This is a genomic window from Rhodanobacter glycinis (genome assembly GCF_006438785.1).
GTDB lineage: Bacteria > Pseudomonadota > Gammaproteobacteria > Xanthomonadales > Rhodanobacteraceae > Rhodanobacter > Rhodanobacter glycinis_A.
Genome location: NZ_RCZB01000001.1, coordinates 56,466 through 113,696, shown reverse-complemented (window position 1 = coordinate 113,696; position 57,231 = coordinate 56,466). Strand labels below are relative to the sequence as shown.

48 protein-coding genes and 1 pseudogene (1 of these 49 cut by a window edge) are annotated in these 57,231 nt (G+C 63.2%); 23 read left to right on the top strand and 26 right to left on the bottom strand.

The features are described 5' to 3' along the window. Window positions 1-89 precede the first annotated feature (89 nt). Window positions 90-1,019: a LysR substrate-binding domain-containing protein gene (locus EAH75_RS00540; protein ID WP_140652529.1), complete on the bottom strand. Its 930-nt coding sequence runs from the start codon at window positions 1,017-1,019 to the stop codon at window positions 90-92. A gap of 119 nt (window positions 1,020-1,138) precedes the next feature. Between EAH75_RS00540 and EAH75_RS00535 the strand changes: the two genes are divergently transcribed. Beyond that, window positions 1,139-1,660 (top strand): lipocalin-like domain-containing protein, encoded by a 522-nt coding sequence (locus tag EAH75_RS00535; RefSeq protein WP_140803649.1) that lies wholly within the window; start codon window positions 1,139-1,141, stop codon window positions 1,658-1,660. A 48-nt stretch (window positions 1,661-1,708) separates the two neighbouring features. Here the strand turns inward: EAH75_RS00535 and EAH75_RS00530 are convergent, their stop codons facing one another. After that, window positions 1,709-2,074: a DUF6164 family protein gene (locus EAH75_RS00530; protein WP_140803647.1), complete on the bottom strand. Its 366-nt coding sequence runs from the start codon at window positions 2,072-2,074 to the stop codon at window positions 1,709-1,711. An 85-nt stretch (window positions 2,075-2,159) separates the two neighbouring features. Continuing rightward, the gene (locus tag EAH75_RS00525; protein WP_140803645.1) at window positions 2,160-2,384 is read right to left on the bottom strand and encodes a hypothetical protein; all 225 of its coding nucleotides are present in this window, start codon (window positions 2,382-2,384) and stop codon (window positions 2,160-2,162) included. A gap of 223 nt (window positions 2,385-2,607) precedes the next feature. Here EAH75_RS00525 and EAH75_RS00520 point away from each other — a divergent pair, with 223 nt between their 5' ends. The 3 genes from EAH75_RS00520 to EAH75_RS00510 all read left to right on the top strand — a co-directional run bounded on the left by EAH75_RS00520 (window position 2,608) and on the right by EAH75_RS00510 (window position 4,496). Then, window positions 2,608-3,252 carry a glutathione S-transferase family protein gene (locus tag EAH75_RS00520; RefSeq protein WP_140803643.1) on the top strand — a complete coding sequence of 215 codons (645 nt, stop codon included), beginning with the start codon at window positions 2,608-2,610 and terminating at the stop codon, window positions 3,250-3,252. A gap of 310 nt (window positions 3,253-3,562) precedes the next feature. After that, window positions 3,563-3,919, top strand: coding sequence for an ArsR/SmtB family transcription factor (locus EAH75_RS00515; protein ID WP_077445046.1), 357 nt, complete (start codon window positions 3,563-3,565; stop codon window positions 3,917-3,919). Window positions 3,920-3,998: 79 nt separating this feature from the next. After that, entirely contained in the window at window positions 3,999-4,496 is a 498-nt protein-coding gene (locus EAH75_RS00510) for an SRPBCC family protein (protein WP_140803641.1), read from the top strand. 137 nt (window positions 4,497-4,633) lie between these two features. Here EAH75_RS00510 and EAH75_RS00505 read toward each other — a convergent pair whose 3' ends face one another. Next, a complete protein-coding gene (locus tag EAH75_RS00505; RefSeq protein WP_140803639.1) occupies window positions 4,634-6,499 on the bottom strand; it encodes an esterase/lipase family protein in 1,866 nt (621 codons plus the stop codon). 696 nt (window positions 6,500-7,195) lie between these two features. Between EAH75_RS00505 and EAH75_RS00500 the strand changes: the two genes are divergently transcribed. Next, complete coding sequence (locus tag EAH75_RS00500) at window positions 7,196-9,004, top strand: amidase (protein WP_140803637.1); 1,809 nt, start codon at window positions 7,196-7,198, stop codon at window positions 9,002-9,004. Between the two features lie 199 nt (window positions 9,005-9,203). On the opposite strand, the gene EAH75_RS00495 is transcribed toward EAH75_RS00500, so the two are convergent. The 5 genes and pseudogenes from EAH75_RS00495 to EAH75_RS00475 all read right to left on the bottom strand — a co-directional run. After that, window positions 9,204-9,440: a hypothetical protein gene (locus tag EAH75_RS00495; protein ID WP_140803635.1), complete on the bottom strand. Its 237-nt coding sequence runs from the start codon at window positions 9,438-9,440 to the stop codon at window positions 9,204-9,206. 239 nt (window positions 9,441-9,679) lie between these two features. Further along, on the bottom strand, window positions 9,680-10,519 hold the full coding sequence (locus tag EAH75_RS00490; protein ID WP_140803633.1) for a TIGR02391 family protein: 840 nt from the start codon (window positions 10,517-10,519) through the stop codon (window positions 9,680-9,682). A gap of 84 nt (window positions 10,520-10,603) precedes the next feature. Next, the gene (locus EAH75_RS00485) at window positions 10,604-12,718 is read right to left on the bottom strand and encodes a UvrD-helicase domain-containing protein (RefSeq protein WP_140803631.1); all 2,115 of its coding nucleotides are present in this window, start codon (window positions 12,716-12,718) and stop codon (window positions 10,604-10,606) included. A 1-nt stretch (window position 12,719) separates the two neighbouring features. Then, a complete protein-coding gene (locus tag EAH75_RS00480) occupies window positions 12,720-13,499 on the bottom strand; it encodes a hypothetical protein (RefSeq protein ID WP_140803629.1) in 780 nt (259 codons plus the stop codon). Between the two features lie 28 nt (window positions 13,500-13,527). Then, a pseudogene (locus tag EAH75_RS00475) lies at window positions 13,528-13,989 on the bottom strand (methylmalonyl-CoA mutase family protein); the annotation flags it as partial. 175 nt (window positions 13,990-14,164) lie between these two features. Here EAH75_RS00475 and EAH75_RS00470 point away from each other — a divergent pair. Both EAH75_RS00470 and EAH75_RS00465 read left to right on the top strand, forming a co-directional pair. After that, window positions 14,165-14,608, top strand: coding sequence for a lysozyme inhibitor LprI family protein (locus tag EAH75_RS00470; RefSeq protein WP_140803627.1), 444 nt, complete (start codon window positions 14,165-14,167; stop codon window positions 14,606-14,608). Window positions 14,609-14,908: 300 nt separating this feature from the next. Next, window positions 14,909-16,168, top strand: coding sequence for a peptidoglycan-binding domain-containing protein (locus EAH75_RS00465; protein WP_161596253.1), 1,260 nt, complete (start codon window positions 14,909-14,911; stop codon window positions 16,166-16,168). Between the two features lie 118 nt (window positions 16,169-16,286). On the opposite strand, the gene EAH75_RS00460 is transcribed toward EAH75_RS00465, so the two are convergent. Next, the gene (locus EAH75_RS00460) at window positions 16,287-19,844 is read right to left on the bottom strand and encodes a methylmalonyl-CoA mutase family protein (protein ID WP_140803623.1); all 3,558 of its coding nucleotides are present in this window, start codon (window positions 19,842-19,844) and stop codon (window positions 16,287-16,289) included. Window positions 19,845-20,249: 405 nt separating this feature from the next. Here EAH75_RS00460 and EAH75_RS00455 point away from each other — a divergent pair, with 405 nt between their 5' ends. Next, window positions 20,250-21,059 carry an energy transducer TonB gene (locus EAH75_RS00455; RefSeq protein ID WP_241668841.1) on the top strand — a complete coding sequence of 270 codons (810 nt, stop codon included), beginning with the start codon at window positions 20,250-20,252 and terminating at the stop codon, window positions 21,057-21,059. A gap of 84 nt (window positions 21,060-21,143) precedes the next feature. On the opposite strand, the gene EAH75_RS00450 is transcribed toward EAH75_RS00455, so the two are convergent. Together EAH75_RS00450 and EAH75_RS00445 are read right to left on the bottom strand one after the other, a co-directional pair. After that, the gene (locus EAH75_RS00450) at window positions 21,144-22,079 is read right to left on the bottom strand and encodes an alpha/beta hydrolase (RefSeq protein WP_140803619.1); all 936 of its coding nucleotides are present in this window, start codon (window positions 22,077-22,079) and stop codon (window positions 21,144-21,146) included. A gap of 10 nt (window positions 22,080-22,089) precedes the next feature. Next, entirely contained in the window at window positions 22,090-22,692 is a 603-nt protein-coding gene (locus EAH75_RS00445; RefSeq protein ID WP_140803617.1) for a TetR/AcrR family transcriptional regulator, read from the bottom strand. Between the two features lie 108 nt (window positions 22,693-22,800). On the opposite strand from EAH75_RS00445, the gene EAH75_RS00440 reads away from it, so the two are divergent. The 4 genes from EAH75_RS00440 (at window position 22,801) to EAH75_RS00425 (ending at window position 26,690) form a co-directional block, all read left to right on the top strand. Further along, the gene (locus tag EAH75_RS00440; RefSeq protein WP_140803615.1) at window positions 22,801-23,598 is read left to right on the top strand and encodes a M48 family metallopeptidase; all 798 of its coding nucleotides are present in this window, start codon (window positions 22,801-22,803) and stop codon (window positions 23,596-23,598) included. A 110-nt stretch (window positions 23,599-23,708) separates the two neighbouring features. Beyond that, window positions 23,709-24,035 carry a YXWGXW repeat-containing protein gene (locus tag EAH75_RS00435; RefSeq protein WP_140655525.1) on the top strand — a complete coding sequence of 109 codons (327 nt, stop codon included), beginning with the start codon at window positions 23,709-23,711 and terminating at the stop codon, window positions 24,033-24,035. A gap of 265 nt (window positions 24,036-24,300) precedes the next feature. Next, window positions 24,301-25,404 (top strand): Glu/Leu/Phe/Val dehydrogenase dimerization domain-containing protein, encoded by a 1,104-nt coding sequence (locus tag EAH75_RS00430; protein WP_140803613.1) that lies wholly within the window; start codon window positions 24,301-24,303, stop codon window positions 25,402-25,404. Between the two features lie 128 nt (window positions 25,405-25,532). Then, complete coding sequence (locus EAH75_RS00425; protein ID WP_140803611.1) at window positions 25,533-26,690, top strand: isovaleryl-CoA dehydrogenase; 1,158 nt, start codon at window positions 25,533-25,535, stop codon at window positions 26,688-26,690. A gap of 59 nt (window positions 26,691-26,749) precedes the next feature. On the opposite strand, the gene EAH75_RS00420 is transcribed toward EAH75_RS00425, so the two are convergent. The 6 genes from EAH75_RS00420 to EAH75_RS00395 all read right to left on the bottom strand — a co-directional run bounded on the left by EAH75_RS00420 (window position 26,750) and on the right by EAH75_RS00395 (window position 36,712). Next, on the bottom strand, window positions 26,750-28,816 hold the full coding sequence (locus EAH75_RS00420; protein WP_194150612.1) for an enterotoxin: 2,067 nt from the start codon (window positions 28,814-28,816) through the stop codon (window positions 26,750-26,752). Between the two features lie 224 nt (window positions 28,817-29,040). Further along, window positions 29,041-30,288, bottom strand: a complete 1,248-nt coding sequence (locus EAH75_RS00415; protein ID WP_140803609.1) for an RICIN domain-containing protein — start codon at window positions 30,286-30,288, stop codon at window positions 29,041-29,043. Window positions 30,289-30,402: 114 nt separating this feature from the next. Beyond that, complete coding sequence (locus tag EAH75_RS00410; protein ID WP_241668840.1) at window positions 30,403-33,306, bottom strand: TonB-dependent receptor; 2,904 nt, start codon at window positions 33,304-33,306, stop codon at window positions 30,403-30,405. A gap of 360 nt (window positions 33,307-33,666) precedes the next feature. Further along, the gene (locus EAH75_RS00405; protein WP_140655536.1) at window positions 33,667-34,596 is read right to left on the bottom strand and encodes a 1-phosphofructokinase family hexose kinase; all 930 of its coding nucleotides are present in this window, start codon (window positions 34,594-34,596) and stop codon (window positions 33,667-33,669) included. After that, window positions 34,593-35,516: a carbohydrate kinase family protein gene (locus tag EAH75_RS00400; protein WP_140803607.1), complete on the bottom strand. Its 924-nt coding sequence runs from the start codon at window positions 35,514-35,516 to the stop codon at window positions 34,593-34,595. Before EAH75_RS00400 ends, EAH75_RS00405 begins: the two co-directional genes overlap by 4 nt. Continuing rightward, window positions 35,513-36,712 carry an SIS domain-containing protein gene (locus EAH75_RS00395; protein ID WP_241668839.1) on the bottom strand — a complete coding sequence of 400 codons (1,200 nt, stop codon included), beginning with the start codon at window positions 36,710-36,712 and terminating at the stop codon, window positions 35,513-35,515. The genes EAH75_RS00400 and EAH75_RS00395 overlap by 4 nt, the downstream gene beginning before the upstream one ends. Before the next feature lie 57 nt (window positions 36,713-36,769). Here EAH75_RS00395 and EAH75_RS00390 point away from each other — a divergent pair, with 57 nt between their 5' ends. From EAH75_RS00390 to agaR, 3 genes are read left to right on the top strand one after another with little or no spacing between them, the layout of a single operon-like run. After that, complete coding sequence (locus EAH75_RS00390) at window positions 36,770-37,687, top strand: class I fructose-bisphosphate aldolase (protein WP_140803605.1); 918 nt, start codon at window positions 36,770-36,772, stop codon at window positions 37,685-37,687. Between the two features lie 21 nt (window positions 37,688-37,708). Beyond that, window positions 37,709-38,950: an amidohydrolase family protein gene (locus EAH75_RS00385; RefSeq protein WP_140655545.1), complete on the top strand. Its 1,242-nt coding sequence runs from the start codon at window positions 37,709-37,711 to the stop codon at window positions 38,948-38,950. Next, window positions 38,947-39,744: a transcriptional repressor AgaR gene (gene agaR / locus EAH75_RS00380; RefSeq protein WP_140803603.1), complete on the top strand. Its 798-nt coding sequence runs from the start codon at window positions 38,947-38,949 to the stop codon at window positions 39,742-39,744. Before EAH75_RS00385 ends, agaR begins: the two co-directional genes overlap by 4 nt. A gap of 19 nt (window positions 39,745-39,763) precedes the next feature. Here the strand turns inward: agaR and EAH75_RS00375 are convergent, their stop codons facing one another. Next, window positions 39,764-42,595: an autotransporter serine protease gene (locus EAH75_RS00375; RefSeq protein WP_140803601.1), complete on the bottom strand. Its 2,832-nt coding sequence runs from the start codon at window positions 42,593-42,595 to the stop codon at window positions 39,764-39,766. A gap of 225 nt (window positions 42,596-42,820) precedes the next feature. Between EAH75_RS00375 and EAH75_RS00370 the strand changes: the two genes are divergently transcribed. The 3 genes from EAH75_RS00370 (at window position 42,821) to EAH75_RS00360 (ending at window position 46,358) form a co-directional block, all read left to right on the top strand. Then, a complete protein-coding gene (locus EAH75_RS00370; protein WP_140803599.1) occupies window positions 42,821-44,005 on the top strand; it encodes a thiolase family protein in 1,185 nt (394 codons plus the stop codon). 161 nt (window positions 44,006-44,166) lie between these two features. Further along, entirely contained in the window at window positions 44,167-44,592 is a 426-nt protein-coding gene (locus EAH75_RS00365; protein WP_140803597.1) for a hypothetical protein, read from the top strand. Between the two features lie 158 nt (window positions 44,593-44,750). After that, on the top strand, window positions 44,751-46,358 hold the full coding sequence (locus EAH75_RS00360; RefSeq protein WP_140803595.1) for a carboxyl transferase domain-containing protein: 1,608 nt from the start codon (window positions 44,751-44,753) through the stop codon (window positions 46,356-46,358). 58 nt (window positions 46,359-46,416) lie between these two features. Here the strand turns inward: EAH75_RS00360 and EAH75_RS00355 are convergent, their stop codons facing one another. From EAH75_RS00355 to EAH75_RS00330, 6 genes are all read right to left on the bottom strand, one after another. Further along, the gene (locus EAH75_RS00355) at window positions 46,417-47,265 is read right to left on the bottom strand and encodes an FTR1 family iron permease (protein WP_140655560.1); all 849 of its coding nucleotides are present in this window, start codon (window positions 47,263-47,265) and stop codon (window positions 46,417-46,419) included. 4 nt (window positions 47,266-47,269) lie between these two features. Then, window positions 47,270-47,593 carry a cupredoxin domain-containing protein gene (locus EAH75_RS00350; RefSeq protein ID WP_140655563.1) on the bottom strand — a complete coding sequence of 108 codons (324 nt, stop codon included), beginning with the start codon at window positions 47,591-47,593 and terminating at the stop codon, window positions 47,270-47,272. A 204-nt stretch (window positions 47,594-47,797) separates the two neighbouring features. Further along, complete coding sequence (gene cgtA, locus EAH75_RS00345) at window positions 47,798-48,877, bottom strand: Obg family GTPase CgtA (protein WP_140655566.1); 1,080 nt, start codon at window positions 48,875-48,877, stop codon at window positions 47,798-47,800. A gap of 178 nt (window positions 48,878-49,055) precedes the next feature. Beyond that, the gene (gene rpmA / locus EAH75_RS00340) at window positions 49,056-49,313 is read right to left on the bottom strand and encodes a 50S ribosomal protein L27 (RefSeq protein ID WP_140655568.1); all 258 of its coding nucleotides are present in this window, start codon (window positions 49,311-49,313) and stop codon (window positions 49,056-49,058) included. Window positions 49,314-49,331: 18 nt separating this feature from the next. After that, complete coding sequence (gene rplU, locus EAH75_RS00335) at window positions 49,332-49,646, bottom strand: 50S ribosomal protein L21 (RefSeq protein WP_140655571.1); 315 nt, start codon at window positions 49,644-49,646, stop codon at window positions 49,332-49,334. A 332-nt stretch (window positions 49,647-49,978) separates the two neighbouring features. Further along, window positions 49,979-50,329 (bottom strand): DUF2059 domain-containing protein, encoded by a 351-nt coding sequence (locus EAH75_RS00330; protein ID WP_240046340.1) that lies wholly within the window; start codon window positions 50,327-50,329, stop codon window positions 49,979-49,981. 170 nt (window positions 50,330-50,499) lie between these two features. On the opposite strand from EAH75_RS00330, the gene uvrA reads away from it, so the two are divergent. The 3 genes from uvrA to EAH75_RS00315 are packed head-to-tail and all read left to right on the top strand — an operon-like array spanning window position 50,500 to window position 54,572. Then, window positions 50,500-53,439, top strand: a complete 2,940-nt coding sequence (gene uvrA, locus EAH75_RS00325) for an excinuclease ABC subunit UvrA (protein WP_140655574.1) — start codon at window positions 50,500-50,502, stop codon at window positions 53,437-53,439. Beyond that, window positions 53,436-53,921 carry an acyl-CoA thioesterase gene (locus tag EAH75_RS00320; RefSeq protein ID WP_140803593.1) on the top strand — a complete coding sequence of 162 codons (486 nt, stop codon included), beginning with the start codon at window positions 53,436-53,438 and terminating at the stop codon, window positions 53,919-53,921. Before uvrA ends, EAH75_RS00320 begins: the two co-directional genes overlap by 4 nt. A gap of 15 nt (window positions 53,922-53,936) precedes the next feature. After that, the gene (locus EAH75_RS00315; protein WP_140655580.1) at window positions 53,937-54,572 is read left to right on the top strand and encodes a helix-turn-helix domain-containing protein; all 636 of its coding nucleotides are present in this window, start codon (window positions 53,937-53,939) and stop codon (window positions 54,570-54,572) included. A gap of 12 nt (window positions 54,573-54,584) precedes the next feature. Here EAH75_RS00315 and EAH75_RS00310 read toward each other — a convergent pair whose 3' ends face one another. Next, window positions 54,585-55,085, bottom strand: coding sequence for a GNAT family N-acetyltransferase (locus tag EAH75_RS00310; RefSeq protein ID WP_140655765.1), 501 nt, complete (start codon window positions 55,083-55,085; stop codon window positions 54,585-54,587). Between the two features lie 215 nt (window positions 55,086-55,300). Between EAH75_RS00310 and EAH75_RS00305 the strand changes: the two genes are divergently transcribed. Beyond that, complete coding sequence (locus tag EAH75_RS00305; protein ID WP_140655583.1) at window positions 55,301-56,770, top strand: DUF4139 domain-containing protein; 1,470 nt, start codon at window positions 55,301-55,303, stop codon at window positions 56,768-56,770. Between the two features lie 21 nt (window positions 56,771-56,791). Further along, window positions 56,792-57,231, top strand: partial view of an enoyl-CoA hydratase/isomerase family protein gene (locus EAH75_RS00300; RefSeq protein WP_140655586.1) — the 5' portion only. It continues 319 nt past the right edge of the window; 440 of the gene's 759 nt are visible here — the first part of the coding sequence; its start codon is at window positions 56,792-56,794; its stop codon lies beyond the right edge, outside the window.

The window sequence follows — 57,231 nt, the reverse complement described above, 5'->3', positions numbered from 1 at the left end:
GACGATATGCGCAGGTTTCGCGTGGGTCGTGGACTTGAACAAGGAAACGTCATCGAAGATCGCGGGCCAAAAACAGGCAGAGTCGACGTTCAGAAAAAGTGCACTCTGACCCTGAGGTTTCCGTCCCGGTTTCCCCGGTTTCCCGCCAGGCCCAGATGCGTCCGTGCCTGCTCCCTCACCGCTTGCCGCAGGTGTGTCAGCGCCACCGACATGGGGCCAGCGGCGGTATGCAGGCACAGGTCCACGCCCGGTAGCGGCGGCAGGCCGTGACGTTCATCCAGGCGCATCAGCGAGCGTGGCAGGTCAGCGCCCGTGCGCACGGTGATGCCCAGGCCCGCGGCCACGCCGGCCCACAGGCTGTGCAGGCTGGCGGTGACGAAAGCCGGCCGCCAGGCGATGCCGGCCCGGTCCAGTGCGGCCGTACCCGCCTGACGGAAGAAACACGGCGGCTGGTAGAGCGCCAGATCCAGCACTGCATCCGGCCGCACGACCTCGCCCGTTCCTGCCGGTCCGATCCAGGTCATCGGCAGCGTGGCCAGGCGCTCGGCGTCCGCGCGACCGCCCTGGTTCATGGCAAGCACCAGGTCGAGCTCGCCGCGGTCGAGCCGTTCGAGCAGCAGGCGGTTGGGTTCGACCAGCACATCCACCCGCACGGCCGGGTAGGCCTTCCGGAACTGCCCCAACGCCACCGGCAACCAGGACTCGGCGAAATCGCCCGGCAGGCCGAAGCGCACCGTGCCGTCGATCGCCGCACCGCGCACGGCGTGGACCGCTTCATCGTTGAGTTCCAGGATGCGGCATGCGTAGGCGTGTACCCGGTCGCCCGCCTCGGTCAACACCACGCGGCGGCCCTGCTTGCGGAACAGCGGTTCGCCCAACTGCAACTCCAGCTTGCGCATCTGCTGGCTGATCGCCGAGGGCGAGCGCCCGATCCGCTCCGCGGCACGGGCCAGCCCGCCCAGGTGCAGGATCGCCACCAGGCTGCGCAATGCGTCCATGTCGAGATTGGGAAGCGGCATCGGTAAGCAATTCGAAAGTGTTGCCCTCGAATTATTCGGTTTTTTCGCGTATCGGCAAGTCCTACGATCGGTGAGGCCTCACCCATGAGCGCGCCACCCGATTCGAAAGAGGAAACCCCATGAACCTGCACCGCCTATTCCCCCGCCTTGCCGCCATCGCCTGTCTGCTGCCCGGCCTGGCCTTGTCCTCGGGCGCCAGAGCGGCCGACACCCGTGGCGATGTCTCGCTGGCCGGAACCTGGACCCTGGTAGCGGCCGACGTGCTGCATCCGGACGGCTCGCGCTCGCACGACTATGGTGATGCGCCCAAGGGCCTGCTGCTGATCGACCGCAAGGGGCACTACTCGCTGCAGCTTTTCCGCGCCGACCGCCCGCGCTTCGCCAACCCGGACAAGGCCAAGGCCAGCGCGCAGGAATACCGGGAAGCCGTGATGGGCGCGAGCACCCACTACGGCACGCTTGCGGTCGAACCAGTCCGGCACCAACTGGTGTTCCATATCGAAGGCGCATCCTTCCCCAATTGGGAGGGGCAGGAGCAAAGCCGCGCCTTCGAGTTGCGCGGCGACACGCTCAGCTACCGGGTGCCGCCGCGTCCGGACGGCAACGTGCCTATTTCGGTTTGGCGGCGCATCAGCGACTGAGCCATCTCTCGGAAAGGGCTCTGGCGCCGATAGTTGCGGCTTGCGGCCCTACCCGCGCAACAGGAAGTACGGAACCGTCACCAGGCCCAACGCGAAGAGGATGCCCAACACGCTCATCACGACGCGCACCGGGTCTGCACGAAGCAACGTGATGAACGTCGCTGCGGTGCCTGCGCGCCTGGCAGCGGCGTATTCGGCACGGGCACGGGCCGCGCGCTGCTGCTGGTAGTCGTCCATCGCGCGCCTGGCGTCTGCGAAGACCGCGTCTTCGGTGACCCAGATTCCCCCAGCCGAGACACCCCACATGCTGGGTCGGGTTTCGTAGAACGCGATCCGCTGCGCGTCGAGCATCGCGCGCACATCGTCGGCCTCGTCATCGGGCACGTTACGCAGGTTCATGAGCAGCTTGGACATGACGCCATGATAGCTGCCCCCTGAGTGCCCCGACCGCGTTGTGCCGGCACGGAATCAAGTGAACCTGATCTTGTTTTTCGGCCGATCAAAGCTCTGGTACGTCCCCCGACTCGAACAGCACTCGCGGCGTGCCGTACTCTCCGCTCTCTTCGTCCACGTCCATGCTGTAGGCGACGACGCCGGCATGCTTGTCAGCCAGCAGCCCTGCCCTGCGCGCTGCCTCATCAGCCGTTTTGAACTGCAGGACCTGGCCTGGTTTCAGGCCATTCTTCACCCGGTCGAAGGGCTGCACTACGTGGATCGTTTCCATACTTGCTCCTGGGTTGAGGCAAGTATGACGGGTTGATATATCAGCGCGGCAAAGGTTGGATTCGCCTTTCTTGAGCAAGCCCACTCTGAGCCCAGCCTCGACTTAATTTCCTCCGTCCCCTTTTCTTCTGCCTTTTCTTCTCGCCAGCGACGTCGATTTTCGATGTTCCCATTCGTCTTTCCGATGTGGGGCCGACAGGGCCGAATCTAAAAGGACTGCGAAGATGATCACCGTCTTTGGTGAAGGAAGAGGCTTCCGGGTCGTCTGGCTGCTGGAAGAGATGGGGCTTGCGTACCGGCTGAGGCCGGTGGATCTTCTGGCCGGTGTCGAGAAGGACGCGGAGTTCCTGGCCATCAACCCTGCCGGTTTCATTCCGGCGATTCGGGACGGCGACGTCACGATGGTCGAGTCCATTGCGATCATGGAGTACCTGATGGCCCGCTACGGGCCGACACCGCTCGCGCCCGACCCGCTCGATCCTGCCTTCCCCGCCTACCAGCAGTTTCTCCACCTCGGCGAAGCCGGTCTCGCGGCCTCCATCTACTTCGTGGTTGGCGCCCGCCATTTTGCGCCGGAGTCCGAGCGGCAGAACTGGAGTGCCGACCAGGCACTAAGCGTTTTCGAAAGCCGGCTGACATTGGTGACTCGGCAGCTTGCACGCACGCCCTATCTTGCCGGCGAGACCTTCACGGCTGCGGACATTTCAGTGACCTACGCGTTGGAGCTCGCCCAACGAGCTGGAGGCGCCACCCTCGGCGAAGCGGAACAGTCCTATATGGCCCGCACCAGCGCGCGCGAAGGCTACAAGCGCGCCATGGAAACCTGTCCGTCCAGGAAGGCATGGCTCGCTGAGGCGCCCCTTCCATAACCGCTCGATCCAAGCAGGTCAGAGCCACTTCCGGCGCACCAGTCATCGCCCTTCATCGCGTCAGCCGCTGCGAACCACGCCTGCACGGGGTTCTGACCTGGTCAGCTTTGCACTGAGCACTGTCGAAACCTGACCCGGTTGGCTCCTCTCGTTCTTGTTCAGAGCCTTTGTTCTTCGACCTGATCGAAGACGTCCCGCAAAACAAAGGGGTCTGAGTTGGCCCGGCTTTTTCGGACTCCTCTTCGCAAAGGTCTTGACCGGCCTGTTCCCGTCTATGTATATTACCTATCAGTTATGAAACTGGACGGCTATGCAAACCTCGGAACGTCTCAACCTCACCTTCGCCGCTCTGGCCGACCCCACCCGCCGCGCCATCCTGGCGCGGTTGGCCACGGGAGAGGCCACGGTGACGGAACTCGCCGAGCCGTTCGAGATGAGCCAGCCAGCCATCTCCAAACATCTGAAAGTGCTTGAGCGCGCCGGCCTCATCTCGATGGACGTCGATGCGCAACGGCGTCCACGCAAACTGGAACCGAAGCGATTGCAAGAGGCCGTGGATTGGATCGAACGTTACCGCGAGATCTTTGAACAGAGCTACCAGCGCCTCGATGCGTTGATCGAGCAACTCCAGGCCAAACCGTCCGGGCGCAAACGAGCAAAAAAATAGCGCGCACATGTCGGCGCGCTGTTCGCCCGTTCATCCTCATGGCGGCGCGCCATCACGATGAAACACCAAGGAGAAGACCATGCCCAAGCCCGCAGAAGTGACACTTCCCAGTGATCGCGAAGTCCGCGTCACGCGTACCTTCAACGCGCCCCGCCAATTGGTGTGGGATGCGCATACCCGCCCCGAACTCGTGCGGAAATGGCAGGGTTATGACGGCTGGGATATGCCGGTGTGCGACATGGATGTCCGCGTCGGCGGCAAATACAGATGGCAGTGGAGAAGCCGCGAAGACGGCAAGGGATTCGGCTTCCTCGGCACCTTCACCGAAGTCGACGACCCGTCGAAGCTGGTCCACGAACAATATTACGACCCGGGCGATATGGACTTCGCCATGCCAGCGGGCGATCCATGCATCGTGTCACTCGAACTCAGCGAGCAGAACGGCGTCACTACGCTCGTCTGCAATCTGACGTTCGCTTCGAAGCAAGCGCGTGAAGACGCGGTCTCCACCGGCATGACCGACGGCATGGAGCACAGCTACACCCGCCTCGACGACATGTTCAAAGCTGCAGGGTGAAGGAGAAGACACACGACAAAGGGGACGGAGGCAATTATTGCAATTTAATTCCTTCCGTCCCCTTTTTGGGAGAAACCTCAGGGACGCAGGTCCTCCGTCCGGCTGCCGTGGATACGATCGACATGCCGGCTGCGGGGTCAGTGACCCAGCCTCCCTTCGTCCAATTTGACCGCTTCAAGTTTCTTGTCGGTCCACGGTGTGGGCTGGATGCTGCTGGCTTTCTGGTACGCGTCCTTGGCGGCCGCGACGTCACCTTGCGCCCATAGCGTGTCGCCTTTCATGCCCAAGCCGTACGCCTTCAGCGCGGGTACGGCCTGCATCTTGGAGGACAGGTCCGACCAGGCATGCAAATCATCGACGCCCAGCCCCTTGGGTCTGGTCACGGACGAAATGGTTACCCTGACATGCGTCATGTCTGCGCTGACCATCTGCCCTGGTTCGCTCGTCGGCAGTTCCAGCCTCGGGTCTCGCAAGACATTCGGCACGCCCGACTTTGCGGAAATCACATTGGCGACCATTTGGGCGCCCTGCGTACTGACGATGCGCGGGGACGCCTGCTGCGCGTTCTGCAGTGCGGTGTTCGCCGGAGTGAGCAGCCCCAGCGAGGCGAGCGCATCCGCCGTCAGCACCCATTTCGCCGCGGACGGAAGTTCCGGCGCCGTGCGGGCAACCGATTCGCCGGCAACATCGGCGATTTTCGCGAACTGCTGTTCCCTCGGCAGCCGATTCAGCTCGGCGATGTTGTCGGATGACGACAGGTAATCGGTCACCTGCGCCGTCACCTGGCGTACCACGGCGTCCTGCTTGGCCTGCACACCTTCCACGTCCTTGATGTGTACCACGATGAGTCGATCATCCAGCGGAGGCACGCTGAGCGTGAAGTGGTATTCCTTTTGCAGCGGGCCGCGCATGAGCACCAGTTTCAGGTCGTCACTGTGCTGTGCGGGAATGTCCTTGGGCGTGTCGTCGGGCAGCACGATGAGATGAGGGTCCGAAATCTGCCCGATGGTGTAGTTGAGCTTGCGCGCGCCGGTGTTGATCAGGCGCGCGCCGTTCTTGCCGTTCGGATCGGTGAGTTCGTACGTCCAGTGCGCACCCTCGGGCTGGAAGTCCGGTGTCGAGAGCAGGGGTTGGCTGGAGCTGCCGAAGACATACTTGTTGAGGGCATTGACCAGGACCACCACCGACGGATGTGCCAGCCGATCCGGCTTGACGATGGTGAGATGGTCGGTGCCCTCGATGGCGGTGGGCACGTCCTTGCAGAACCGGGTGGCGCTGGACCATGGGACGATCATGACGCGAGCCAACGGCGCCGTTTCGTAAGCGCAGATGATGCTCGGCTTGTCCTGGTCCGACAGCCGCCCCCATTCGTCGCTGAGCAATTGCAGAAAGTCGTTCTGGTCCGCCATCAGCATCTGCTTGACGGCCGGGTTGTTGACCACGTGCTGGGCGACGGCGGTGATCTGCGAACCCTCCTGTGGTGTTGCATAGAACACCATGAGTGGCACCTTGTCCCGGTGCGACGGGTTGTCGATCATCTCGCGCATCGCGATCAGTCCGCCCATGCTGTGGGCGACGAACACGACGGTCGGATAGTTCCACACGCCGTTGTACTGCAGCGACTGCTCCAGCATGTTCGCCGCCTCACGGATATCGAGCGAGCCGCCCTTCAGCTTGTTGGACGTGAATCCGAACGCAAAGACATCGACCTGGTTGCCGACGCCGGGCGCGGACTTCAGCAGCGTGAAGAAGCTTTTCCCGTTGGCGTTCGTCCAGGTGCCGTCCGTATCGCCGAACAGACCGTGGACGAAGACCACCGCCACCCTGGATGGCGGCGTGGCTTGCTGGACCCAGTGGGGATCGGTGGTATTCGTCGCCGTGTTGTCGCTACCGCAGCTCGCACCGAGGGTGGCGATGCCGATCAGCAGAGCCGTGCAGAGGAAAAACCGTACCGCAGGGCGACGCCAAGCCACCCAAGCCGATGAACGCCGCAGAGTGTCCATGGACCCTCTCCTGAAGTAACGACACGGCAGTCGTCAACACATACTAAGGCTGCCGATTGCAGGCTTTCAATCAAAGCGGGGCAGAGCCCGTTCCGGCAACCTTGCGCCAGCATTTGCCGGACGTCTATCAGCAGATCGAACGGTTTTACCGGCAGCACCCGTTCTGAGCGCTCGGTGATCAAGGACGAACCTCTGACGCCCGTTCCTGTTCGAGCCTCTGCTCGTCGATCTGGTCGATGGTGACTCCGAAAACAAGGCGATCGAGCGTCATGGCATCCCTCCTCCGGCGAGCTGGCGGACATGGCTATCCGTCCCTGCCGAACTTATCGGGCTATTCCAGATATCGCCACGCCGAAACGCTTCGGCCTGACCATCGCAGCCACGCTTGGGCGAACCACGGGGCCGAAGAAAACCGACACCTATCGCGCCGCCCCAACGATTCGCAGGAAGGGCTACGCTGATCCCTGTTTGCTTGGGGAAGGTCTGATCAATCGGCTTCTTGCCCGTCATCCCAGTCTTCGCTGGAATGACGGGCAAAATCAGAGTTCCCCCAAGCCAAGTTGTGCCCGCACCGAGGCTGGTTCACAGTGGGCCGCCATTCCGGCGCGCCCGGAATGCTCGGGGTGCGGCGCAGGCCGCATCCTCGCCGGATTCGACAGCAACACGCTCCCGCTGCGGGGCGTATCGGGGAGAACCATGAAGACTCGTCGCGATTTCCTGACCCAGGCGCCGCTTGGCCTGCTGGGTGCCATGGTGGCTGGCAGCGCGTTGGCGCAGACGGGGGAAAACCCCGCCCCCGGCACGCCGCCGCCCGGTTCGCCCGGCGCCTTCGACACCGCGCCGCCGGTGGGGCCGAAGTTGAGCACGGCCACCTTTGTCGAGGCGGAGAAGCTGGCGCAGGTGAGCATGACCGAGGCGCAGCGCGAGATGGCTGTGGCCAACTGGCCCACCTCCATGGCCGCGCTGCTGGAGCGCCGCACCGGCCCGCGCAAGGTGGCGCTGGAAGACGGGCTGGCGCCAGCCACCACCTGGTTCCCGGCGATGGGCCGCGCGCACGTCGGGCCCGCGCACGATCGCTTCGTGCCGTCCAAGGTGGCGGCCACGCCGCTGCCGGCGAAGGACGAGGACATCGCCTTCGCCTCCGTCGCACAGCTCGGCACGTGGATCCGCGCACGCAAGCTCACCTCCTCCCGCCTGACGAAGATCTATCTTGAACGCCTGAAGCGTTTCGACCCGCAGTTGCGCTGCGTCATCACGCTGTGCGAAGAGCACGCGCTGGCGCAGGCCGCGCAGGCCGACAAGGAGATCGCCGCCGGCCACTACCGCGGCCCGCTGCACGGCATCCCGTGGGGCGCGAAGGACCTGCTCGACACCGCCGGCATCGCCACCACCTACGGCGCCGAACCGTTCCGCCACCGCATGCCGAAGGACGACGGCGCGGTCACCCGCAAGCTCAACGAGGCCGGCGCCGTGCTGGTGGCCAAGCTGAGCCTGGGCGCGCTGGCGCTCAACGACATCTGGTTCGGCGGCCAGACCATGAACCCCTGGCTGCTGCAGGAAGGCGCCTCCGGCTCCAGCGCCGGGCCGGCCTCGGCCACCGCGGCCGGCCTGGTGGCGTTCGCCATCGGCAGCGAAACCCAGGGCAGCATCATCAGCCCATGCATGCGCTGCGGCACCACCGGCCTGCGCCCCACCTACGGCCGCGTGCCGCGCACCGGCGCCATGACCTTGTGCTGGACGATGGACAAGCTCGGCCCCATCGCCCGCTCGGTGGAGGACACCCTGCTGGTGCTCAACGCCATCCGCGGCACCGATCCGGGCGACAGCGCCAGCGTGGCCGCGCACCTGGACTACGATGCCGCCGCCCCGATCAAGGGCCTGAAAGTCGGCTACTTCCCCGGCTGGATGAAGGAAGCATCGGCCACCGAGCTGGACCGCGCCGCGCTAGCCCAACTGCGCGCGCTCGGCCTGGTGCCCACCGAAGTGTCCCTGCCCGACTGGCCGTACGACGACCTCAACCTGCTGCTGTTCGCCGAGGCTGCGGCGGCCTTCGAGGAACTCACACTCTCCGGCGCCGCCGACCAGCTGCCCATGCAGACCCCGGATGCCTGGCCCAACCTGTTCCGCGAAGCGCGCTTCCTCTCCGCCGTGGACTTCGTGCAGGCCGACCGCCTGCGCCGCAAGGTGGCCAGGGAGATGGAGCGCGTGATGGCCGAGGTGGACCTGCTGCTGGTGCCCTCGCTGCGCGACGAGATGATGGTGATCTCCAACATGTCCGGCCAGCCCTCGCTCACCCTGCGCACCGGCTTCGTGGAAGTGAGCCAGGTACGCAGCGACTGGGCACCCGACCCGAAACACCCGCTGCCGAAGCTGGCCAAGCCGCACCGCGTGCCCTACGGCGTGACCCTGATCGGCCGGCTGTTCGACGAAGGCACGCTGGGCCGCGTTGGGCGCGCGTTGGAGGCGAAGGTGGCGGTGGCCGGGGAGCGGCCGGTGGGGTTTTGATTGGCGTGGCCTGATCCGGGCGATGGGATCGAAAGCGTGCCGAGGCGACGAGCAAGTGATCGATGTCGACTTTCGATGGCCCCGTTCGTCTTCCTGTCGTAGGGCCGACAAGGCCGAACCACAGGAGGATGACTAACGATGATCACTAGTCTTTGGCGAAGGAAGAGGCTTTCGGGTCAGCGTGAGGTAGCCAACCCGGTTAGCCAGATGCCCGTTCCTGTTCGAGCCTCTGCTCGTTGACCTGATCGAGAATATTCCGCACGGCAAGCGCTGAGTCGAGGATAGCCTCCCCCAGCGTCGATACGCTCTGGGGCTGCAAGTTCTCCGTATCGCAGAACGTCATCGCGTCGCCATTGGCTGTGATCGTCCGGAGCAGAGTGCTTAGCTCGTCGATCTGGTCGATGGTGACTCCGAAAACAAGGCGATCGTGTGTCATGGCATCCCTCCTCCGGCGATATTGCGGACATGGCCGTCCGCGCCTACGGAATCTATCTCTTCATTTCAGATATCTGAAAAGCAGATAGCGTCACGCTGGTTTTCACGGATCGCCGCCATACGTGCCAAGTCGATACACAAGAGCGAGTACCTGGTGCTGCCGCAGCATCTGCCCGTACTCGCACTACGGTCGGCCCAATCAAAGCAGGTCAGAGCCCTCTCCGGCTAGTTGTGAAGCGGCTAGCTCTCTGCGCGAGCAACGGCTTCGGATTCCAGCAAGAACAACTCATTCACCAAAAGAAACTCTCGAAGAGAGCACGCTCGGTCGTCATCAATTCGGCGATGAGCGCGCGGATTACGGTGTGCCGAGAACGCTCCAGTGAACAACTCCGCGCGCCCTCTGACCTCACCGGGATTCAATGCTTGCCACGTGAGCGGTGAGTCGTCTCGCAGGAACGCTTTCTCGAATACCTTCCGGCCGAATAGGCCCGAGAAACCACAACGGCGAACTACAGTCTCTTCGAGCAGACGAAATGCTTTGGAGATTGCAGCATCGGGGTCTGACTCCAGCAACAACGCCAGATCCCACAAACGTGGATCCAATAGCCCGAACGGCGGCAGCAAGGAATATTGCTTCCGAGTGCAAGCACGCCCCCCGCCTCGGGCATCTAATACCTTCCAGGTGTAGTCGCTCAACCGATACGGACGGATAGCTCGACGGCCGTCGATTCTGACGGCATCAGCTCGAGTGAGCCGACTCTCGGCAGCACGACGCATGAACCGCGCACTGACAAGTACCTCTTCAACCTCGATGCAATGGTCTTTCAACAACAGAAGAACAATGGCGAGTCCCGCCGGCCCTTCCCCCTCATACCCAGACGTGAACCCAGGACGGACGAGAATATCCTCATGCTCAGCCAACTGAAGATAGAGGCAGTGATCGTGTTCATGGGTCAGAAGAATGGCTTTTGTGACCCACTCTCCCGCCTGAAGAATACGAACCACCGCATCGATGCACCGCTGGGTAATCCCAGATTCACCGTGGTATTGCATATTCGCGATTTGAAACGCCTCGAACATTACGTTCTCATCACACGGATAAGGAAAAGCGGAGAGTTCATCTATTTACTAAAATTAAACGAATCTGACCCCTCATTTTCCTTTTTATGACTTTGTGACAAGCCGCTCCTTGATAGCAGACTGCAAAACATCAGGAATTCGCGTGTCACACACAATATCGAGCACAGAACTTGCTCGACTTGCTCCGAGATAGATCGCAGTCAGTTCTCTAAGCTTTGCATGAGCATTAGTCGCACGAACAAGCCCAGAAACGACAAGAACAACATCCGAGAATTGAGTGCCGCCGATGAACTGCCAAGACGACACCACCGCGGCCCGGCGCTGATAGCTCAGAAGCTCTACGTCGTCAAAACTCTCGAGTCTGATTACCGGCAACCCAGCATTCTTGATTCCCGTAAATATAGCGCCCTCCGCCGCGCTAACACATACCACACAGACCCTGCGCCCCTTCTCTTTTGAAGCAGCCACTTCTTTGGCTTTTTCAACGCAAAACCGAGTGATTGCCTCGTCACCAGACAGCTGGACAACTCGGGGTTTGCGGACCTTAGAGTCGGAACGAGCGACCTTAATCGCGGCTGCATTAAGTGGAAACCGGCCATATAAGTAGCTTATAAATTCGAACAGCCCAGCCCGGAAACGATGCGTCTCCTCAAGATAAACACGATCCTTTGCTCGGAGCGCCTCGGAACGATCATTAACAGCAGAAAACATACCTTGAGATGGATCTTCAACTGAAAGGAAGACCATTCCCGGTTTCGCTCGCGATAGCAGCGATACCGCAAGACGCTCTTGGGCATCAAAAAGCTGCAACTCATCAATAAGAATGTAATCGTAACCATCCGTCTCGCGTTTCACATTCCACGAAAACGTTTCGAACACTCGAATGCAATCTAGTACTAGTTGATCAGTTGTAATCGCACCAAGATCAACCAGCTGCTCCATCAATCGTTCGAAAACTCGTAGACAAAGCTCACGATCCGTACGTGTAAAAAATGGCGGCATTGTCTCATCGCGAGGTGCTATCAAGTACTCCGCAACCCGGTCGCTATCCCCTGGCATTACTCCCTGTGGAGATAATATGCCTATTACCTCCTCGTAAAGATCGAGAACAAGTTCGTTTCTTGCTAACGAGCCTTGATTAGCGTCAATTGCGTGAACAATGTGCGGCGACATTAGCGCGCGAGAAGAGGTGCCGATCTTTGCCCCCACTTCACCCAAGAAGCGGTCAAGCAATTCCATTACCCTACGCTGTCCATCCGCACTGTCCTCACCCAGTACCGCACTGGCCATTTGACCAACATTTCCTGCATGGGTCTGTAGTATATAAAGCAACGGAAGAACAGAAATTGATGGAGTTGGACGACCATCATTTAACGAGTGCAAGATACCATCAATACGCTCAGTCATAGCCCAACTGTGCGTTACGATAAGAATCTTCTTTCTTCCTCCAATCACGCTTTCATCTCGCGACAGCCGAATCGCGCGCATGCACAGCGTCAGGGTTTTACCACTACCAGCCGGACCAATTACTCGGACAGACGCATCAAGCGGTCCATTCACTATCCGCTCTTGCTCTGCTTTTAATATCGTCAACCAATATTCATACGAATATCCCTGAACGACCGCGTCACTGCCAATAGCTTCTAAATCAACTTGTTCGGCAAAACTATCGACCTTGGCCTCTTCTGCCAAACTGGTCCTAACAACCTCAACCCAGGCACTGTAGCCAATAATGTCTGGCGTAACTGGCGGCACCCAATCCTTGAGATCGATGCGACGCCGATCATCAGTTAACCCCAAGAAGCGGACTAATTTGGCGCCGCTATCAATATCTGCCAACCACCTTTGATTACCTTCATCCTCGCCAACAGCGAAGAACGCAAGCCTGCTCTTAAAGTGAAATTCCGCCCAGCCGCGCGGCAAATGAACAGGTGGCTTAGCGGCCGATTTAAGCACACGCGCAATTCTTGTGTAGGCCGCGTCAATATCGCCCTTCAAGGCTTTCAGAGAAGCAATATCTATAAGCGCGCAAAATTCCCCCTCATGCTCTCGTCCGGTAGCAAACGCCAGCACGTCAGCGCCTATATTCTTTGATCGCAAGCCTGGCAAAGTTGTCGCTGGAATCTTTGAATCGCGAGCATGCTTTCCACTCACAATTACATCGATCGCGCTTTCACTAAGGAAGATGAACTTTTCCATACTAAGTATTCAGTCCTGTGAAAACCGCATCAACAGAAGCGGTAGGGATGTCGGGTAACCCGATGTCAGCAAATACTTGGCCAAGCATTTGCGTAAGCCTGTAGCGAAATGGCGAATTGAGCTGAGCGACTCTTAACCCAACCCTTGATGCTGACTCCGACGTTCGTAGTGCAATTGATGAAACTTGTTCTTGCCACATTGGCCTGAGCCAAGCGACACTTGCCGATGCCGCAGTAAGCGGCGGACTCGACAGAACAAGCAAGTCCCCTCGCGCTTTAACTTGATTGCGGAGCCTATCAATTACTTTTGCCCAAAGTACACCTGACGACTCCAAAATTAGTCGCATATCTGAGATTGTGATATCAACATGTTCGTGTACAAGCACACGCGCAGTCAATTCAACGTTTCGATCCACGATGTCGTTTATTAGCAATCGCGACTTAATTCTTGCCAAAAACTGACTATCTGCTGCAGCAACATCAATCGTCAGCGACTGCCTGCAAAATTCTTGAAGTTTGGACCCATAGTTCTCAAATGTGTCATATGACAGACATTGACATATGACCTCCTCTACAGAAAGGAGCGGCACCAAAGTTACAAGACGCGAGTGCTTCTTTTTATCTAAGTCGCAGTCTGCTGTGACAACGATGCCATATCTGTCTGGGCAGCTTTCCTTAGAAAACTTAATTAAGTCGCCTTGTTGTAGTGTGTCACCAGGACCTACTCCACTATAGAGATTCCATATTGCATCATCTCTCTCAACCGCATCGATATCCGACATACGAAAGCACGCCCCCTGGCTTCTTGCGTTACATATTCCGCTGATACTCCCCACCCACGTCATACAACGCATAGCTGATCTGCCCCAGCGAGTTGTACTTCACCGCCTCGATCAGCTGCTCGAACACATTGCGCCGATCGCGCGCCGTCACCTGCAGCACCTTGAGGCTGTCCGAGGCCAGCGCATTGCGTGCCTCGCCGTAACGCTTCACGTTGGCGATCTGGGCGCCCTTCTCTTCTTCGGTCGACCGGATCAGTTCGATCTCGGTGGCGATCTCGCCGCCATGATCCTTCGGCAGGAACGTGTTGACGCCAATCAACGGCAACGACCCGTCATGCTTCTTGTGCTCGTAATACATCGACTCTTCCTGGATCTTGCCGCGCTGGTACATGGTGTCCATCGCACCGAGCACGACGTGGCTGCCCTGCCACGGGTTCTCGTTGCTGTGAGGCCGAGCTTCTTTGCCATTGATCATCCGTATCGCCACCGCGCCATTCCCCCACAGCATTTCCCGAGCAAGCTCACATTCTGCCGCAAAGTCCCGATGATAGGCTTCCCGGCAAAGGATTTCAGGGCTTGTCTTTCAACGGGTTCGCCTGGCCCTCTTCCAGCTTGAACAGGCCGCGTCGGTCCCCGGCAACAACATTTCGATCAGGAACGTCATCATGAAAACAGTAAGGACACTCGTCGTCATCCTCGCCCTGCTTGTTTACGGCACCGGGGCGATCGCCGCCGACAGCACGAGCCAAGTCATAAAGCGCGATGCGCCGAAAGGCATCACGACCACGTTCTATACGTGCATCGACAAGGCCGGCTCCGACACCATCGCTATCGGCGCGTGTCTGTCCACGGAGAAGACCACGCAAGACGCGCGGCTCAACACCACGTACAAGGCGCTGCTCGGCAAGCTCCATGGGAAGGCGAAGGACCAACTGATCAGCGCGGAACGAGCCTGGCTCAAGTTCCAGAATGAGGATGGCACTTTCCAGAACCTGCTCTACGGCGACGAAATCATCGACAACCTCGACCTGACGCAGAACGAGATTTTCAGCCTGTGCAGAAGAGCCAACGAATTGGACAGTTATCTGGCCATCGCGAATGGTCTGTAAACACCTCATTGTTAAAGGAGTAACACGATGCCCACGCCCAACACACACGATATTGACTCGCTTGCCGGTGCCACGTATTTCGTGGTGGGTCGCGGTACTGAAGGCGGTCCGTCGCCTTATCGCCTCGCCATCGCTGGCGTTACTGACGCTAATTGGGGCAAGGCAGACAAAGTCGCTGCCAACAGTGGTTATTCGCTGGGCACGATCCAGGTCGATCTCGGCCAGCGTGGCACCTGGGCGCTGGGTGCAACCGATGGCGCCGCGCTGAAACTTGGCGAAACCACCTACGTGGACGGCATCATGGATCAGGCCGCGAAGTACGCAAAAGATCATGATCTGAAGTTCACGTCGGATACGACGCAACTTCGCACCGATCTACTGACACATGGCGATGGCGAACGTGGACGGTCCAGCCTCACTTTCATCGACACCGACACGCGCAATAGCATCAATGCGTGGGCGTCCTCTGAAGACGGCCAGAAGTGGATCCACAAGAACATCGACTATCCGCAGATCAGGCAGGCGACGCAGTCGGCCATGGACATGCTGGATAAGTACGGCAAGAACATTCCGGAAGACCGCCGCCTGGAGACCGTCGCGATTCTGGCAAAGACGGAGAACCAGATCCCGTCGCAGATGGCGAAGTTCGAAAAGGTGTTGAAGAACGGCGGCGATTACAACGACGTGCTTGCGGAGGCCAATGAAATAAAGAGCCATCACCGTTTTTACGATGGCCCGAAGGCCGCCGCCCTGGCCGAGCAATACAAGAACGCCTACAAGGACCCAGAGAACGCAGCCGCTCTCGACCGCGCACATGCCAAGGTCGGCGATGCCAATTTCGATCCTTCGAAGTCGGCAAGCGACCCGGACATCAAGGAAGCCCTGAAAGCCATCGGCCAGGGTGGCCGTGCCCACACGCCGGGCAGCCACAGCTCGCTGCATCAGGGTTCACATGGCGAAAAAGTTACGGCGTTGCAGACCGACCTCGCCAAGCTCGGCTTCACCGACGCGCACGGCCGCGCATTGCATCCGGACGGCGATTTCGGCCCAAGCACGAAGGCAGCGGTCGAGAAGTTCCAGCACGCGCATCACATGACTGCCGATGGGATCGCCGGCCCGAAGACATTGAACGCCTTGCGGATGGCCGTGCACCCACCGCAGCCGACCCTCGCCGACGCCGAGCATCCCGGCAACGGCATGTACCTGCAGGCGCTCGGCGCCGTGCATCGCCTGGATGCGCAACAGGGACGCACACCGGACCAGCGCAGCGACAATCTCGCGGCGGCGCTTACCGTTGCGGCCCACGGCAACGGCATGAGCCGGGTCGACCATGTCGTGTTGAGCGATGACGCCAGCCGCGCGTTCGCCGTGCAGGGCGATATCAACTCACTCTTCAAACGCTATACCGACGTCAACGTGGGTCAAGCGATGGGCACGCCGCTCGCGCAAAGCAGCGTTCAGTGGCAGCACGATATTCAACAGCTCGCGCCGGCCCAGGCCATGTCACCCATGCAGCAAATGCAAAACTCGCAGATGGATCAGTCGGTGATGCAGCGCTGACCGTAGAGGTTTTCACGATTGCTGAGGGGCACGAAGTCTTTTTCTACGTAATGCGAAGAGCGCCCCTCACCCCAGCCCTCTCCCCCGGCAATGCCGGGGGAGAAGGGGGCAAGAAGCACTACATGTTGCGGCGGTATTCGCCACCCACGTCATATAGCGCGTGCGAGATCTGCCCCAGCGAGTTGTACTTCACCGCCTCGATCAGCTGCTCGAACACATTGCGCCGGTCGCGCGCGGTTACCTGCAGCACCTTGAGGCTGTCTGAGGCCAGCGCGTTGCGCGCTTCGCCGTAGCGCTTCACGTTGGCGATCTGCTGGCCCTTCTCTTCTTCAGTGCTGCGGATCAGCTCGATCTCGGTGGCGATCTCGCCGCCGTGGTCCTTCGGCAGGAAGGTGTTGACGCCGATCAGCGGCAACGAGCCGTCGTGCTTCTTGTGCTCGTAGTACATCGACTCTTCCTGGATCTTGCCGCGCTGGTACATGGTGTCCATCGCGCCGAGCACGCCGCCGCGCTCGCTGATCGCCTCGAACTCCTTGTACACGGCCTCTTCCACGAGGTCGGTGAGCACGTCGACGACGTAGCTGCCCTGCCACGGGTTCTCGTTGAAGTTGAGGCCGAGTTCCTTGTTGATGATCATCTGGATCGCCACGGCGCGACGCACGCTTTCTTCGGTGGGCGTGGTGATCGCCTCGTCGTAGGCGTTGGTGTGCAGGCTGTTGCAGTTGTCGAACAGCGCGTACATCGCCTGCAGCGTGGTGCGGATGTCGTTGAACTGGATCTCCTGCGCGTGCAGCGAACGGCCGGAGGTCTGGATGTGGTACTTCATCATCTGGCTGCGGCTGCTGGCGCCGTAGCGCTCGCGCATGGCGCGCGCCCAGATGCGACGGGCGACGCGGCCGATGACGGTGTACTCCGGGTCCATGCCGTTGGAGAAGAAGAAGCTTAAGTTGGGCGCGAAGTCGTCCACGCTCATGCCGCGCGCGAGGTAGTACTCGACGATGGTGAAGCCGTTGCTGAGGGTGAAGGCGAGCTGGCTGATCGGGTTGGCACCCGCTTCGGCGATGTGATAACCGGAGATCGACACCGAGTAGAAGTTGCGCACCTTGTGGTCGACGAAGTACTGCTGGATGTCGCCCATCATGCGCAGCGCGAATTCGGTGCTGAAGATGCAGGTGTTCTGCGCCTGGTCTTCCTTGAAGATGTCGGCCTGCACGGTGCCACGCACCGCCTGCAGGGTTTCGGTCTTGATGCGCGCGTAGGTTTCCGCATCGACCAACTCGTCGCCGGAGACGCCGAGCAGGCCCAGGCCCAGGCCTTCGTTACCCTTGGGCAATTCGCCGTGGTACTGCGGGCGCGGCACGTTCTTGTAGATCGCGGCGATCTTCTTTTCGGCGGCGGCCCAGCGGGTCTCGTCTTCGCGCAGGTACTTTTCTACATTTTGGTCGATCGCGGTGTTCATGAACATCGCCAGGATCATCGGCGCGGGGCCGTTGATGGTCATGGAGACGGAAGTGCTGGGCGCGCTGAGGTCGAAGCCGGAGTACAGCTTCTTCATGTCGTCGAGCGTGGCGATGTTGACGCCGGAGTTGCCGATCTTGCCGTAGATGTCCGGGCGCGGCGCAGGGTCTTCGCCGTACAGCGTGACCGAGTCGAACGCGGTGGACAGGCGCGTGGCGGCGCCGCCCTGGCTAAGGTAATGGAAGCGGCGGTTGGTGCGCTCGGGCGTGCCCTCGCCCGCAAACATGCGGGTGGGATCCTCACCGCTGCGGCGGTACGGATACACGCCGCCGGTGTACGGGTAATGGCCCGGCAGGTTCTCGCGGCCGAGGAAGCTCACCAGCTCGCCCCAGTCCTTCGACTTCGGCGGCGCCACCTTCGGAATCTTCTGGTGGCTGAGCGAGTCGCGGTAGTTCTCGACGCGGATGACCTTGTCGCGCACCTTGTATTCGTTGACGTCGGCGGTGACCGACTTGTACAGCGCCGGCCACTCGCGCAGCTGGTGGATGGCCTCGTGGCTGAGTTCCTTGAGGGCGGCGTTGTAGCGTTGGCGCAGGGTTAGCAGGGAGCGGTCGACGCTTTCTCCCCTCTCCCCTTGGGAGAGAGGGTTCGGGGCTTGCGTGGAGCTGCCTGCTCCGGACGAACCCTCACCCTCGGTCCCTCTCCCGGAGGGAGAGGGATGCAAATCAGCGTTGCGGTACAGCTCCAGCGGGCGCGGCAGCTGGGGATCGCCAAGCTCTTTCAGTGCCTCGTAATAGTGCTGCGCCTTGCTGGCGAACTCGGCCTGATGCTCGATGCTGCTGTTGATGCTGCGGCCCTGCTCGGCAATCTCGGCCAGGTAGCGCACGCGGCTGCCGGGGATCAACACGGTGGCGCGCGGCGACTTCAGCGTGGTGTCGAGTTGCGGCGACCACTTCTCGGCCGGCAGCTTGAGCTTGTCGCGCATCAGGCGGCACAGGTTCGAGAACATCCAGGTGACGCCCGGATCGTTGAACTGGCTGGCGATGGTCGGATAGACCGGCACGTCGTCGTCTTTCACGGCGAACGCGGTGCGGTTGCGCTTCCATTGCTTGCGGATGTCGCGCAGCGCGTCTTCAGCGCCGCGCTTGTCGAACTTGTTCAGCACGATCAGCTCGGCGTAGTCGATCATGTCGATCTTCTCGAGCTGGCTGGCGGCGCCGTATTCGCTGGTCATCACGTAGACCGGGAAGTCGACCAGATCGACGATCTCCGAATCGCTCTGGCCGATGCCGGCGGTCTCGACGATCACCAGGTCGTACGGCTGGCTCTTCAGGAAGTCGATGCAGTCGTGCAGCACGATGCTGGTGGCGGCGTGCTGGCGGCGCGTGGCCATCGAGCGCATGTAGACGCGATGGCTGCGCAGCGAGTTCATGCGGATGCGGTCGCCGAGCAACGCGCCACCGGAACGGCGACGCGTGGGATCGACCGCGAGCACGGCGATACGCATCTGCGGGAACGCGTGCAGGAAGCGCAGCAGCAGCTCGTCCACCACCGACGACTTGCCGGCGCCGCCGGTGCCGGTGAGACCGAGCACCGGCGTGTGCTTGCCGGCCAGCTTCCACTGCTTGCGCTGGTGGTCGAGTTCGGTGTCGCTGAGCTTGCCTTCCTCGATCGCCGAGAGCATGTGGCCGATCGAGATCTCGTCGTCGATGTCGACCTTGGGCACGACCGTGGTTTCGGACTCCGCGCGCTTCGTCGCAGCCGAACCGGCGCGATGCATCACGTCCTCGATCATCTCGGTGAGGCCGAGCTTCATGCCGTCGTTCGGGTGATAGATGCGCTCGACGCCGTAGGCCTGCAGCTCCTTGATCTCTTCCGGCGTGATGGTGCCACCACCACCGCCGAACACACGGATATGGCCGGCGCCGCGCTCGCGCAGCATGTCGACCATGTACTTGAAGTACTCGACGTGGCCGCCCTGGTAGGACGACAGCGCGATCGCGTCGGCGTCTTCCTGCAGCGCAGCGCGCACCACGTCTTCCACCGAGCGGTTGTGGCCGAGGTGGATCACCTCCGCACCCTGCGACTGGATGATCCGTCGCATGATGTTGATCGCCGCGTCGTGGCCATCGAACAGGCTGGCGGCGGTAACGAATCGCAGCGGGGTGGCTTCAGCCTGCGTGGCGCCGGCGGGGACGTGCTTGGCGGGGGAACTCATGGCAACTCCGACATCTGTGCTTGAACTTGTCGATTCTAATGGGGATCGGTGCCAAGGGTTTGCTGCAGCGCGCGTACCGGAGCGTATGGCCGCGATGATCTCGACGGAATCCGGACGCGCCCGGACCGGCTTACGCAAGCCACAATTTGCTTGCATACTCGACACCAGCGGTGCTGGCGTCCCACGGATGCCAGCCGAGGGGAAGTCACGAAAAGGCAGAGAGGGCCACCATGACCGGCATGGCGTTGTCGCGCGGCGCAAACGGAAGCATGGCTGCCGAAAGCAGCTCGGGCACCGGCCCCATCGGGTCCCACTGGCCCGCATGCCGCGCAGGACTGATCGAGTTCACGCAACCTCACAAGGAAAGCACGCATGAAGAAAGCAATGCTCTGTGCACTTCTCGCCATGGCGACGATGGCCGCCCAGGCCAGCTCCACCGAGAACATCGAGTCGTCTGCCGTCGTCAGTGGAACCATCGTGCTGGCCAAGGACGGCACGGTGCAGACTGCGGTCATCGACGACGCGGCCAAGTACGGACAGCCTATCGCGGACCTGGTGCGCAACGCCGCATTGCAGTGGCGATTCCACCCCGTGCTGCGCCATGACGAACCCGTGGTCGCCAAGAGCAGCATGCATGTCCGGGTCGTGCTCAAGAAAATATCCGACGGCAACTACAGTGCGCGCATCAAGGGAGCCACGTTCGGCGACAGCAACACGGACTCTACCGATACGCTGCACACCGCCGAGGGCAACAAGAGAACCCCTCCGCGATATCCCGAGGCTGCGATCCGCGGCCGCGTGCAGGGAACGGTGTACCTGGCGTTGCGCGTGGATCGCAGCGGTCACGTGGTGGATGCCACCGCCGAGCAGGTCAACCTCGGCAACACCGGCCCAGATCGCATAGTCAAGCAATATCGCGCGATCCTGGCCGAGTCTGCCCTCAAGGTGGCGCGCCACTGGACCTATGCGATCCCCACGACGGGACCGCTGGCAAAGCAGGACAGCTGGACCGCGCATGTTCCTATCAACTACACATTGAATGTAGTCAATGCGCCCCAGCCCGATCGCACCTGGGTGAGCTATATCCCTGGGCCGTACACGCCGGCGCCCTGGGTCGACAAGCCCGACATGAACGCAGCCGACGCTCTCGTCGACGATACTGTGCAGACCGACGGCGCAGGCCCGACCCTGCTCTCCCCGCTCAACCACAGCTGACACGCTGCAGCACCCGTCCGTTGGGTCAGGACGGGCGCTGCAGCCCCGCCATCGCGAGCAGATTGTTGTGCGACAACCGAGGCTCTAAGCCACGCCGTATGGCAAGTTGAGCGAACCCACCACGCGTTGGCCCACCGACCTGCCGCGCACGAAGTCGAGCGCGGCGTCGATCACCTCGGGCGCATCGAGCACGCGGCGGTGGCCCAGTCCTTCGGTGGTGAAGAGCCGCGCACCGGGCCAGAACTGGGCGTAGCGCTCACCCTCGCTCCACGGCACGTCTTCGTCGTCGAGGTCGTGCACGATCAGAGCGGGCTGACTCAGCGCCGGCAGGCGTCGGTGCACCTGCAACTGCTCGACGCTGACGCCGGTGCGACGCAGCAGCCAGTCGTAGAACGGCTGGCGCAGATGCTCACCCAATCGCACGAAGCGGAAAAAGCGACCGGCCGCCGCAGCCATGTCGGCGGCGGGCGCCACCAGGATCAGTTTGCGTGCGCGCCAGCTTTCGTCCTGCGCCAGCGTCACCGCGGCACCACCCAGCGAGTGGCCGATCGCCAGCGCGGCGTCGCCGTAGTGCTGGCCGATCGCGCGGATCGTGGCGGTGAATTCCGGCAGCGTGCACAGCTTGCCGCTGCTGCGGCCGTGGCCGGGCTGGTCGAACGTGACCACGGCGAAGCCCAGCTCACGCAGCTTCGCCACCCACGGCATAAAGCGCAGGCCGAAGCTGGACCAGCCGTGCGCCAGCAAGGCATACGGTTGGCTCGACGGATCGCCCCAGACGTAGGTGGCGATGGTTTCGCCATTGACTTGCAGTTCGCCGCGCTGCATTTCGGCATCGCCCTGCACGGCCTGCGCGCGACTGCGGCTGCTGGCGAACGGGGTGGCGAACAGGCGCGCGGCGCGGTTCACGGTGCGCATGGGCGCCAGCCGGCTGCCCAGTGCAAAGCCGGCGCGCACCGTGCCGAGCTTGAAGCGGGTGGCGAGACCGTGGCGGCCCATCGCGGAAGGGGACTTGGAGGACATGGGGGTTACCTCAGGTTTGCCAGCTGCGCCACAGGCGCTCGAAGGCCGCCGTGGTGCGGCGACCAGCCTCGTCGAATCCGAACAGCCCGGCGTCGTGGTGCAGGCCGAGCATCAGCGCATAGATCTCGAAGGCGAGCTGGGCGGCATCGGTGCCCGCGGACAGATGGCCTTGCTGCACGGCTTGATCGACGGCTTTCTGCAGCTCGCTACGCCAGCCGGCCTGCTGCTGCACCACGCCGTCGTGCAGCGCACCGTCGCGGCCGTCGTACTCGCTGGCGGCGGACAGCAGCACACAACCGCTCTGGTGCTCGCGACTCCATTCGAACCAGTTCGCCACGATCGCGCGCAACCGCGGCAGGCCGCGCGGCTGCTCCAGCGCCGGCAACAGCACCTTGGCCACGAAGCGGCCTCTGCCGGTGTCGAGCACGGCCAGTTGCAGGTCTTCGCGCGAGCCGAAGTGAGCGAACACGCCGCTCTTGGACATGCCCACGTCGGTCGCCAGATTGCCGATCGACAGGCCTTCCAGCCCGTCGTGTCGGGCCAGCGCATAGGCGTGGTCGAGAATGGTGTCGCGCGTGGCTGCACGCTTGCCGGGATGAGTCGCAGTCTTCATGGTTGCAATAAATAGCACGACCGTTCGTTCTATATCAAGTGAAAACTCACGCGCCCCGGCGGACCCTGTCGGTATGCTTGGCCGCTGCAAGTCCAAGGAGGATCCCGCATGAAAATCCGCAACCTGAGCATCCCGCTCGCCACCGCCCTGCTGGCTGCCTGCGTCACCTCGCCGACTGGCCGATCGCAGCTGATGATGGTGTCGGACAGCCAGATGAGCCAGATGGGCCTGGCCTCGTTCAACGACATGCGCAAGCAGGGCAAGTTCGTCGACGCGCCGCGCGAGCGCGCCTACGCGACCTGCGTGTCGAACGCGCTGATCGCTGTGCTGCCGCCACCGTGGAACACCCAGCAGTGGGAGGTGCAGATCATCGGCGACGACACGGCCAACGCGTTCGCCCTGCCCGGCGGCCGGATCGGCGTGAACCGGGGCATGTTCAAGATCGCCACAGACCAGGACCAGCTGGCGGTGGTACTCGGCCACGAGCTGTCGCACGTAGTGTCCCGACACGGTGCGGAGCGCGTATCCGACAATCTGGCGGCCCAGGCCGCGGTGGCCGCCGGCACGATCTACGCCGGTACGCGCGGCAGCGATGCCGGCAATGCCGCGGCGCTGCTCGGCGTGGGCGCGCAGGTGGGCATTCTGCTGCCGTTCTCGCGCACTCAGGAAAGCGAGGCCGACATCTTGGGCCAGCGCTACATGGCCCAGGCCGGTTTCGATCCGCGCGCCGCGGTGACGTTGTGGGACAAGATGAGCGCGCAAGGTGGCAGCAAGCCGCCGGCGTTCCTGTCCACCCACCCGTCTTCCGGCAACCGCGCGCAATCGCTGAACACCCAGGCGCAGCAACTGCTGCCGGTGTACCAGCAGGCGCGCAGCAGCGGCCATGCGCCAAACTGCCACATGTAATCTCCTGCCCTGCCTGTAGCTGAACGAGCCGGCTCGGCGAGTCAACTGTCGGCGTCTTCCGTCGTTTTCGGTGGTGCCTGCCGCATGGTGCGGCGCTCACGGAGACCCTCATGAAAAGCACGCTGCCCCTCAAACTGGCCCTGCTCGCCGGAGTCGGCTTGACCTTCGCCGGCGTCACCTACGCGCCACCCGCCGCAGCCCAGGTGTCGATAGGCGTCGGTGTCCGTGTGGGACCGCCGCCGCCGCGTTTCGAGCGCGTACCGCCACCACGCCGCGGTTACGCCTGGGCGCCGGGTTACTGGCGCTGGGATGGGCACCGCCACATCTGGGCCGGCGGCCACTGGGTACAGGCTCGCCCGGGCTATCGCTATGCACCTGCGCGCTGGGTGCATGGACGTCACGGCTGGCGTTTCCGCGATGGTTATTGGCGCCATTGAGCGCATCACACAGCGACAAGAAGAACGCCCCGCCTGACGGGGCGTTCTTCGCCGGATTGCGCTCCATACGGCCACGGCTTGTTGCGCCGCATCACCATCTGCCGGGGCGAAGTATTAAACTTCGCGCTTTGATTCTCGCCCCGGCCCCGGTCGGGGCGATGAGTTTCCGGCGTTTTGACAGCCCTCTGGCGGGGTCCCGACAACACTCTCCGCCGCCCATCTGCAGATGCCCTCCGGCACCATAAATCATGGAGTCACCGTTGCAATGATCTTTGAAACCATCGAAAAGACGGGTCACGAAGAAGTCGTCTTCTGCCACAACAAGGACGCTGGCCTGAAGGCCATCATCGCGATCCACAACACGGTGCTGGGCCCTGCGCTCGGTGGCCTGCGCATGTGGCCGTACAAGACCGAGCAGGAAGCGGTGAACGACGTGCTGCGCCTGTCGCGCGGCATGACCTTCAAGAACGCCGTGGCCGGCCTGAACCTGGGCGGCGGCAAGGCGGTGATCATCGGCGATCCGAGCAAGGACAAGTCCGAGGCGCTGTTCCGCGCGTTCGGCCGCTTCGTCAACTCGTTGAACGGCCGCTACATCACCGCCGAAGATGTCGGCATCGACGTCAACGACATGGAATATGTGTTCCGCGAAACCGAGTACGTGACCGGCGTGCACCAGGTGCATGGCGGCTCGGGCGACCCGTCGCCGTTCACCGCCTACGGCACCCTGCAAGGCCTGATGGCCGCCCTGCAGTTCAAGCACGGCAACGAGGACGTGGGCAAGTACAGCTACGCCGTGCAGGGCTGTGGTCATGTCGGCGGCGAGTACATCAAGCTGCTGCGCGAACAGGGCGCCAAGGTGTTCGTCACCGACATCAACAAGGAAGCGGTGCAGCGCTGCGTGGACGAACTGGGCTGCGAAGCGGTGGGCCTGGACGAGATCTACGATGTCGACGCCGACGTGTACAGCCCATGCGCACTGGGCGGCACCGTCAACGAGCAGACCATCGACCGCATCAAGGCCAAGATCATCTGCGGCCCGGCCAACAATCAGCTGGCCACCGACGAGATCGGCGACGAGCTGCAGCGTCGCGGCGTGCTGTATGCGCCGGATTACGCGGTCAACGCCGGCGGCGTGATGAACGTGTCGCTGGAGATCGACGGCTACAACCGCGAGCGCGCGATGCGCATGATGCGCACGATCTATTACAACCTCGGCCGCATCTTCGAAATCAGCAAGAACGAGGGCATCCCGACCTACAAGGCCGCCGACCGCCTGGCCGAGGAGCGCATCAGCGCGATCGGCAAGATCAAGCTGGCGCACATGGGCAACAACGGCACCCGCTTCCAGGGCCGCATGCGCGGTCAGTAAGCGACACGTCCTGTCACAGAAGAAGCCGCCGGTTGATTGGCGGCTTTTTTGTTGCCCCGACCGGCAGTTACCGGCATTGCTTGCGCACGTAGGCTAAAATCGGCGCTCTGCACACCCAGGAGTTCGTGATGCGCCCGTTTCCGCTCGGTGAAGATATCGACCTGCTGCGCGAGTCCGTGCATGCGTTTGCGGAAAAGGAAATCGCCCCACGCGCCGATCGCATCGACCGTGACAACCTGTTCCCGGCCGACCTGTGGCGCAAGTTCGGCGAGATGGGCCTGCTCGGCGTCACCGTGGCCGAGGAGTACGGCGGCAGCGGCCTGGGTTTTCTGGCGCACATGGTCGCGATGGAGGAAATCTCGCGCGCGTCCGGCTCGGTCGGGTTGTCCTACGGCGCGCACTCCAATCTGTGCCTCAACAACATCTATCACAACGGCAACGAGGCGCAGCGGCAGAAGTACCTGCCCAAACTGTGCAGCGGCGAACACGTCGGCGCGCTGGCGATGAGCGAACCCGGCGCCGGCTCCGACGTGGTCGGCTCGATGAGCTGCAAGGCCGAACTGCGCGGCGACGCATGGGTCGCCAACGGCAGCAAGATGTGGATCACCAATGGCCCCGATGCCGACGTGCTGCTGGTCTACATGCGCACCGCGCCGCGCACCGCCGGCAGCCGCTGCATGACCGCCTTCATCGTCGAGAAAGGCATGAAGGGTTTCAGCACCGCGCAGAAGCTGGACAAGCTCGGCATGCGCGGCTCGAACACCTGCGAGCTGGTGTTCGACAATTGCGAGATCCCGGCCGAGAACATCGTCGGCGAGGTCAACGAAGGCGTGCGCGTGCTGATGAACGGACTGGACACCGAACGGCTGGTGCTGTCCGGAGGTCCGATCGGCCTGATGCAGGCGGCGATGGACATCACCATGCCGTACGTGCGCGAGCGCAAGCAGTTCAACGCACCGATCGGCACCTTCGAGATCATGCAGGCGAAGGTCGCCGACATGTATACCGCGCTGCAGAGTTCGCGCGGCTTTGCCTACATGGTGGCGCAGCAATTCGACAACGGCGTGAAGTCGCGCATCGACCCCGCCGCGTGCCTGCTCAACGCCTCGGTCAACGCGGTGAAGGTGGCGCTGGAGGCGATCCAGTCGCTCGGCGGCAACGGCTACATCAACGAGTTCCCCGCCGGTCGCCTGCTGCGCGACGCCAAGCTGTACGAGATCGGCGCCGGCACCAACGAGATCCGCCGCATGCTGATCGGCCGCGAGCTGTTTCACGGCAAGGCGTGACACCGCCCCGACGGGAATGACGGGCGTTTCCGCCCGCTCATTCGCGCCGCCTCAGTCGGTCAGGAACCTGCCGCCACCGGCGTCAGCTCCAGCGTCAGCACCTCGAACGGCGCCAGCGTGATCGTGCCCGGCTTGGCGGCATCCAGGATCGACGACGGCTTCGCCGCATCGCTCTTCCACGGACTATGCGCACGGAACCGGTGAACCGCACCGGCGGGAAGTTCCAGTTGACGCTGCAGGTCGACTACCGCCAGCTGCGCATGATCGCTCGGGTTGCGCAGGGTGATGATCGATTTCGCCGGCGACCACGATGCCCAGCCGTACACGTCGAGCCGGTCAGGATCGCCGCCGATCCAGTGCGTGTCGCACAGCGCGTCCGCGTTCGCGCGCGACCAGTTCGCCGATTCGGCCAGCACGTCCCAGTCGCTGTCGCTCAGCAGCGACGGCGTGATGTACAGCTCCTGCAGCTCGGTGCCGGTGGCGAAGTACGAGTGCACCTCGTTGGTGAAATCGTGGCCCGGGTCGGTGTTGAGCTTGCGGTTTTCCTTCGCGTAGATGATGCCGTGGAGCATCAGCGAGTTGATCGGAAACAACGGCCCCTTCAGCACGATGTTGCGGTAGGTTTGCGCATCGCGATAAGTGATCCACTGCTCACGCGTGCTGCCGACGCCGGTTTCGCTGTCGTCCTCGCCGTCGCGCCAGATGGTGTCGGCGTAGTGCAGCCAGAACGGCGACGCCCAGGTGCCGGTGGTGAGGTTGATGAAGGTGTCCGGCTTGGCTGCGCGGATGTCGTCGATCAACTGGATCGCCGCGGCGAAATCGCTGTCGAAACGACTGCCGGGAAATACCTTGTCGGCATTGCCGGTGCCGTCGAACTTGAACTGGTTGATGCCGTCCTTGTCGACCAGCTCCATCACGGCATCGTGGAAGCGCTGGTAGTACTTCGGACCGGACAGCGCCAGGCCGCCGTCGATGATCTCGTAGCCAGTCTTGCCGCCGCGTTCCGCGCGTTCCTTTGCCGGCGGGCCGTAACCGCCCCACGGCGATAGCCATACACCCGGTGCGGCACCGTATTTCGCGGCGGCCTCGCGCAGCGGCACGAAGCCGCGCGGGAAATCCTTGCTGAAATGCCAGCTGCCGCTGCGGTCGTCCCAGCCGTCGTCGAACAGGAACGAATCCAGTTTCACGCCGCGCTTCACATGCAGCTCGGCGCCCACCGTATTGATGCGGTCCAGCGCCTGCGCCTCGGTGTACGGCGTGAAGTAGCCGATGTCGTACCACGAGTTGTAGTGCAGGAAGGGGCGATACGGATGCGCCCGCTCGCGCTCGACGTAACTGGCGAAATCGCGGCGCAGCTGGCCGTTGCGCACCACGCCGACCACCGCCGAATAGGTGATCGTCTTGCCGTGCTCCAGCGGAAGTTGCCGGTCCAGGGTCAGCTTGATGTCGCTGCCACGCACCGTGCTGTCGGACTGCGGATGCTCGAAGCCGAGATAGACGTCGCCGGCGACCACCGGTGAACCCTTGACCTCGCCGCTGACTTCCGCGCCGGCCGCGCGCGTTTCCAGCAGCGAGACCTTGGCGATCTTCTCGTCCTGCTTGAGCGCGGTGACCGAGACCCGTTCACGCAGGTAAGGCGAGCCGTCGCGCTGCACCAGCTGCCAATCCACCCGGAAGCGGCCCTCGGCATCACCGAAGCTGGCCCGCACCGACTTGCCGGGGATGCGTGCGGCGAGGCGCGAGGCGTTCGCGTCCACCGGCAGCGCCTGCTCCTGCGGCGGTGACAGCAAACGCATGTCGCCAGCCTTGATGGTGCTGCCGTCGGCCAGCACCAGCGCGAACGGTGCCGGTACGGCAAGCGTCCTGCCGTGCACGCGATCGGTCACCGTGACGTTGACAAGATGCTGCCTGTCGAGCTTCCAGTGCAGCTCGATCGCGGCATTGCCGAAGTTCTTCGCACCTTCGCTGTCAACGAACACCGTCGCGCCGGGATCAAGCACCAGCTTGCCACGGGCGACGCTGTCCTCGGCGTGCGCCTTGCCAGGGCCCGCCAGCACGGCCAGCAGGCAAAGAGCCAGCAAGTCCAGGCGCGACGAACGAAGGGGATGAAAATGCGATGCTGCCATGGTTATCTCTCGTGTTGAGTTATTGATATCGACCAGCCCGGTTGAGCCCAACGCCCCGCGCCCGCGCAGCTTTGCGAGACGGTGGGCGATGGACGCAGCATCCGGCGGGACGGCAGACACGTTCGGATGCCGCACGCCAAGAGGTATCTCCGCCGCTCAATGCCGACGGGCATGCCGAGGCCCGGTGCGGCAATGAACGACAGGCCACCCTGCAACAAGCACGCTCACGGCTGCCTTGGTACCCACTCCTGATAGCTGGACGAATCGCAATCTGCCAGGTTTACCGTGCTGTTCTGCCCGGCATCGCCGGCAGCGTTGAGGCATTGACCGGAGCCCACGTTGAACCAGGCCTCCGAGTCCGGCATGTACAGCCATTCCTGACTGCTGTCGGCAGCGCAATTTGCGGTGAGTACAGCACTGCTGCCATTTGCCTGCAGGCAAACGCTCCGATCGACCAGATTCAGCCGGTTGTTGGCATCGTTCGCCAACAGCTGGTTGGCAACCGCCCAGGGTGAGCTGCCGCTGCCCGCACAGATATTGAGGCCCATATGGTTGCCACCCAGCGTATCCGCGCAGAAGTGCTGGACGCGATTCCTGGCAATGAAAGGCACGCCAAAAGACTGGTTGATGGTGGCAATGGCTGTGTGGTCCGGGTCCATCATCGAACGGGCGACGGACGCGCAATCACCATAAACTTCTGTTGAGGCGTTATTGGTTTGCACGGCGTTGTTCGCCGGGTCGTACATGATCGGAGCGTAGAACACCGCGGTCGTGGGGGGCACTTGAGAGCAGGAGGAATACTGCTGCGATCCCTGGGTGAAATTTTCGACGAACTGCGGCACGACCGCTTGCAGGATGCCGTTGGCCGCCGGTGAGTGGATGGTTCCGATAACCGTGGTCGTGCCCGTGCTCGTATCGGTGATGGAGGCCTGCCACAAGTAGTTCTCGCCTGCATCGGCTTCACCCGCGGGAATCGTTGTCTTTCCCGCGTAATTCAGGTGGAAGGTGTACATGACCCCCTCTTTCCACGCTGCCGTCTTGCTGCCTTTTGTGCTGAACAGGCACTGCGTGCCCGTGCCCTCGCCGCCGAATCCCTGGCATACCGCACCAGCGGCGGAGCCTGGTTTGTCGACACTGGGGTCGTAGGTTTGGCCGAAGATCGAAAAGAGAACCGTCTTGGTCTTCTTCGAGTTTTGCTGGATGCCGGTATAGCCGCCCTGGTTGACGTTGACCGTCCAGAAAAACTGGCTGGCGTAGTACGTGTTGCCGTTGTTGCCCGGCTCGCGGGTCACGCGGATGGAGGCATCGATTCCGTTGTAACCATACAAGCCATCGGCGTTCGCGGTGGTCGAGGCGGGGTAATAGTAGTGATTGGCCGTCATGCCACCTGCAATCACGGCGTAGGCCGGGCTGACCAGGATGGCTCCCATACCTGCAAGCCCATAAGCGAGATGCAACAGATATTTTTTCATGAGATACCTCTGGTGAATGAGCAAGGTGATGTCTGTCGATCGCGTGGCGCGACAACGTGGTTCACGCACAATCAGCAAGGGCGCCGCACCGTGTCGGCGCAGCGCCCCGTGTCCTCATCGAAAGGTATAACGGGCGATCAACATCGTGGTTCGCGGCGCCTGCCAGCTGGATGCGCCATAACTCGGGTTGAGAATCGGCGAGCCATCGGTCTGGAAGCTGCCGGTGTCGTAGCGCTGCTCCGCGTCGATGCGGCCCTGACGATTGGTGACGTTCTGCACCTGCAGATCCAGACTCAGATGATTCGACTCATTGATCGTCCAGTCGTAACCCACACCCAGATTCCACTGCCAGAACAACGGCACCCTTCCGGCCGTCCCCAGCGGTGCGGGCACGTTGTTGCAGTAATGGCTGGCTGCACCGTATTGCTCGGCCGGGTTGTTGATATCGGGGTAGGTACCCAGGCAGTTCTGCGGCGTGCCGGTGGACAGATCGAACGTACTACCGATACGGAAACCCTTCGGAAAGTAGTAGATGCCATTGAGCTTGAGGCTGTGGCGCACATCGCCCGCCAGGTTGCCGGAGCTGTGTTCCATCAGGCCGGGGAAGTCCCACAGGATCTGTTCGGAAGGTCCGCCGTTGGTACGCGTACCAAGATTGAGCAGGCCATCGTAGTTGCCGTACAGATGCGCCCAGGTGTAGCTGAGATCGAGGAAGTACGGCTCTTCGCTGTTCTGCGTGTGGCTCAGTTCCAGCGTGAGGTGGACGTATTTTCGCGTGGGTGCCGGCCCGAACACGCTGCCCGGCAAGGTCAGCGCCTCCAGCTTGCCATCGCCGTTGTAATCGCGCATGACCACCTGCGCGATGCCCGGGTTGATCATCGGGCAGCCGCTGGAATCCTCGTAGCCAGGATAGCCGTGCGCCTGCGCGTAGTCGGTGATGCCCTGGGTGTAGCAGGTGTCCTCGATGGCGCGCTTGAGCGAGGAGTAGCCCAGTTCGGCCAGCGACGACCAGCTGCTGCCCAACGTCTTCTGCACGTACACCTGGAACTCGTACTGGTAAGGCGCCTTGATGTTGGAGCTGGCCACGTTCGCGGCACTGGGCGCCTGGCCGTTGATCAGCGTTTCCTGCGGACCGATCTGGCTCAGGCCGGTGGGTGCCTTGGTGTTCGGATCCATGCCGGTGTAGGTGTAATAGCGATACCACTGGGTGACTGCGCCGGCGGCGCCGTTGTTGACGCTGGACGGAATCGGGATGGTGTACTTGCCGGCGTTGGCGCCGACCTTCATCGTGCTGTCGCCGTACACATCCCATGACACGCCAAGCCGTGGTGACAGCAGCGGCAGGCGCCAGAAGTTCTGCCCGTTGATGTTCTTGTTGACGAAGGTATCGTCGCGCAGGCCGGCGTAGACAATCCAGCGATCGGCTGCCTGCCAGTAGTCGTCGACATAGAACGCCTTGTTTACCGTATAGAACGGGCCGCCGGTGCTGATGTAGTACTGCGCCACGTAGCGTCCGTCCGCCGGCGCGGGCGAGCCGTTCGGCAACACGCTGCCGGGCTGGGTGTAATAGGTCCAGTCACCGCCATCGGTGGTGGTGCTGACGTTGTTGATGAAGTGCTTGTAGTGCTCGCCACCGATGGTGATCTTGTGGTCGCCCAGATTCCAGGTGAAGTCGCCCTTGAAACCACGGCGCCAGTAGGCGAATGGATAGAGCTTGCTGCTGGTCGTGGTGAGACCGATGTTCTTGTGCACCTGGGTCACCGGGTCGACCTCCACCACATACGGCAGATTGGTGCCCGAGGTCGAGGTGGGGTTCAGCGACGACTGGCTGAGGTAGCCGCCCATCAGCCGCAGGCTCATGTCGTCGTTGATCTGCCAGTGGTAGTTGCCGATCAGGAACTGGTTCTTCACCTGGCTCGAGGTCCAGCCGGCGTAGCCACCCTGCGAGGACGGATCGTAATCACGCGTCAGCTTGTACTGGTTGTTGAAGGTGCTCTTCCAGTCGCGGTTGCCGACCACGTTGAGCGACTGGTCGGCGTTGATGTTCCAGGTGAGATTGAGCAGGCCGTTCTTGTCGCGGTTGGCGGTATCGATATGCCGGTTCTGCGAGTTGCTGACACTGGTGTTGTCCGGCGAGTTACCCAGCATGGCGAAGAAGAACAGCTTGTCTTTCACCAGGGCACCCGATGCCCACAGGTACTGGTTCACGACATTGGCACTGTGGGCATTGGAGGAACTGAAATGGTAGTAATCGCCGCCCTTCGTGTACGCGTCGGGCATGCGCGGGTTGAACCATGACGTACCCGGGGTGAAGTACAGCGAGTAGCCGGCCTGGAAGCGGTTGGTGCCCTGGCGCACGGTGGAGGCGATCGTGCCGCCGGTGGTGCTGGTCCAGCTCACGCCGGCGTTGGCGCTCAGCACCTGGGTCGAGCTGATCGCCTCGGCCGGCAGGTAGGTGGCACCAAGTCCCTGATAGTCGTAGGTGCTGTCGAATTCGTTGTAGTAGTAACGGTTCTCGGCGGGACTGGCGCCGCCCATCTGGACCAGGCCGGTGGTCTGGTTGTCGTACTTCACCTTGGAGCTCAGCAGCGCGACGCTTTCCGGACCACGTCCGGTCGGCAGCTGGTTGACCACGCTCATGCTGTAGTTGTTGGAGAACTCCGGCGTGCTCACGTCGATCGGTATCACCTCCGCCTCGATGGCATGTCCGGTCACCCGGATCGCGCCGAGGTTGGTGGCGTCCACCGGGCCCGTCGGTGCAGCGGCAGCGCCAGAGAGCGCCGGTACGACGGTCTGCACGTTCGCACTTACGGTGACGGTGCGGGTGCCGATGGCATGGCCACCCTGCGACACGGTGACGGTGTACTTGCCGGGATTGAGGCCGCCCACGTTGTAGCGCCCATCGCTGTCCGGATGCAGCTGGCGGTGGTAGCCGGTGGCCGGGTTGGTTACCTCGAGCGTGACGTCGCTGCCGCCCGGCTCCCTGCCGTACAGACCGCCGGTGATCGATTGCGCCATCGCGACATTCGCGCCAAAAGCACTCAGTAGCGCCACGGCGAGCATGGTTCGCCTGAAACCACCTGCCTTGCCTCCTACGTTTACCTTGCTTCCGGCTTCTTCATGCACGACAGCGGCCGGCAACTTCATGCCGTTGCCATCGACAGTAAAACAACCTTTCTTTTTAGCGCGCATTGATTGCCCCTCCGGTAGTTCGTTATCGCCCTGCGCAGCAGTGACCTCTCCCCTCCGCTGCAGACGGTTGTGGTTACCCGTGGAAACGCCTCCTGCCCACGAACTTGTTTGCACCTTCATCAAAATTTCGACACAAGCGTCTCCGCCGGACCGATTTCTGGTCCGGTTTGATTCCCTGCCTTTCAATCAAGCCAGGCGGTGCACTCGAACCCGAGAGAGCAACGCCTCCACCGCCCGCCGTTCGACGAAACCGGTTTCCTCACCTTGCGCATTGGCTGCGCCGCAAGCGACGCCCAAACGCAAGGTTTCTTCCAGATTCATGCTCCGCGCCATGCCCACCGTCATGCCGGCCAGCAGGCAGTCGCCCGAGCCCACCGTGTTGCGTACGTGTGCCAGCTCGATCGCGGCGTGCCAGATGCCACTCGCATCGGCAGCCACCGCACCCAGCGCACCCATCGTCACCACCGGCATCGCGATGCCGCGCGCCTGCAGTTCGCGAACCGCGTCCACAGCCGCAGCAAGATCGCCAATCGGACGCCCGAGCAGTCCGCTGATCTCGTCGCGATTGGGCTTGACCAGAAAGGGTTGCGCCTGCACGGCGTGCAGCAGCAGCTCACCACCGGCGTCGACCAGACAACATTTGCCGGCATCGCGCACATGCGCGGCCAGCTCGGCATAGGTGGTCGCTGGAAAGCCGCGCGGCAAGCTGCCTGACAGGACGATCAGGTCACTGTCATCGACGCCACGACGGAACGCCCGCAGCAGCGCCTCCTGCTGTGTGCTGTCCAGCAACGGCCCTTGCCCAAGAATTTCGGTGATCTGTCCGTTCGCATCCTGCAGTGCAATGCAGGTACGCAGGTTGTCGGTGACCTCGATGCCGTGGAACAGCACGCCGCGCTCGCACATCAGCCGACCGATCATGTTGCGATGCGCAGGATCGACCAGGCCGACCAGCTGCACGCGCTCACCCAGCGCGGCGATGGTCTGCGCCACATGCAGGCCCTTGCCGCCGGGGTACGCCTGTTCGTCGAGAGCGCGATTGACTTCGCCGGGACGCAGCGTGTCCAGCCGGATGAGCCGGTCGATCGCGGTGTTGAAACCGATGACCGTGATCACGGCACGTTCGCCAGCAGGGCTTCCACTTCCGACGCGCTGGCCTGGCCGGCCGTACCGCCGGTGCGTCGCGTGGAGAGACTGCCGCAGGCACTGCCCCAGCGCATGCAGTCATGCAGCGTCTGGCCACGCAGCCACGCATGCAGAAAACCGGCGTCGAACGAATCGCCGGCGCCAGTACTGTCGACCGGGTCGACGGCAAACGCCGCCACTTCGAGCAGCTGTCCCTGATCCAGGCTGGCGCAGCCGAGTTGTCCGCGCTTCACCACGGTTTGCGTGCGTCCGTTGTCGAGCGCACGCAGGCCGGCAAGCACGCTGTCACGTCCGGTAATGGCCGCCAATTCCAGCTCGTTCGGCAGGAACAGGTCGACTTCGGTCAGCGTATCGAGCAGGTCGGATGCCCACGTCTGCTGCGGATCGAAGCCGGGATCCAGCGAGGTACTCAGACCGAAGGCATGCGCACGCGCGAACAGCGCGCGGCAATCGGGCCGCAGCGCACGCTGCAGGTAGTACGAGGAAACATGCAGGTGATCGGCGCCGGCCAGCAACGCGTCGCCCACTTCGTCCGCACGCAGCGCGCCGATCGCGCCCGGGAATGTCACCAGTGCGCGATCCTGCGGCGTCGACAGCGAGACGGTGACGCCGGTGCGCAAAGCCGCGTCCGGCTGCACGGCGGCAATGTCGATGCCGGCGGTACGCAATGCATCGAGACAATAGGCACCCCAGCTGTCGGCACCGAGCTTGCCGCGGAATGCCACGGGATTGCCCAGCCGGGCCAGCCCCATCGCACAGATCATCGAGGAGCTACCGGGCGTCATGCAGAAATCGTCGGCCAACACCTCACGGCCTGGCGCGGGCAACGCATGGCAATGCTTGAAGACCAGATCGACGTTGATCTCGCCGGCGACCAGGATGCGCTTCATGCGTCCCCCGAATGCATCGGGAAGTGCTCGACCACGCGCGTGAGCACGCCCTGCGACGGCGTGTCCGGCTGGCCACCCAGCTCCAGGCAACGGAAGAACGCGAGCAGTTGCCCCACCGCCACATCCGCCAGCAGCAGCAAGTCATCATCGATCGCAGCCAGGCCCGCCAGCTCGACCGCCACGTCGTGCGGCCCCAGCACATCGGCAGGAATGTCCTCGCCCACCAGCACCCGGGTCATGCCGAGCTGCTTGCGCGACAGTTCACGCAGCAGGTCGAGTTCGTAGGCACGCACCGACGGATCCGGCGACAGGAAGCCGACCACCAGGGTCTGCTCGTCCAGACTGGACATCGGCCCGTGGCGCAGACCGAGATAAGTCTCCGCCATCGTGACCACCGCACCCCCGGTCATCTCCAGCATCTTCAGCGCACATTCGTGAACTGCGCCGAGCGCACCGCCGCTGCCGAGATAGACCACGTTGCTGAACTCGCCGCGGGCAATCGTCGCCAGCGCATCGGCCTGTGCGTCGAAGACGTGCTGGACGCTGCGCGCCAGACGGCTCACTGCGGCGATAGCGTCGTTGCCTTCGCGCTGAACCAGACCGAAGCCGGCCAGCAACAGGTTGGTGAAGCTGCTGGTCATCACCAGGCTGCGGTCATTGGTGCGCTCGTCCAGCACCAGCACGGTGACCCGCGAATCGTTGCGATAGCTGGTGGCGAGCTTGCCGTTGGCGTTGCAGGTGATCACCAGATGGCGATAGTCGGGGGCATCAGCCATCAGACGATCCACCACGCCGCAGCTCTCCGGGCTGTCGCCCGAACGCGCCAGCGAAATCAGCAAACCGGCACCGGGCGGTAGCACACTGCGCCAATGCGTGAGCAAGCTGCCGGCGGCGATCGCCTGGGCCGGGATGCCCAGGCCGAGCTGCAGGCTGGGCGCCAGGCATTCGCCGATGTACATCGAGCTGCCCGAACCCGTCAGCACGATATGGCTCGGTCGCGGGACCAGCGCTGCCTGCAGTTGCTCTCGCAGCGGCGGCTGGCTCAGCTGGTCGGCCGTGCCCAGCCAGGTCGCCGGCTGTTGCAGGATTTCGCGCAAAGTATCGGCATAGCCGCGCGCCCGCTGCTCCGTCAACGGAGCCGCCAGCAGCGCACCCAGCGCCATCGAATCTTTCGTTTTCTTGTTTAATTTTGACATTTTGCCAAATGCAATCGAATATGAAAGTATGTAACCTCTGAACCGAGAGTATTCGAAATGAAACAAAACTTACAAGGGGTTTCGAACACTGGCAGCCAACTTTCCCGGCTCGCCCTGTCCCACGGCAAGCGCACCCGCCTGTGGCGGCTGCTGTACGGCCACGGCCCGCGCAACGGCAGCTTGCTGGTGCTTCCGCTTGACCAGGGACTGGAGCATGGTCCCACCGATTTCTTTCCCCACCCACCGGCCGTCGATCCGAGCTACCAGTTTGAGCTCGCCGCGGCCGGGGGGTTTTCTGCCATCGCGCTGGGCATTGGCCTGGCCGAGAAGTACATGACCGAGTACTGCGGCCGTGTGCCGCTGATCCTCAAGCTCAACGGCAAGACCAACATCGCCAGCGACGCCGAGGCCACCTCGCCGCTGTTCGCCTCGGTCGAGGATGCGGTGCGCCTCGGCGCCGATGCGGTTGGCTACACCATGTACGTGGGCTCGCCGCGCCAGCACGACGAATTCCGCCAGTTCGAGAAGGTGCGCCAGGATTGCGAGCGATACGGCATGCCGCTGGTGATGTGGGCGTACCCGCGCGGCAGCGCCGTCAACGCCAGGGGCGGCACCAACACGCTTTACGCGCAGGATTACGCGGCCCGCGTGGCACTGGAAATGGGTGCCGACATCGTCAAGCTGCACGAGCCGAACGACAGCGTGGCCAATGTGCCGGCGCCGTATGACAAGCTGCAGGAGGACGCCGCTGCCCGTTGCGCGCGCGTGGTGCGTTCGGCCGGCCGCACGATGGTGCTGTTTTCCGGCGGCGAGAAGAACGACGATGACGCGGCGGTACTGCGCAAGGTCGAGTTCTACATGCAGTCCGGCGCCAACGGCGTGATGTTCGGCCGCAACATGTGGCTGCGTCCGTTCGATCAGGCGGTGACGCTGGTTCGCTCCGTACACGACATCATGGCGAAATATCCGCGCTGAACAGGTGAGGCAGGCCGTTCGATGATTCATAGCTCCTCCAAGTCACCGCAGCAACTGGTGCAGGCCGGCTGCCTCTGCTGCGCGCCGCCCACCGGCGCCGGCACGGTTCGCATCGAAGGCAGCAAGAATCCGCTGCAGACCCAGCCGGATACGGGCAAGAACGAGCTGCGACTGAAGGACTTCCGCCCGCGCAGCATGCTGCATGTGCCGCGTACGCACATCGAGCGCCCGCGCTTTCCGGTGATCGACGTACACACGCACCTGACTTGGTCCAGCAACGTGCGTAGCGGCATCTCGGTGGGCGAAGAGGTCACCCTGTTCGCCCAGCCCGAGGACCTGTTGCCGGTGATGGACCGCAAAGGCATCCGCACTTTGGTGAACCTCACCGGCGGCGTCGGTGCCGGGCTGGAAAAGAGCATCCGCAGCTTTGACCAGGCCGCGCCGGGGCGTTTCCTTACCCTCACCGAACCGTCGTACGAACACTTCCCCGAACCGAACTACGCGCAGTTGCAGGGCGACGCGATCGCACACGCCAAACATGTCGGTGCGCGTGGATTGAAATTGCTGAAGACGCTGGGGCTGTATCTGCGCGAACGGATCGACGAAGGTCCGCTGGTCGCGGTGGACGACCGCCGCTTCGATCCGATGTGGGAAGCCTGCGCTGCCTACGACATGCCGGTGTTCCTGCACGTCTCCGATCCGGAGGCATTCTTCCTGCCCACCGACGCGAGCAACGAGCGTTACGAGGAACTGAGCAATCATCCGGACTGGTCGTTCTACGGCCCGGAGTTCCCCAGCAATGCAGAGCTGCTCGCCGCGCGCGACCGCCTGATCGCACGCCACCCGAAGACCACCTTCGCGCTGCTGCACGTGGGCAACAACGCCGAGAATCTGGCCGCGGTCGCCGCCTGTCTGGACCGCTACCCGAACACCGTGATCGATATCAGCGCCCGCGTCGGTGAACTGGGGCGCCAGCCGCGCATCGCGCAGCGCTTCTTCGACCGCTACCAGGATAGGATCCTGTTCGGCACCGACGCGGTGCCCTCGCCATACGGCGACGACGTGCCGCAGCAGCTGTTCGGCGACGAACTCTACGAGATCTACTACCGCTTTCTGGAAACCGAGGACGAGTACTTCGACTATGCGCCGGCACCGACGCCGCCGCAGGGGCGCTGGTCGATCTACGGGCTCGGTTTGTCGGACGAAGTGCTGCGCAAGGTTTACCATGACAACGCCGCCCGCCTCCTGAATATCGACCCATGAGTGAAGCTCCGATCGCCTCCCGCCGCCTGCTGGTCGAAGAACGCCGCCGCCTGATCGTGGACCTGGTCGAACAACAAGGCCGCGCCACAGTGGAAGAACTGGCGACCCGCTTCGGTACCTCCACCGTCACCATCCGCGCCGACCTGGACGCGCTCGCGCGCAGTTCGGCGATCGCCCGCTCGCATGGCGGTGCGTTACCGGTGGCAGCGGCAACGAACGACACGCCGCTGAACATCAAGGAAACCCGCTGGCACGCGCAGAAACTGCGCATCGGCCAGGCCGCCGCCAAGATGATCCAGGAAGGCGAGACGATCATTCTCGACTCCGGTTCGACCACGGTGGAGATCGCCCGGCAGATCCGCCAGATGAAGTTCGAATCGCTGACCGTGATCACCAACGCGCTGAATATCGCGATGGAATTGACCGGCATGCCGCAGATCCGCGTGATGATGCTGGGCGGCCTGCTGCGGCAGACCTCGTATTCGCTGGTCGGCCCGGATGCCGAGCAGGCGCTGGCAAAACTCTCCGCCGACCGGCTGTTCCTCGGCGTCGACGGACTCGATCCCGAAGTCGGCGTGACCACGCCCGACCCGCTGGAGGCGGCGTTGAATGCGCTGATGATCCGCGTCTCGCGCCAGACCATCGCCGTGCTCGATGCCAGCAAGCTGGGTCAACGCAGCCTGTCGGTGATCACACCGATAAAGAACCTCGACATGGTGATCAGCGACAGCAGCGCCCCGGCCGAAACCGTCGAAGCGCTGCGTGCTGCCGGCGTGCAGGTCGTGCTGGTCTGACGCCGCAGGTCAACGGCATTCAGAAGTCCAGACGAAAACTCGCCGTGGCCATCTTCGCCTGCTGGCGCTGGCCGAGATACTGGTCGTAGCCAAGCTGCAGGCTGGCACGTGGCGTCATGCGCCAATCCAGCGTGGTGCCGAACACGCCGCCATAGCGCGACACGCCAATGCCGCCGACCGGCGCGAACTGGTTGATCCCGCTGAAGCTGGCATCGAACGCCTCGCCGCGCACGCCGAACGACTGCTGCCACAACATGTGTGCCTGCAAGCTGAGGCTGCCCCCACCAACCAGGCTCCAGTCGCGCGTGGCGCGCAGACCCGCGCCGGCCTGCCAGCGCGCCGTGATCTGCGCACCCGATTTCAGGCCGAAGCCATAGGCACCAAGCTCGTTGAAACCATCGCGCTGGATCTGCGCGTATTGCAGATTCATGTACGGGGTGATCTGCGTGCGCCCCAACGCGAGGCGATAACCGCTTTCGCCATAGGCCACGCCGTAACGACCATTGCCATCGCTGGCCACACCGGCGAACTGATCGCCGAGTTCCAGTTGACGACGCATGGTTTCGCGATAGCTGCCGAGGCCGAAACGGCCCATCGTGTACCACGAACCCCGGATCACACCGCCGTACAGCATCCCTTCCAGCGCATGGCTGTGCCCCTGATCCGCACTCTCGACCAGTCGCCCCAACCCCTGACTCTGACTCAGCGCATAACCGACGATGCCGTTGCCGCCGATGCGATAGTCCTGCCCGACCAGCCAGCCGCTGAGGTCGTAGCCGACGTTGTCGTACCCGCTGCGCGACATGCCGCCGTGATAACCGAGATTCTGCGTCCAGCCGCCAGCCTTCGGTGCATCAAGCAGGCTGTCGAAACGGTCGGACAACGCGCGCGTGCCCGCATCGATCGCCTCGAATGTCATCGCCGCGCTGGCAGCATGCAGCTGGCCGGTTAGGCTCTCCAGCGAATGCTGCATGACCTCGGTGGAAACGGCGTGTTGCAGGCTCGCCGCTCCGGCGATAAAGCCCGCGCTGGCTGGTGCGCCGCTGGCGACGCCCTGCAACTGGCTGTTGATCTGCTCGAACGCGCTCTGCGTGCGCTGCGCGGCGCCGAAACTGGCGACGGTGTATGGCAGGCCCTGGATCTGGCTCAGGTTCACCTGCTGCACGTTGAGCCAGGCGCTGCTGGCGTCGTAGTTCAGCGTCGCGGTCAACGTCACACTGGGCGCCGTGTCCAAGGCTGAAAAGGTACCCGTGAGACCGCCACTGGCCGTCAACACCGTCGTGTGCGAATTGAGGGTGTAGTTGGAATTGGCGCCGTACACATAGAGGTCGCCGCCGGACAAGGTGGCCGTGCCGTTCACGGACAACTGCGCCCCCAGCGATACCGCCATTCGCCCGTTACCTTGCTGCACGTAGTTGCCGGTTACATTGACGTTGCCCTGGCTAACCGTCAGCACGCCGGCGTTGGTCACGTTGTTATAAACCGTGAAGCCAACGGGATTCTGCGGCGTATCGGCGGACATCAGTGTGCCCTGTGCGCCAATATCGACAGGGCTGCTCAACGTGAACACGGCAAGCGTGCCGCCCTGCACCTGGGTGAGGCCGCTATAGTTGTCGCTGACGTTGAGGTTAAGCCTGCCCGACCCCTGTTTGATCAGGCCGCCAGCACCGGAGATCGCGTTGTTCCAGCTCGAGGTGCCACTGAAGTTCACCGTGACATCGCCCCAGTCGAACCTGGCTGGCCCGTTGACCGCCTTGAACGCGTCCAGCATGCCGTAGCCGAACGTGGTGTCGGGGCCGGGCGCGCCAAGGTCACGCGCGGTGCCGAGCAGTGTTTGCCGCACCAGGTCATTGCTGAAATACGGATAGGCCTGCCACACCAGTGCGGCAGCACCGGATACCTCCGGCGCCGCGAACGAGGTGCCGCTGACGACCCAGTAAGTCTGGCTACCGGTCGTGGTGGCGTTCTTGTCGAGGACAACCACATCGCCCGGCGCCGCGAGGCAGTAATTCATCGCCTTGCCGCAGGCATTCGAGTAGCTGGCGAGCTGGGTCGGATGATTGCTGTCGACGGCCACCGCAACCAGCCAGCCCACTCCCAGTTGAGGCGCCACGCTGGGCAACGCGGCGATGTCGCTGGGGTCGCTCCTGGAGTCGTTGCCGGCGGCAAACACCACCAGACCGCCATGCTGCACCACGAATGGCTCGTAAGCCTGGGCGAAGGCCTGATTGATCAAGGCGTTGGTGGTGTCCCAGTAGATGCCGCCCCAGGAGTTGTTCATCACCTGCACGCCGGCATTGATCAAGGCCGGATTGAGCGTTTGCGCGAAGAAGTCGGCATCCGCGGCGGTCACCGGATTGCCATTGCCTGAGCCGTCGTCTTTCGGCGCGACGTCGTTGATGATGCGCGCGGAAACCAGCGATGCTCCCGGTGCGATACCACCGGGAAACTGCGCAAACGGCGTACCTGCGGCAATCTCGGATACCCAGGTGCCGTGGCCAACGACATCGTCGATAGCCGTGTTGTTGCTGGCCGGATCGACGTAGATCAATTCCTGCGTGACGCGCCCGGCCAGGGCGGGGTTATTGCGCATGATGCCGCTGTCGACCACACCGATCGTCACCCCGGAGCCGGTATAGCCCAGACCGTGTGCTCCATCAGCATTCGTGATCGCAAGCTGGGCATTCAGCGGTGGCTGGGTCGACGTGGTTGGTGGGGGCGATGCCGGTGCCGCCGGCGGGGTCGTCGGCCTGACGCTGCCGCCGCCACCGCCGCAAGCACTGAGCCCCAGCGCCATCGCCACCAGCCACGCTATGTCACGATGCCGCAACGCCGAGTCGAACGCTTTCATCACGCACCCCGCCATGCATTCAATTCCTGCATCGCCGAAGTACTGAACCCGCGGCGATACACCCCTGCCGCTCATCTTGGCACAACGAAAATCCAATGAAACAGGGCGCAGGTCGCAGCCCTGCACGAAATAGTCGCCGTTTGCCGACGCCCGCGACGGACTGCGATAATCCGTCGGTTAGCGGTCAGGCGTTCATGCCCCCTCAGTCTTCAAGCGGAGTTATCTATGTCGGATGTCAGCGTAGTCATTGTCGGGGCCAAGCGCACGGCCATCGGCTCCTTCCTCGGCCAGTTCACCGGCGTTCCCACCCCTAAGCTCGGCGCCACCGCCATCCGCGCGGCACTGGAGCAATCCGGCGTTGCCCCCGCTGACGTCAGCGAGGTGATCATGGGCTGTGTGCTTCCGGCCAACCTCGGTCAGGCGCCGGCACGCCAGGCCTCGCTGGGGGCCGACCTTCCGGCCAGCACCGGCTGCACCACGATCAACAAGGTCTGCGGTTCGGGCATGAAGGCAATCATGCTGGGTCACGACCTGATCAAGGCCGGCTCGGCAACCGTCGTGGTCGCTGGCGGCATGGAATCGATGACCAACGCGCCGCACATGGTCAACGCACGCACGGGTATCCGCTATGGCGACGGCACCCTGATCGATCACATGGCCTGGGACGGCCTGACCAATCCGTATGACGGCAAGTCGATGGGCGTGTTCGGCGAAATGTGTGCCGACAAGTACCACTTCACTCGCGAGGAGCAGGATGCGTTCGCGATCGAGTCGGTCAAGCGCGCTCAGGCGGCGCAGCAAAATGGCGCATTCGCCGGCGAGATCGTTCCGGTCACCGTAAGCGGCCGCAAGGGCGACGTGCAGGTCGATACCGACGAGCAGCCCGGTCGCTCCGACATCGCCAAGATCCCGACCCTGCGCCCGGCCTTCCGCAAGGAGAACGGCACCATCACTGCGGCAAGTTCGTCCAGCATCTCCGACGGTGCCGCCGCGCTGGTGCTGCTATCGGCCGATGACGCGAACAAGCGCGGACTGAAACCGCTGGCGCGCATCGTGGCGCATGCCACCCATTCGCAGGAGCCGGAGTGGTTCACCACCGCGCCGGTCGGTGCGATCCAGAAAGTGCTGGACAAGGCAGGCTGGAAAGTCGACGAGGTCGACCTGTTCGAGATCAATGAGGCATTCGCGGTGGTCGCGATGACGCCGATGAAAGAACTAGGCATTCCCCACGACAAACTCAACGTCAACGGCGGCGCCTGCGCGCTGGGGCATCCGATTGGTGCCAGCGGCGCCCGCCTCGTGGTGACCTTGCTCAATGCCTTGAAGACACGAGGCCTCAAACGCGGCATTGCCGCCCTTTGCATCGGCGGCGGTGAGGCGACAGCTATCGCGGTGGAGCGCATCGACTGACCCTCCATCCGCGAGCATCATCATTTCATGGCTTTCACATGACGGCTGGTTAAATCATTTTCTACAAGTCATGCAGCGCCAGCACAAAGATCTGGCGCAATTTCCACGAAAGCGTTATTAATACACGGCCAAACGGCATTCCACGGCAAAGGAGATCCACCATGAAGTTTACGCGTACCCTACTCGCCGCCGCGCTTGTCGCGCTGTTGGCGGCATGCAGCAACGGCGCGCAGGATTCCGCGCAGGACGCCCAGAAGTCGGCTGATACCGCCCAGCAAGCTGCCGATACGGCGCAGCAGGCTGCGGCACAGGCTCCGACCACGGCAACCGAGCAGGCGGCTGACCAGGCGAAGACGGCTGCCGATGCGGCAGGCCAGGCTTCCGACCAGGCCCAGCAGGCTGCAACCGCGGCTTCCTCGATGGCTCCGGCCGCATCGAGCACGTCCAAGGATGCGATGTCCATGTCCAAGGACGCCGCCTCCAACGCTGCTGATGCTGCCGGCAAGGCTGCTGACGCTGCGAAAGATGCCGCCAGCAACGCGAAAGACGCTGCCGACAAGGCAAAGGACGCCGCGAAGGGTCATTGATCCCTCGCTGGTTTCCAGAAAAACGGCCGCCTTGTGCGGCCGTTTTTTTTCGTCTGTGCCACGCCGCGCAACCTGGAATGATTTTCGCCGCTGACCGACGCCCGCTATCATCTCCGGATTGGCCGTGATGACGGCCCAACACCCGTGAGTCCGAATCCATGAGCGTCATTGCATCGCAGATCGATCCTCGTTCGCCCGAGTTCCAGGCCAGCAGCGTGCAGTTGCGCGCGGTGGTCGACGATCTGCAGCGCGAACTGATGCGCAGCGCCGAAGGTGGCGGCGCCAAGGCTCGTGACAAGCATGTGGCGCGCGGCAAGTTGCTGCCGCGCGAGCGCATTCGCGCGCTGCTCGATCCCGGCTCACCGTTCCTCGAACTGTCGCCACTGGCCGCGCATGGCATGTACGACGATGCTGCACCGGCAGCCGGCCTGATCACCGGCATCGGCCGGATCAACGACATCGAGGTGGTGGTGGTCGCCAACGACGCCACCGTCAAGGGCGGCACCTACTTCCCGATGACCGTGAAGAAACACCTGCGCGCGCAGGAAGTGGCCCTGGAGAATCGCCTGCCCTGCGTCTATCTGGTCGACTCCGGCGGTGCCTTCCTGCCGCTGCAGGACGAGGTATTTCCGGACAAGGAGCACTTCGGCCGGATCTTTTACAACCAGGCACGCATGTCGTCACTGAATATTCCGCAGATCGCGGTGGTGATGGGCTCGTGCACCGCCGGCGGCGCCTACGTGCCCGCGATGAGCGACGAGACCATCATCGTGCGCGAACAGGGCACCATCTTCCTGGGCGGCCCACCATTGGTGAAGGCCGCCACCGGTGAAGTGGTGGATGCCGAGACACTCGGTGGTGCGGACGTCCATACGTCCATCTCCGGCGTGGCCGACCACTATGCCGAGAACGATGCCCACGCGCTTTCGATCGCCCGCGACATAGTTGCCCACCTCAACCGCAGCAAGGACATGCCGCTGGCGCTGCGCACGCCGGTCGAGCCGAAATATCCCGCCGATGAGCTGTATGGCGTGATTCCGCAGGACACCCGCCGCCCGTTCGACATCCGCGAGGTGATCGCCCGGATCGTCGACGGCTCCGAGTTCCACGAGTTCAAGGCACGCTACGGCAAGACGCTGGTTTGCGGCTTCGCACATATCCACGGCTATCCGGTCGGCATCGTCGCCAACAACGGCATCCTGTTCGCCGAGAGTGCGCTCAAAGGCGCGCACTTCATCGAACTGTGCAACCAGCGCAACGTGCCGCTGGTGTTCCTGCAGAACATCACCGGCTTCATGGTCGGCAAGAAATATGAGCAGGCCGGCATCGCCAAGGATGGTGCCAAGATGGTCACCGCGGTGGCCTGCTCGCACGTGCCGAAGTTCACTGTGGTGATCGGCGGCAGTTTCGGTGCTGGCAACTACGCCATGTGCGGCCGCGCCTACGGCGCCCGCTTTCTGTGGATGTGGCCGAACGCACGCATTTCCGTGATGGGCGGTGAGCAGGCCGCGGCGGTGCTGGCCACGGTCAAGCGCGAAGGCATCGAGGCGCGCGGCGGCGAGTGGTCGGCCGGCGAGGAAGAGTCGTTCAAGGCGCCGATCCGCGACCAGTACGAGCGCCAGGGCCACCCCTATTACGCCAGCGCGCGACTGTGGGACGACGGCATCATCGATCCGGTCGACACGCGCCGCGTGCTGGGGCTGGCGATCTCCGCATCGATGAACGCCCCGATCGAACCGCAGCGTTATGGCGTATTTCGCATGTAGCGTCGATGTGGGCGCGCGGTTTGTTCATCACCCGCATCGCGCCGCCCGGAGGCTTCGGTCAATGTGCCGGATCCGCGTGGGCAGCCGCCGATGGGCTGACTCGCGCCGGAGGAGCATCGCCATGGATCAGCTTCGCCCCGACCCACAGCGCCGCCAGCGTGAATACATAGAATACCAACTGCATGCCGGCAGGTTGCGCGTCGTAGCCGATCAGGATGTGTGCGGTTTGCCCCGGCAACGAACCGTTGCCGAGCAGCCACGCACTGTCCCACAGCGGCTGGCTCAGGGCCGGCAGCAGATCGGCCTGGATCAGATAGCGCGCGGCAGTCGAGGCCAGCCCCGCGGCCAGCAATACCAGCATGGCGTTGGTGACACGAAAGAAGTGCCGCATCGGAATACGCAGCAAACCTGCGTAAAGCGCAAAACCGAGCGCCGCACCGGCCACCACCCCGATCGATAGTCCGGACCACAAATGCTCAGCGCCGCCTGCGCGCATGCCGTACAGGAACAGCACGATCTCCGACCCCTCGCGCAGCACCGCGAGCGCCACCACGGCCAGCAACAGCCACAGCGAACTGGCACCGCTCGATACCGCGCTGCCCATCGCCTGCATCTGTCGCCCCAGCTCACGTCCATGGCTGGACATCCACAGCACGTGCCAGCCGATCATCAGCACTGCCGCCAGCAAAATGCCGGCGTTGAACAACTCCTGACCGATCCCGCTGAAGGCCGCAGCCAGCAACCCGGCCGACCAGGCCACCAGCATGGCGCCAGTTGCCCCGAGTGCGATGCCGCTGCCGATATACAAGCCACGCTTCGCCACCCCGCGAGTGGCAGCTGCCACCACGCTGACGATCAACGCCGCTTCCAGCACTTCCCGAAACACCAGTAACGCCACGGCCCACATATGCCTACTCCACGATCAAGCTGCCCTGCGCGGTGGGCTGATGAAAATCGCCATAGAAGCCGTAGCGACCTGGCTTGAACGGGCCAATGAACAGGCTCATGCGACTGTTCGGCATCACGATCTTCTCGGCGGGAAAATCGTTGCTTTCGAACTCCTCCGGGGAGGGATCCTGATTGATCACTTCCAGCCTGATTCGGGTCTGCGCCGGAATGTGCAGGACACTGGGTTGATAGCGGTGATCCTTGAGTACCAGCGTGTAGCTGGGCGCCTCGGCGGCGCTGACAAACAGCGGCAGCAGAGCGAGCACCATGGGCAGCAGGCGTTTCATGGAATATTCCGTATCAAAGATATTGACGAATGATATGCATTCTCATCAAATAAATGCAAGCAGCCCTTCGCCGGCGCCCTTCCGATGCAGGTTGTTCTTTCGCAGCGGCAAGCCGCACGGTCTTTTTAGCAGGCGCAGGCCAGCGCACTCTTGATCTGAGTCAGGCCGCTCGGTATCGCAACGCCCGACCACACCGCTGGCGGCTCAGCCCTGCGGATCCTCGCCGCGCAGTCGCACGTCGTTCGGCAACATGTCGGTGCGCTTCACGCTGGCCTCGCGCTGCGACTCGAAGAAGCGCTGCACCTGCTGGCACACGGCCATGGTGTTTTCGCGGGCGATCGCCGAGACCAGGAACCATGGCTGGGTCCAGTTCAATTCGGCGATGATCTTCTCCGCTGTTGCCTGGCGCTCGTCCTCGCCCAGCATGTCGGCCTTGTTCAGCACCAGCCAGCGCGGGCGCTCGAGCAGCTCCGGATTGAACTTCTCCAGCTCCAGCTCGATCGCACGCACCTGCCCGGCCACATCGGTACCGTCGATCGGTGCAATATCGACCAGGTGCAGCAGCAGACTGGTACGGGCCACGTGACGCAGGAACTGGATGCCCAGTCCGGCGCCCTCGGAAGCACCTTCGATCAGACCGGGAATGTCGGCGATCACAAAGCTCGAATCGGTGCCCAGGCTGACCACGCCAAGATTCGGAACCAGCGTGGTGAACGGGTAATCCGCCACCCGCGGGGTGGCCGCGGAAACCGCCCGGATGAAAGTGGACTTGCCGGCATTCGGAAAACCAAGCAGACCGACGTCGGCCAACAGGCGCAATTCGAGTTTCAACTCGCGCGCATCACCCGGCGTACCTGGCGTGGCCTTGCGCGGCGCGCGGTTCACCGACGTCTTGAAATGGATATTGCCCAGGCCGCCCTTGCCACCCTGCGCTACCAGCATGCGCTGACCGTGGCCGGTAAGGTCACCGATCACCTCATCAGTATCGACATTGGTGATCATGGTACCGACCGGCACGCGAATCGTGGTGTCATCGCCGCCCTTGCCGTACATCTGGCTGCCCATGCCGTTCTGTCCGCGCTGCGCCTTGAAACTGCGCTGATGGCGAAAATCGACCAGGGTATTGAGGCCTTCGTCGGCCACCAGCCAGACCGAGCCACCATAGCCGCCATCACCGCCGTCGGGGCCGCCAAACGGGATGAACTTCTCGCGACGGAAGCTGATGCAGCCGTTGCCGCCATCGCCGGCTTGGACTTTGATATTGGCTTCGTCGACGAATTTCATGGGGGAACCGGGAATGGGGGATGGAGAGTCGGGAATCGGAATAACGGGTAATCGGGCCATGGTACGGGACTTGCGTCAGCCCCGCTTCCAGCATTCCCGATCCCCTGCTCCAGAGACTCCCGTCCTGAAAACAAAAACCCCGCCGAAGCGGGGCCTTCGTTATCGCGTCGATGAAGGCTTACGCCGGAACGACGTCGACGAAACGGCGGTTCTTGTCGCCGCGGATCTTGAACTCGACCTTGCCATCGACCAGCGCGAACAGCGTGTGGTCGCGACCCAGACCGACGCCGGTACCTGGGTGGAACTGGGTGCCGCGCTGACGCACGATAATGTTGCCGGCCTCGATGGCCTGGCCACCATAGATCTTCACGCCCAGGTATTTCGGGTTCGAATCGCGACCGTTGCGGCTGGAACCTACGCCTTTTTTATGTGCCATGACTCAATGCTCCAGTGCTCAGGCGTTGATGCCCGTGATCTCGATTTCGGTGAAATGCTGACGGTGACCCTGCTGACGCTTGTAATGCTTGCGGCGGCGGAATTTGATGATGCGGATCTTGTCGGCACGGCCGTGCTTGCGAACAGTGGCGCTGACGGTGGCGCCTTCCACGATCGGCGCACCGACAGTGATCGACTCGCCGGTGCCGACCAGCAACACCTGATCGAAGCTGATGGTGGCGCCCTCTTCGGCGGTCAACAGTTCCACACGCAGGACGTCGCCCTGCATGACACGGTACTGCTTGCCACCGGTCTTGATGACTGCGTAACTCATGGGAATGCCCTTCTGTCGTTATTCTCTTGGGTATCGCCATGACCCAAACTCAGGTCTGGCGAACCGCGGATTATAACGACCTGTCTGCGCACTGGTCAAATACTGACCACAGCAAACTCCGCAGACTGGCTAAATGACCACCAACCGGGGCTTGCAGCCTCAATGGGCGGGTTTTGGCGCGGGCTTGGATGCTGGCGACGGAGCGATCGCGGCTGGGCTGGCCGGACAGCGGCCCTGGGCGTCCAGTGTACCCTTCCGCTGCAGTTGCCTGATCATCGCCTGCCCCCGTTCGCGCCCCCACTGCTGACCGACCTTCATGCCCTCGGCCATGGTCAGGGCATCTGCGTGATCACCTTCTGGCCCAGCGGCGACTGGTAGAACTTCAGCAGACCAGCCACATCATCGGCGCTGAAATGGGCCTGGTAGATCGGTACCATGCGACCCAGCAGCTCCTGGCTACCGCTGGCGTCGATGAAGCCCTGCCAGTAGGAGGCCGGTACGCACGGTACCGCCTGCCCCATCACGCCGGCCATCTGCGTGTTCATCTGGCCGAACATCTGGCTCATGTGCATCACCTCGAACAACTGACGCACCTGCTGCTCGCCCGGCCGTGCGGCCATGGCCTGAGCCGTCGCACCCATTGCCAACAGCACACCCGCCGCAGCCCCGATCCATTTACGCATGACCGTCTCCCATCGAACCCATCTGACAGCCGCCGTGCGGCCGGCAAAACCACATTTAGCCATAGCCGCCGCGACATGGGAAACCGCTCGGCCGCCGATTCAGCGGCTTGTTTCAATGAACTATCGAAACTCCTTGGTATAGTAAAGATTCCCCCCCATATCTCGGCGCAATGGACACCATACGCATCCGCGGCGCACGCACGCACAACCTCAAGAACATCGACCTCGACCTTCCACGCGACAAATTGATCGTGATTACCGGCCTGTCCGGCTCCGGCAAGTCGTCGCTGGCGTTCGACACGATCTACGCCGAAGGCCAGCGACGCTATGTCGAATCGCTGTCGGCGTATGCCCGGCAGTTCCTGTCGATCATGGAAAAGCCTGACGTCGACCACATCGAAGGTCTGTCGCCGGCGATTTCGATCGAGCAGAAATCCACCTCGCACAATCCGCGCTCCACCGTCGGCACGATCACCGAGGTGTACGACTACCTGCGCCTGCTCTACGCCCGCGTCGGCACGCCGCGCTGCCCCGACCACGGCATCCCGCTGGAGGCGCAGACGGTGAGCCAGATGGTCGACGCCACGCTGGCGCTCGATCCGGAACAGCGTTACATGCTGCTGGCACCGGTGATCCGCGAGCGCAAGGGCGAGCACGTGCAAGTGTTCGAGCAACTGCGCGCGCAGGGCTTCGTGCGTGCCCGCGTCGACGGCGCCGTGGTCGACCTCGATGCGGTGCCGCCATTGACGCTGCGTCAGAAGCACACCATCGAGGTGGTAATCGACCGCTTCCGCCCGCGCGATGACATCAAGCAGCGGCTGGCCGAATCGTTCGAGACTGCGCTGCGGCTCGGCGACGGGCTGGTGATCGTGGTCAACATGGATGATACGAAAGCGCCGGAACAATTGCTGTCCTCGCGCTACTCCTGTCCGGTCTGCGACTACTCGCTGCCGGAACTGGAGCCGCGGCTGTTCTCGTTCAACTCGCCGGTGGGCGCCTGCCCAAGCTGCGACGGGCTCGGCGTCACCCAGGTATTCGATGCGTCGCGCGTGGTCGGCCACCCGGAACTGCCATTGTCTGCTGGCGCGGTGCGTGGCTGGGACCGGCGCAACGCGCACTACTTCCAGCTGATCCTGTCGCTGGCAGCACACTACGGCTTCGACGTGGACACGCCGTGGCACAAGCTTCCCGCGGACGTCCAGAAGGCCATTCTTTATGGCAGCGGCAAGGACAAGATCGCCTTCCGCTACATCACCGAACGTGGCGGCAAGGTCACCCGCGAACATTCATTCGAGGGCATCCTGCCGAACCTGGAACGGCGCTACAAGGAAACCGAATCCTCCGCGGTGCGCGAGGAGCTGGCCAAGTACATCAGCGACCAGCCCTGCCCCGCCTGCGAGGGCCAGCGACTGAACCGATCGGCGCGCAACGTGTTCGTCGCCGACCACGCACTGCCCTCGCTGACCCATCGCTCGATCGACGACGCGCTGGCGTTCTTCGAGGAACTGAAGCTCACCGGCTGGCGCGGCGAGATCGCGGTGAAGATCGTCAAGGAGATTCGCGAGCGGCTGACCTTCCTCAACGATGTGGGCCTGAACTATCTCACCCTGGATCGCCAGGCCGACTCGCTCTCCGGCGGTGAGGCGCAGCGCATCCGTCTCGCCTCGCAGATCGGTGCCGGTCTGGTCGGCGTGATGTATGTACTTGACGAACCCTCGATCGGCCTGCACCAGCGCGACAACGAACGCCTGCTCGGCACGCTCACGCGTCTGCGTGACCTCGGCAACACGGTGATCGTGGTCGAGCACGACGAGGACGCCATCCGCATGGCCGATCACGTCCTCGACATCGGCCCCGGCGCCGGCGTGCACGGCGGCGAGATCGTGGCGCAAGGCTCGGTGCAGGACATGCTCGATTCACCGCGTTCGGTCACCGGCCAGTTCCTGTCCGGCGCACGCGCGATCGAAGTGCCGGCCGTGCGCCGTCAGCCCGCCGATGCCGATGCGTGGCTGCATCTGAAAGGCGCCAGCGGCAACAACCTGAAAAATGTGGACCTGGCGATTCCGGCTGGCCTGTTCACCTGCATCACCGGCGTCTCCGGCTCAGGTAAATCGACCCTGGTCAACGACACCTTGTTCCGTCTGGCCGCTGCCGAATTGAACGGTGCCGGCACCCAGTCGGCGCCATACAAGTCCGTCGCCGGCATGGAGCTGTTCGACAAGGTGGTCGACATCGACCAGTCGCCGATCGGCCGCACGCCGCGCTCCAACCCCGCCACTTATACCGGCCTGTTCACCCCGTTGCGCGAGATGTTCGCGCAGGTGCCGGAAGCGCGTTCGCGCGGCTATACAGCGGGCCGCTTCAGCTTCAACGTACGCGGCGGTCGCTGCGAGGCCTGCGAAGGCGACGGCATGATCAAGGTGGAGATGCATTTCCTGCCGGACGTCTACGTGCCCTGCGACGTCTGCCACGGCAAGCGCTACAACCGCGAGACGCTGGAGATCCTGTACAAGGGCCACACGATAGCCGACGTGCTCGGCATGACGGTGGAAGATGCGCTGAAGCTGTTCGAGAACGTGCCGACCATTGCGCGCAAGCTCGATACCCTGCGCGCCGTCGGCCTCGATTACATCAAGCTCGGCCAGAGCGCGACCACGTTGTCCGGTGGCGAAGCGCAGCGGGTGAAGCTGTCCAAGGAACTGAGCAAGCGCGACACCGGCCGCACCCTATACATCCTGGATGAACCCACCACCGGACTGCATTTCCACGACATCGAGCAGTTGCTCGACGTGCTGCATCAGCTGGTCGACCAGGGCAACACCGTGGTGGTGATCGAGCACAATCTCGATGTGATCAAGACCGCCGACTGGGTCGTCGATCTCGGCCCCGAGGGCGGCGCCGGCGGCGGCCGCATCCTGGTTGCCGGCACGCCGGAAACCGTGGCCGCCACACCCGAGTCGCACACCGGCCATTTCCTCGCGCCGCACCTGAAATCGGCCAGGCCGAAAAAGCCGGGCGCAGCCAAGCGCGTCAAGGCCGCCACCAAGCACATCGCCTCGGCCGACAAGTACAAGCCCATGCGCGGAAGCGGGAAGAAGAAAAGTTCATGAGTCCACGCAAGTCCACCACGCAAGCCACGCCCACCGCCGCTCCGGTTGCGAACGATGCCGCCGGGATCACGCCGAAAGGCGACAGCGATACTCCGTTGTACGTCGCCGCGATTGGCGTGCGCTGGCGCGACCTCGACGCGTTCAACCACGTCAACAACTCCAACTACCTCACCTACCTGGAAGAGGCCCGGCTGCAGTGGCTAAGCCACGTGCCCGGACCGTGGTTCGACGATCACACCATGCCGGTGATGGCCGCCAGCCAGATCAACTACCGCCGCCCCATCGCATGGCCTGCGCAGTTGCAGGTGCAGCTGTTCTGCGAGCGCGTGGGCAACAGCTCGATGACGATCGCGCATCGAGTGATCGACGCCGAACATCCTGATCAGCTGTATTGCGACGGTCACGTGGTGATGGTGTGGATGGACCCGGCCAGCGGCAAGCCGGTGCCGTTGCCCGAAGCGATACGCATCGCCGCCGCCTAGCCCGATAACCAGCCCATGCGCGCCGCAGCCACCCGTACTTCGTTCATGCTCAGCCCGAGCGGATCGGACCGGGTCGAGACGATCACCGGTGCGCGCCATGCATGGCGCTTCCGGCCGCATTTCCATGCTGGCGACGAGATCGTGCAGGTGCTGGCGGGGCGGGCGCGGCTGCGCCTTCCCATGACCTGCCGGGAGGTCGCCGCTGGCGACACCATCGTGGTGCCCGCCGGCGTGATCCACCGCTTCGAGCCGGTGGATGGCAGTAGTTGGGCCTTTACCTCGCGCTTCGCACCATCCGCTGCGAAGAACGCCTCAAGCGGCAGCTCCCGCGATGCTCTCGGCGCACGGGCCATGGCCCTGCTGGCCGGACGCCCTTCGTTGCACACCGACGTGGAGGCACTCGCGCAGGCCTGCAAAGTTTCCGCCGGTCACCTGGCGCGCGCGTTCCGCCGCGAGACCGACACCAGCCTGCACAACTTTCACGTGTTGCTGGCCGTGCACAAGGCCAAGGCATTGTTGCGCATCCAGGCGCCGATCATCGAAGCGGCACTCGACGCGGGCTTCTACGACCAGGCACATCTCAACCGCGAATTCGTGAAAACATTCGGCATGACCCCCGCCGCCTTCCGTGCGGGTTGGTCTGCTGCGTAGTTCGCGTCTCGCTCAGGTCGTTCCCGGCTCGAGTTCCAGCGCCATGTACAACGTGTCCGGCACCGGGTTGTCGTAATACGGCGCCACCGGACGAAAACCCAGCGCGACATAAAGTTGCCGCGCCGCCTGCATCGAGGCCAGCGTGTCCAGCAGCACGCGCGCATAGCCAGTCCGGGTTGCCCAGGCAATCACCGCCTCGGCCAATCGTCGCCCCAGCGCATGCCCACGCGCCGCAGGCCGCACGTAGAGGCGCTTGATCTCGCACACCCCCGGCTGCGACCAGGGTCGCAACGCCACGCAACCCAGCACCGACCCCGCGCCGTCGCGCGCGATCAGGATCACACCGCGGGGCGGCGCGTACTTGCCCGGCAGTTGCGCCAGCTCCGCGCCCACGTCCTGGAAGGAGAGATCGATGCCGAGACTGTCGATGTATTCCGCGAACAGCCCACGCACGATCTCGATGTCGTTCGGCAGGCGGGCGGGTGCGATGTGGATCGTCATTGGCGTAGGCATGATCGGGTCATCGACAGGGAATTCTCGCGCCACGATAGTGAATCCGTGTTGCCCATGCTTGGACAGTCCTGACCCTGCGGCGACGATGCGAACCGGCGGGGCGCCAAACCGGCGTGGATGCCGGCACTTCTCGGCGCGCGGTGATGCAATCGACGCACGGCATGCATGCGGGATCGCTATCATGACGATCTGCTCTCCACGATGGAACGCGCGCCATGACAACAATACATCGCCCCGCCCTTGCCCTCGCCTGCATCGCCGCCTTGGCCGGCGCCGCCACGGCACATGCCGCCGACAACACCACCTCGCTCACCCTGTACCGCAGCGACAGTGCTGCGCTGTACGCCAGCAACGGCGGTGGCAATGTCGATGACGGCTACGCGGTAGTGCGCGAGCAGCGCGCGCTGACCCTGGCCGCGGGCACGCACGACGTGGTGATCGGTGACTTGCCGGGCTTCCTCGATCCCGAAGCGCTGGCCCTGGGATTTCCCGACAAGGATGCCAAGGTGATCTCGCAGCGACTGCTGCTGGCGCAGGGCGCCAATGCGGCACTGACCGGATTGACCGGCCATACCGTGGACGTACTCGGCAACAGTGGCCAGTCGCTGGCCAGCGGCACCTTGCTGCGTGCGGGTGATGGCCTGCTGGTACGCGACAACAGCGGCAACACTACCCTGGTCAGCAACTATGCCGCCGTGCGCACGACTGGTGCCGATTTCCCGACCGGTTCCAGCCTGAGCCTGCGGGTGGATGCCGCGCGCGCAGGCCAGACCAACGCCGTGCTCAGCTATCCCACATCCGGCCTTGGCTGGCGTGCCGCGTATGTGGCGACTCTGCAACCAGGTGTCGCCTGTCGCATGCAGTTCGAATCACGCGCCAGCATCGCCAACCGCAGCGGCCGCGACTGGCGCCATGCGCAGCTGACCCTGATTGCCGGCGAGCCGAACATGGCCAAGGCGTCGGCACCACGCCCGATGATGGCCATGGCGCGTGGCTTCAACGCGAAGGCCGAAAGTGCCGACATGCCGCAACAGGACAGTGTCGGCGATTACCGCAGCTACACGCTGCCCGCTGCGGTCGACCTGCCCGATGGCAGCGTCAGCCAGGTACCGCTGTACGCAAACCGCGCGCTGGATTGCGAGCGCACCGCGCTGTACGAGAACGGCAACGGCTTCCAGCCGCAGCAACCTATCCTGGCTCGGGACTTCAATCTCGGTGGCGGCAGCGCCATCGTCAGCACCCTGAAGCTGAAGGCGTTCGACAGCTTGCCGGCCGGCTACCTGCGTGTACTCACCGCCGATCGCAACGGCACACCGCAGTTCATCGGCGAAGGTCGCATCAACGACACCCCGAAAGGCACCGATGCGACGATCGCCCTGGGTACCGCATTCGATCTGCGCGCGGAGCGCACGCGTACGGGTTTCAGCGAGGACAAGTCCGGCCACACGATGGACGAGGCATTCCGCATCAACCTCAGCAACGCGGGCGACAGTGCGCGCACGGTGACCGTGCGCGAGCATCCCTCCCGCTGGCGGCAGTGGACACTGATTTCATCCAGCAGCAAGCCCAGCCAGCAGACACCGGACACGCTGGAGTTCCGCGTCGAGGTGCCAGCCAACGGCAAGACCACGCTGGACTATGCCGTGCGCTACAGCTGGACCGACGCCGACAATCCCCAACCGTAAATCATCGAGCCGGAGTTCCCCATGCTCAACATCACCAACCACGACAACGGCATCCGCGAGATCCAGCTGGCCCGACCGCCGGTCAACGCGCTGAACCTGGAACTGCTGCGCGCGCTGCACACCGCCATCGATGACAGCATGCGCGAAAGTGTGCGCGGCATCGTGCTGTCCGGCGCGCAGGGGCTGTTCTCCGCCGGCGTCGACGTGCCCGCGCTGCTGGCACGCGACCGCGCTGGCGTACTTGAGTACTGGCGCGAATTTTTCTCGCTATGCGGCACGCTGGCCCGCGCACCGATTCCGTTGGTTGCGGCGATCACCGGCCACAGCCCGGCCGGCGGTGCGGTGCTGGCATTGTTCTGCGATTACCGTGTAATGGCCGAAGGCGCGTACCGGATCGGCCTGAACGAAGTACAGGTGGGACTGATCGTGCCCGAGGCGATCCAGCTGGCGTTGCGTCGCGT

Excerpts from the sequence above, each read along its gene's own strand:
- EAH75_RS00540 (WP_140652529.1), bottom strand. The coding sequence starts at position 1,019 with ATGCCGCTTCCCAATCTCGACATGGACGCATTGCGCAGCCTGGTGGCG.
- EAH75_RS00535 (WP_140803649.1), top strand. The coding sequence starts at position 1,139 with ATGAACCTGCACCGCCTATTCCCCCGCCTTGCCGCCATCGCCTGTCTG.
- EAH75_RS00530 (WP_140803647.1), bottom strand. The coding sequence starts at position 2,074 with ATGTCCAAGCTGCTCATGAACCTGCGTAACGTGCCCGATGACGAGGCC.
- EAH75_RS00525 (WP_140803645.1), bottom strand. The coding sequence starts at position 2,384 with ATGGAAACGATCCACGTAGTGCAGCCCTTCGACCGGGTGAAGAATGGC.
- EAH75_RS00520 (WP_140803643.1), top strand. The coding sequence starts at position 2,608 with ATGATCACCGTCTTTGGTGAAGGAAGAGGCTTCCGGGTCGTCTGGCTG.
- EAH75_RS00515 (WP_077445046.1), top strand. The coding sequence starts at position 3,563 with ATGCAAACCTCGGAACGTCTCAACCTCACCTTCGCCGCTCTGGCCGAC.
- EAH75_RS00510 (WP_140803641.1), top strand. The coding sequence starts at position 3,999 with ATGCCCAAGCCCGCAGAAGTGACACTTCCCAGTGATCGCGAAGTCCGC.
- EAH75_RS00505 (WP_140803639.1), bottom strand. The coding sequence starts at position 6,499 with ATGGACACTCTGCGGCGTTCATCGGCTTGGGTGGCTTGGCGTCGCCCT.
- EAH75_RS00500 (WP_140803637.1), top strand. The coding sequence starts at position 7,196 with ATGAAGACTCGTCGCGATTTCCTGACCCAGGCGCCGCTTGGCCTGCTG.
- EAH75_RS00495 (WP_140803635.1), bottom strand. The coding sequence starts at position 9,440 with ATGACACACGATCGCCTTGTTTTCGGAGTCACCATCGACCAGATCGAC.
- EAH75_RS00490 (WP_140803633.1), bottom strand. The coding sequence starts at position 10,519 with ATGTTCGAGGCGTTTCAAATCGCGAATATGCAATACCACGGTGAATCT.
- EAH75_RS00485 (WP_140803631.1), bottom strand. The coding sequence starts at position 12,718 with ATGGAAAAGTTCATCTTCCTTAGTGAAAGCGCGATCGATGTAATTGTG.
- EAH75_RS00480 (WP_140803629.1), bottom strand. The coding sequence starts at position 13,499 with ATGTCGGATATCGATGCGGTTGAGAGAGATGATGCAATATGGAATCTC.
- EAH75_RS00470 (WP_140803627.1), top strand. The coding sequence starts at position 14,165 with ATGAAAACAGTAAGGACACTCGTCGTCATCCTCGCCCTGCTTGTTTAC.
- EAH75_RS00465 (WP_161596253.1), top strand. The coding sequence starts at position 14,909 with ATGGATCAGGCCGCGAAGTACGCAAAAGATCATGATCTGAAGTTCACG.
- EAH75_RS00460 (WP_140803623.1), bottom strand. The coding sequence starts at position 19,844 with ATGAGTTCCCCCGCCAAGCACGTCCCCGCCGGCGCCACGCAGGCTGAA.
- EAH75_RS00455 (WP_241668841.1), top strand. The coding sequence starts at position 20,250 with ATGGCGACGATGGCCGCCCAGGCCAGCTCCACCGAGAACATCGAGTCG.
- EAH75_RS00450 (WP_140803619.1), bottom strand. The coding sequence starts at position 22,079 with ATGTCCTCCAAGTCCCCTTCCGCGATGGGCCGCCACGGTCTCGCCACC.
- EAH75_RS00445 (WP_140803617.1), bottom strand. The coding sequence starts at position 22,692 with ATGAAGACTGCGACTCATCCCGGCAAGCGTGCAGCCACGCGCGACACC.
- EAH75_RS00440 (WP_140803615.1), top strand. The coding sequence starts at position 22,801 with ATGAAAATCCGCAACCTGAGCATCCCGCTCGCCACCGCCCTGCTGGCT.
- EAH75_RS00435 (WP_140655525.1), top strand. The coding sequence starts at position 23,709 with ATGAAAAGCACGCTGCCCCTCAAACTGGCCCTGCTCGCCGGAGTCGGC.
- EAH75_RS00430 (WP_140803613.1), top strand. The coding sequence starts at position 24,301 with ATGATCTTTGAAACCATCGAAAAGACGGGTCACGAAGAAGTCGTCTTC.
- EAH75_RS00425 (WP_140803611.1), top strand. The coding sequence starts at position 25,533 with ATGCGCCCGTTTCCGCTCGGTGAAGATATCGACCTGCTGCGCGAGTCC.
- EAH75_RS00420 (WP_194150612.1), bottom strand. The coding sequence starts at position 28,816 with ATGGCAGCATCGCATTTTCATCCCCTTCGTTCGTCGCGCCTGGACTTG.
- EAH75_RS00415 (WP_140803609.1), bottom strand. The coding sequence starts at position 30,288 with ATGAAAAAATATCTGTTGCATCTCGCTTATGGGCTTGCAGGTATGGGA.
- EAH75_RS00410 (WP_241668840.1), bottom strand. The coding sequence starts at position 33,306 with ATGGCGCAATCGATCACCGGCGGTCTGTACGGCAGGGAGCCGGGCGGC.
- EAH75_RS00400 (WP_140803607.1), bottom strand. The coding sequence starts at position 35,516 with ATGAAGCGCATCCTGGTCGCCGGCGAGATCAACGTCGATCTGGTCTTC.
- EAH75_RS00395 (WP_241668839.1), bottom strand. The coding sequence starts at position 36,712 with ATGTCAAAATTAAACAAGAAAACGAAAGATTCGATGGCGCTGGGTGCG.
- EAH75_RS00390 (WP_140803605.1), top strand. The coding sequence starts at position 36,770 with ATGAAACAAAACTTACAAGGGGTTTCGAACACTGGCAGCCAACTTTCC.
- EAH75_RS00385 (WP_140655545.1), top strand. The coding sequence starts at position 37,709 with ATGATTCATAGCTCCTCCAAGTCACCGCAGCAACTGGTGCAGGCCGGC.
- agaR (WP_140803603.1), top strand. The coding sequence starts at position 38,947 with ATGAGTGAAGCTCCGATCGCCTCCCGCCGCCTGCTGGTCGAAGAACGC.
- EAH75_RS00375 (WP_140803601.1), bottom strand. The coding sequence starts at position 42,595 with ATGAAAGCGTTCGACTCGGCGTTGCGGCATCGTGACATAGCGTGGCTG.
- EAH75_RS00370 (WP_140803599.1), top strand. The coding sequence starts at position 42,821 with ATGTCGGATGTCAGCGTAGTCATTGTCGGGGCCAAGCGCACGGCCATC.
- EAH75_RS00365 (WP_140803597.1), top strand. The coding sequence starts at position 44,167 with ATGAAGTTTACGCGTACCCTACTCGCCGCCGCGCTTGTCGCGCTGTTG.
- EAH75_RS00360 (WP_140803595.1), top strand. The coding sequence starts at position 44,751 with ATGAGCGTCATTGCATCGCAGATCGATCCTCGTTCGCCCGAGTTCCAG.
- EAH75_RS00355 (WP_140655560.1), bottom strand. The coding sequence starts at position 47,265 with ATGTGGGCCGTGGCGTTACTGGTGTTTCGGGAAGTGCTGGAAGCGGCG.
- EAH75_RS00350 (WP_140655563.1), bottom strand. The coding sequence starts at position 47,593 with ATGAAACGCCTGCTGCCCATGGTGCTCGCTCTGCTGCCGCTGTTTGTC.
- cgtA (WP_140655566.1), bottom strand. The coding sequence starts at position 48,877 with ATGAAATTCGTCGACGAAGCCAATATCAAAGTCCAAGCCGGCGATGGC.
- rpmA (WP_140655568.1), bottom strand. The coding sequence starts at position 49,313 with ATGGCACATAAAAAAGGCGTAGGTTCCAGCCGCAACGGTCGCGATTCG.
- rplU (WP_140655571.1), bottom strand. The coding sequence starts at position 49,646 with ATGAGTTACGCAGTCATCAAGACCGGTGGCAAGCAGTACCGTGTCATG.
- EAH75_RS00330 (WP_240046340.1), bottom strand. The coding sequence starts at position 50,329 with ATGCGTAAATGGATCGGGGCTGCGGCGGGTGTGCTGTTGGCAATGGGT.
- uvrA (WP_140655574.1), top strand. The coding sequence starts at position 50,500 with ATGGACACCATACGCATCCGCGGCGCACGCACGCACAACCTCAAGAAC.
- EAH75_RS00320 (WP_140803593.1), top strand. The coding sequence starts at position 53,436 with ATGAGTCCACGCAAGTCCACCACGCAAGCCACGCCCACCGCCGCTCCG.
- EAH75_RS00315 (WP_140655580.1), top strand. The coding sequence starts at position 53,937 with ATGCGCGCCGCAGCCACCCGTACTTCGTTCATGCTCAGCCCGAGCGGA.
- EAH75_RS00310 (WP_140655765.1), bottom strand. The coding sequence starts at position 55,085 with ATGCCTACGCCAATGACGATCCACATCGCACCCGCCCGCCTGCCGAAC.
- EAH75_RS00305 (WP_140655583.1), top strand. The coding sequence starts at position 55,301 with ATGACAACAATACATCGCCCCGCCCTTGCCCTCGCCTGCATCGCCGCC.